This is a genomic window from Zobellia uliginosa (assembly GCF_018860745.1).
In the GTDB taxonomy this organism is placed as follows: Bacteria; Bacteroidota; Bacteroidia; order Flavobacteriales; family Flavobacteriaceae; genus Zobellia; species Zobellia uliginosa_B.
In genome coordinates, this window is record NZ_JAHKPY010000003.1 from 1093433 (window position 1) to 1151103 (window position 57671).

Below are 57671 nucleotides of genomic sequence, written 5' to 3' on the forward strand. Positions count from 1 at the left end.
TACATGTTTCATGTAGTGCATATAGTACCTAAAAAGCAGTGTTAAGGAAATTTCGATGTTCTGGATATGCACTTTTTTTCATGACGAAATGTAAACTACACAAAAAAAAGAACAAGCCTGAACTAATTAATCAAGCGACACAAAAATGAAAAATTATCTATTGATTTTATTTTTTGCCCTCCCATTTATTGGAGCTTCTCAATATACGGATGTAATTAACTCTAACCGCCCAGGTTTATCTGTTAGCGCATATGCGGTTGGTAGAAATGTATTGCAATTGGAAGCCGGTGTTCTCTATGAACAACAAGATCACACCCTTTTAAACACAAAGAGTAACATCTGGGGGTCAGATATCTCCCTACGTTATGGATTACTTTTTGAACAATTAGAATTGAATTACGAAGGTACTTTTCAAAATCAAAACATTACTTACAATAATATAGGTGTTACTGAAAATTTAACCGATTTTACTAGAAACCGACTAGGGTTGAAATTCTTAATATACGATCGGTACAAAAATCCTGAACGCAATAAACCCAATTTATATAGTTGGAAAGCTAATTACGGGTTTAAGTTCAAAAACTTGATTCCTTCCGTTTCCCTATACGGAGGTGCAACTTTTAATTTAGGAGACAATCCTTACTATATGGGTGACGCAACGGTATCATACCGTGGTATGGTGGCTACTCAAAGTAGATTAACCCCGCGTTTTGTATTGATCACCAACATTGCCTACGACCGTATTACTACAGATTATCCGGAGCTAAGTTATTTGGTTTCCTTGTCTCATGCCTTCCGTAATCCTAAGTGGAGTGCTTTTGTAGAAAACCAAGGAATTCAAAGCGATAGATACTCTGATGTGTTAATTAGAGGTGGTGTGGCACATTTATTGACAGATGATCTTCAAGTTGATTTCAATCTTGGTGCAAGTTTTAAAAATACACCTTCAAGAATTTTTATGACCGTTGGCGGATCGTATCGTTTTGATTTTCATAAAGACAAGTTGAAAGCTATAGATGAACAAAGTGCCGGCGAGAATGGTGAGCCTATCAAAAAGAACGCCATGAAAAAGAAAGAAAAAGAAGGTCGCAAAAATAAAAAAGACGGTAGCGGTGCTGAAGATATAGACTTGGGGCCATCTAAAAAACAACTAAAAAAACTTAAGAAAGAAGAGCGAAAGAAAAAGAAAAATAAAGAACGTGATGGTGGAGCTATTGACTTCTAAGCAAAGTTCACCTTTTGTTTATTAATAAAATTAAGTTTCATAATTTTATTCTAACCCTATTTATCCCTAATATTGACCTTACAAAAAAAACTGTATGGTCACCCTAAAAGAAGCGATTTCAAAAGCCGAACTAAAAGAGTTCGTGAAATTTCCATTTTCGCTTTATAAAGATTCTGCTTATTGGGTACCGCCATTGATCGAGGACGAATTGTCTTCTTTTGATAAAGAAGAAAATCCTGCTTTTAAAAACGCAAATGCCTGGTTCTTTTTAGCTTACAAAAACAAGCAACTTGTAGGCAGGGTTGTTGCTATTGTCAACCATCTGGAAGTCAATAACCAAAGTATAAAGAAAATGCGTTTTGGTTGGTTTGATTTCATAGATGATACCGAGGTCTCAGAAACTCTGCTGAATAAAGTGGCAGAAATTGGAGCAAGCCATAACCTAGAATTCATGGAAGGTCCCGTAGGCTTTTCTAATCTAGATAAAGTTGGTGTTCTTACAGATGGATTTGACCAACCAGGAAGCATGGTAACTTGGTATAATCACAAGTATTATATACACCATTACGAACGCTTGGGCTTTGTAAAGGAAAAAGGTTATGTTGAAAACAAATTTCCTGCCAAAAATGCCGACCCCGCCCTTTTTACCAAACTGAATGGGCTAGTAAAACGACGCTATGGACTAAGGGAAATCAATTTTAAAAAAACCAGTGAAGTGCTGCCGTTGGTAGACCAAATGTTTGACCTCTTTAACCAAACATATTCCAAACTGTCTTCTTTTGTTCCAATAACCGATGTTCAAAAAGAATATTTCAAAAAAAAATACATCACTTTTATAAATCCAGAATATATAAAGTTTATAGTGGACAAAGAAGATAGCTTAATTGCTTTTGCCATTGTTATGCCTTCCTTTAGTACTGCTTTACAAAAAGCAAAAGGAAAACTATTCCCCTTTGGATTTCTACACCTTTTACGCGCCAAGAAATATAATAAAGACGTTGTTTTCTACCTCATAGGCATACATCCAGAATATCAAAATAAGGGTGTTACCGCTATAATCTTTAATGAATATTACAAAACATTCAATAAGAGAGGTATTGAAATGTGCTACCGTACACCAGAACTTGAGGATAATATTGCTATTCGTCAAATGTGGAAGCATTTTGACCCCAAAATCTATAAACGCCGTTGCACCTATAAAAAAAGTATTTAAATCAAATATCTCAAAAGCTCTTTTTACTTTAAACAACAAAAACGGCCTTACTACAAAGTAAGGCCGTTTTTATATTCTAGATTGGCGAATCTTACTCGCCCATTGCTGCAGCAACCGCAGCAGACAATCTTTTGTAAGTTCCATTCTCCAAGCGATCTCTAATTGCTGAAAAAGCATCTAGGGTTTCACTGATATCCTGCATGGTATGTGTGGCGGTAGGAATCATTCGTAGTAAAATAAGCCCCTTAGGAATTACCGGATAAACCACTATAGAACAAAATATTCCGTAGTTTTCCCGCAAATCCTTCACAAGTGCCATTGCCTCGGGAATACTGCCATTAAGGTATACAGGAGTTACACAACTTGTTGTTGTGCCAATATCAAAACCTCTTTCTTTAAGCCCGTTCTGTAATGCATTTACGTTCTCCCATAATTTAGCCTTGAGTTCCGGCTGGGTACGTAACATATCCAATCGCTTTAATGCTCCCTTAACATAAACCATAGGTAATGATTTAGCGAACATTTGTGAACGTAAATTATATTTCAGGTAATCTATTATTTCTTGGTCGGCGGCTACGAAAGCCCCAATACTTGCCATTGATTTAGCAAAAGTTGCCAAATAAACATCAATACCATCTTGTACGCCTTGCTCTTGTCCTGCTCCCCCACCGGTTTTACCTAAGGTTCCAAAACCATGCGCATCATCAACTAAAAAACGAAAATTGAACTTCTCCTTTAATGCTACAATTTCTTTAAGAATACCTTGTTCACCTCTCATTCCGAAAACACCTTCGGAAATAACCAAAATACCTCCACCAGTTTGTTCTGCCAATTTAGTGGCACGTTCTAAGTTCTTTTCCAAACTCTCAACGTTATTATGAACAAATGTAAATCGCTTGCCCATATGCAACCGCACGCCATCAATAATGCAGGCATGACAATCAACATCATAAACAATAATATCATCTTTAGTAACAAGCGCGTCTATAACGGACATAAAACCTTGGTAACCAAAATTCAATAAGTAAGAAGCTTCTTTGTCTACAAACGCAGCGCATTCCTGCTGCAATTGTTCATGAAAGTCGGTATGCCCACTCATCATTCTGGCACCCATTGGGTATGCAGCACCGTATTCTGCTGCCGCTTCACCATCTACTTTCTTAATTTCGGGAAGATTAGCTAAACCTAAATAATCATTAATACTCCAGGTAATTACCTCTTTCCCCTGAAACTTCATTCTATTAGAAATTGGTCCCTCTAACTTAGGAAAAACGAAATATCCTTCTGCCTGAGAAGCCCATTTTCCTAATGGCCCCTTGTTCTCTAAAATTCTATCAAATAAATCTCGCATTTAGGTGTACTTTGGATTTTACTGCAAAAGTAAGATTTTAAGAGCAACATTCATAAAATATTATTCTTTAACAAAAAAGCAATGACCACGAGGTCATTGCTTTTTACCTTTTACAAACTTGTATATTATTCTTTGATGTATTGTACCTTTTGAACCTCGCTTACTTCATTGGTATCGAAGAAGCCTTGATCTTCCATCCACTGATCACTGTAAACTTTGCTCATATATCTGGAACCGTGATCTGGAAAGATAACAACTACGTTATCCTTAGGACCAAACTCACCTTCCTCATTCAATTGTTTAAGCGCCTGCATTGCTGCACCACTTGTATATCCTGCAAAAATACCTTCGGTTCTTGCCATTTCACGAGCCGTATGTGCACTTTCAGAATCGGTGACTTTTATAAACTTATCTATACTATCAAAATCCGTAGCACCAGGAATAAGATTTTTACCCAGACCTTCTATTCTATAAGGATAAATCTCATTGGAGTCAAACTCCCTTGTTTCGTGATATTTCTTCAATATAGAACCAAAAGCATCAACACCGATTATTTTAACCTTTGGGTTTTGTTCTTTTAAAAACCTAGCTGTACCCGAAATTGTTCCGCCTGTGCCACTACAAGCTACCAAATGAGTAATCTGCCCTCCGGTTTGATCCCATATTTCCGGACCCGTACTTGCGTAATGAGCATCCATATTCAACTCATTAAAATATTGGTTAATATAAATTGAACCGCTAGTTTCTTTATGCAAACGTTTTGCTACCTCATAATATGAACGTGGGTCATCTGCGCTTACATGGGCCGGGCAAACATATACCGTGGCACCCATGGTACGCAACATATCAATCTTATCTTTTGATGATTTTGAACTTACCGCTAGAATGCATTTGTAACCTTTAATAATGCTAACCATTGCAATACTAAAACCTGTGTTACCAGAGGTTGTTTCTATAATGGTACTACCTTCGGTTAAAATACCTTTACGTTCCGCCTCTTCTATAATATGCATTGCAATGCGGTCTTTAGAAGAGTGACCAGGATTAAAAGATTCTACCTTGGCGAAAAAGTTACCGGTAAAGCCTTCCGTAATTCTATTTAATTTAACTAGTGGAGTGTTTCCTACGAGCTCGAGGATATTGTTGTATGCCTTAATTTTGTTTTCCATAAAGGATGTCTGGTTTTGGGAACTAGTGATAAACTGAAAAGTGTCCGCAAAATTCTTGGAGCAAAATTACTATTTTTTTTGAATATGTCATTTTATCAACTAAAATACCTCTTAAAAATGAAGATTTTTTGCACTATCCATCCATTTGTTAACATTTCGTTAGCATATAAGCATTAAACCAGACAATTTTGAACCTTCTAAACAGCTTGTTTTACAAGCCTCCACCACCTTAATTCTTAAAAATACCTTAAAACCGGATTAGGCTATTATATTTTTCCTTCCAAATCCAATAAAAAGGTATATTCTTTTGCTACCTCTTTTAGCGCCTCAAACCGTCCTGAAGCCCCACCATGACCAGCATCCATATTAATATCCATCATTAAAAGATTTTCATCTTTCTTTACTTCTCTTAGTTTGGCTACCCATTTTGCCGGTTCAAAATACTGCACTTGAGAATCATGAAGACCCGTGGTAACCAGTAAATTAGGGTATTCCTGAGGAACAACTTGATCGAAGGGCGAATATGACTTCATATATTCATAATATGTTTTATCATTGGGGTTCCCCCATTCATCATACTCTCCTGTTGTTAATGGAATAGAATCATCTAACATAGTCGTAACCACATCTACAAAAGGAACCGCCGCAATTACCCCATTATATAGTTCCGGAGCCATATTGACTACAACACCCATTAAAAGCCCGCCTGCAGAACCACCCATTGCATACAAATGTTCGTTAGAGGTATATCCCTCCTCTATTAAATATTTAGAACAGTCTACAAAATCTGTAAACGTATTTTTTTTCTTTAATAATTTACCATCCTCGTACCAAGGTCTTCCCAAGTACTCACCGCCTCTTATATGGGCAATTGCATAAACGAACCCTCTATCCAATAAGCTGAGGCGAACCGTAGAAAAATATGGGTCTATTGTGTTTCCGTAAGACCCATAAGCATATTGAAGCACAGGCGTTGTTTTGCTTAAAGGAGTGTCTTTATGATATACAATGGACATAGGTACTTTTACGCCATCACGAGCTATGGCCCAAATACGCTTTTCCTTGTAATTGTTCTTGTTAAACTTTCCTCCTAGTACTTCTTGCTCCTTTTTAACCTGCTTCTCTTCGGTTCGCATGTTAAAATCGATTATTGAAGTTGGAGTTGTCATAGAATTATATCCATAACGAAGAATTTCTGTATCAAAATCAGGATTACGGCCTACACCAGCTGTATAAGTCTCACTTTCAAAAGGCAGGTAATACGAGTTGGCCCCGTCCCACCTGTTAATTTGAATTTTATTCAATCCATTTGTTCGTTCAGATATTACATAGTAGTCCTTAAAAATATCTATGTCTTCTAAAAGAACATCCTCTCGATGGGGTATGAACTCCTGCCAATTTTTGGAAGATGTATTGGATAAGTCCGTTTTCATTAGCTTAAAGTTGGTAGCCCCATCTTTATTGGTAAGTACGTAAAAGTGGTTCCCATAATGAAAAACACCGTATTCTACCCCTCTTTCTCTAGCCGAAAACATTTTCAACTCTCCGTCCGGATTATCAGCTTGCAAAAACTGGTATTCCGAAGTAAGCGTACTATACGACCCAACAATAATATATTTTTTGGATTTTGACTTGTAAACATAAGTCCCAAATGTATCGTCCTTCTCATGAAAGACTAATATGTCTTCTTTAGCAGCAGTTCCGAATTTGTGCTTTAAAATCTGATCTGCTCGTAAAGTGACTTCATCTTTTTTAGTGTAAAACAAAGTTGCATTATCATCTGCCCAAACTGAGCCTCCAGTCGTATTTTCTATCTTATCTTCATACACTTCGCCGGTTTCTAGATTTTTAATACCAATAACATACTGTCTTCTTGAAACGGTATCGACCCCAAAGGCCGCAAACTTGTTATTAGGACTAACCGCTATACCACCTATACTAAAGTATTCATGACCCATTGCCATTTCGTTCCCATCGAACATAATTTCTTCTGGAGCCTCTAGATTTCCCTTTTTTCGAGCATATATAGGGTATTCTTTACCAATTTCATATCTGGTAATATACCAATACCCGTTCTGCTTATAAGGAACGGATTCATCATCTTCCTTTATTCGGGCTTTCATCTCATCAAAAAGAAGTTCTTGATAATCCTTGGTATGATTCGTTAAAGACTCATAATATTTTTTTTCTGCCTCAAGATGAGATATTACTTCAGGATTCTCTTTGTCATTCATCCAATAGTAGTTATCCACCCTTACATCACCATGCTTTTCTAGGTTGTGCGGAATCTTTTTTGCTATTGGTGCTTTTACTTCATTCATATTTATTTCTTGACTTTGTACTAAGTGCACAAATGTAAGGCATAACCCAACAAGGATTTTCTTTTTTTTGGACAAGCGCATTGTTCATGTTTTTCGTACACAATTTAGTAATTTCGCATTATAATTAAACTTATAAAATCACAACTATGTTTGGAGATATGATGGGAATGATGGGTAAACTTAAAGAAACCCAACAAAAAGTAGAGGCGACAAAGAAACGTCTGGATACAGTTACATTAGAAGAATGTTCCTCAGAAGACTTGGTCAAAGTGATTATTACCGCAAATAGAGAGGTAAAACAGATTCAGATTAATGATAGTTTACTGGAGGATAAGGAGCAGTTGGAAGATTTTCTGATCATGACCATGAACAAAGCCATTACAAAAGCAACACAAGTAAACGAAACCGAACTTGCCGCTGTAGCCAAAGAAGGGATGCCCAATATTCCTGGAATGGACTCGTTATTTAAATAATGGCAAGCTATTTGCTTCTAAATTATCTAAATATTCCACAGATGAAACTATTACTTTTTCTCATAATTCCTTTTTGTTTAATTGGACAGGCCGACACTACAAGTGATATAGTATGGCTAAAAGACTATGATAAGGCTATTGAAGTGTCAAAAAAAGAGAACAAGAATGTCTTGGTTTACTTTACGGGCAGTGATTGGTGTCCTCCTTGCAAAATGTTAAAGCGAGATCTTTTTGATACCGAAGAATTCTCCGAATTATCAAAAAGCTATGTTTTGCTATATGTTGATATTCCTAGGAATAGAGATTTATTAAGCGAAAAGCAATGGAATCACAACCAAGAGCTTTTTAAGAAGCTTAATAAAAAGGGAGTTTTTCCTATGATGTCCGTACTAAATGAAAAAGGAAAGAAGCTAGATGAATACTCCGGATATGGTATGACCGGAGAAGTAAGCTATCATGTAAAGTTTCTCAATAAAAATAAATAATAAAAAAGGCTCCTATTTTTAGGAGCCTTTTTTTTGTGTTTATATAGAAAGTAGATTAGTTGTTGATCAATCTAAATTCTGTTCTTCTATTTACAGCGTGCTCTCTTGAAGTACATGAAACACCGTCCTTACATCTATTCTTAAGTTTTGTTTCACCATATCCGTTAGCAACCAAAAGGCTAGAGTTAATACCTTTTGAAATTAGGTATTGAGCCACTGCTTTAGCTCTTCTTTCAGATAAATCCTGGTTAGAGGAAGCACTACCTTGAGAATCCGTATGAGAAGCCAATTCTACTTTAGCGCCTTCATTCTGGGCCAAAACAGGTAATAAACGAGTATCGATGATTGTTTTTGCCTGAGCGGTTAAAGTTGCACTACCAGAATTCCAATTTATAGGGAGAGCTTGGTAAGTTACCAATTCACACTCAACTTCTTTCCAAGTAGTTAAACCACCTTTTTCTTTCAAAACTTCTTTGGTATAAGTTTTTGTAACCGGTGCAACTGCTTCCTCAACAGTATATGCATCCTTGTCCAATACAGTTCTTGTAATCTCATCATAGACCGCAGGAACTACTTCCTCAACAACTTTGGCAGGAGAAACAAGTATTCTTTTAGTATATGTAGCACTCTTTTCAGGAATGGCAGTCTTGCTTGCCGTAGCATTGTTTGCTAATGTAGAGGTTTCTATAGTTTGAAACTCTGCAGGATATCCCTTGTAACACCAGTACCTACAATCATCAGGATTACCTGAATCACAATCAGGAGCTGAAGCACCTAACTCCCATTGAGCGTATGCAGGCTTTACCTCTATGGTTTGAGAAGCACTACCAAAACTAGCTGGGCTAATACTTAATGAATTACCACCTTCTTTAGAAACGTAACTCACTTTTTCCGATCCCCATTCTTCAGGAATAATTCTTAATTTTTTACTTTCTTCTTTTACCAAAACACGTTCTGTTACGGTCTTGTAGGTAGCAGGTACAGTTTTCAAAACGCTATAACCGGGCTTTACTGTAATAGTCACGGTTTCGTTTACGTAGACATCAGGAGTAGTACAACGCACATAACACTTTCCTGGTTCCGGGTTCGCTGGCAAATCTTGGGCCATACTAAAAGTAGCCGTTAGGACGGCAATTGAAAAAAGAAACTTCTTCATAAGATAGTTAATGTTTAATGTTAATTTATAGTTGGATGTAAGTTACTCATTTAATATTTCTTTAACAAGTCGATTCCTGTTAAGTATCAAGATCATCGATGAAATACATGTTTTTTTAACATACTAAGCAATTATTAAATACTAGCATAGAATAGCACGGACTAATCTTTATTACGATATTCATAAATCTCATATGGATTGATTACGAATCTATTCGAATAAAAATCAAATTAACACTGTTAGGATTATCGGTCTTATTTTGTATCTTTTACCTAAAAAGTGTAAAGTGATAGAAATTATTGATTCGAAGAATGCCAGCCATCAATTTCAGATTAAATCCAGCAGTGGCTCAACCCTATTAACAAGTATAGAGTTTGATATAAAGGAGGGGTTAGAAACAGCTTTAACCACGCTGAAAAATCTTAAAATTACAAGAGGTAATTTTGAACGACAAACAAACCATGAAGGTAAATTTCTATTCAATTTTAAAGATGGGAATGGAATGTTATTAGGTGCGAGTCAACTTTATGATTCCGAGGCTGGGTTGGAAAATGGCATTAAAAACTTAATTAACAGACTTACTGATTTAACGGAGTTATAGAGTTTTTAATATATTTAAAAATTTTTCATGCATTAGATTCGTATAATCCAAATGCGTAACAATACGAAGTTTCCCTTGTCCCATACCTATAATTTGCACATTGTTTTCTTTTAATGTATCAACAAAAACTTCACCCGTCATAACACTTTCATCAATCTCAAAAATTATAATATTAGTCTCAATTGGCTCTACAGTCTTTATATAAGGAAGATTTAGTAACACCTCCCCTATTTCTTTTGCTTTCTTATGGTCATCCACTAATCTTTCTACATGATTGTCCAAAGCATAAATTCCAGCAGCTGCCAGAAAACCAGCCTGCCGCATTCCTCCTCCAAAAATCTTACGAACCCTAAGTGCTTTGTTCATCAATTCTTTACTGCCCACTAACACAGACCCTACCGGGCAACCCAAACCCTTACTTAAACATACACTTATGGTGTCAAATAGTTTTCCATAAGCTAAAGGAGTTTCACTTTTTTGAACCATGGCGTTCCACAAACGCGCTCCGTCTAAATGGTATGCAAGATTGTGGTGTAAACATACCTTTTTAATTTTCTTTAGTTCCTCAATATCCCAACATGCACCACCTCCTTTATTAGTTGTGTTTTCAACACACACCAAAGATGTTAGTGGACTGTGATAAAAATCTGGTGGATTTATAGCTGCTTCAACCTGTCTTGCGGTAATCATTCCCCTGTGTCCATCAATCAATTTACAGGACACCCCACTATTAAAACTGACGCCTCCTCCTTCATAGTTGTAAACATGCGCGTATTTATCGCAGATTAATTGATTGCCAGGATGTGTATGTAATTTAATCCCCGTCTGATTAGCCATAGTTCCTGAAGGAAAAAACAAAGCAGCTTCCTTTCCGAACATTTTGGCAACTTTTTCTTCTAATACATTTACGGTCGGATCTGCCTTAAACACGTCATCCCCCACCTGGGCGGACATCATGGCGTCTAGCATTCCTTTAGTTGGTTTAGTTACCGTATCACTTATTAGATTAATATGCATATATATAATACTTTCTTGTTAAAATTTAATGACTCAATTCTAATATGTCAAAAAACACATTGTGAATAAATTGCTAAATATGGTCAATAGGGGATTAAAGCCCTTTATTTCTCAGTATTTAACAGCATTTATGACAATTAATCGCGACTTTTTTTATGCATATGACAAATTTATATTTTGATTATTATTTTATTCTCTCATATTTAAAAATTTAAAATTAGTAATTTATGTACAAATAAATGTACTATGGTAAACCTCGAAAATCAGATTTTTTCATCCTACAAAAGGAACCCCGTTTTATTTGACGAAATCTTTGATGAAAAAGGACAAGTAAAAGAAGTATATTCTAAACTTTTCAACCTTTACGGAGAGCATTCCATTAATGCGTATGTCAACTTAAACGAAAAAGCTAAAGCTTCTTTTTTTAATCAAGGTATAACGTTCCAGGTGTATGATAAAAAGAAAACTCAAGAAAAGATATTTCCTTTTGACCTTTTTCCCAGAATTATACCGCCCGAAGAATGGGAAATTATAGAATCGGGGTCTATACAACGTAGCAGAGCATTAAACCTCTTTTTATGGGATATTTATCATGATAAGAAAATCATCAGGCAAGGAGTCGTACCTATGTCACTCATAAGTTCTTCTGCCAATTATTTAGATCAGATGGTTGGTCTGAACCCTCCTGGAGGCATCTATAATCATATTTCAGGTACGGATATTATTAAACATAACGATGGCCAGTATTATGTACTTGAAGATAACATTCGGTGTCCAAGTGGTGTAAGCTATGTAATATGTAATCGTACTGCTTTAAAAAGAGCTTTATTCGGGGTTTTTGACCATTACAAAACCTACTCCGTTACCAATTATGCTGAAAATCTTTTGGATTTATTGGAAACCGTCAAACCTAAAGGTGTAGATGTACCAAATGTAGTAGTTATAACTCCGGGCATGTACAATTCTGCATTTTATGAGCACTCGTATCTGGCAAAAACCATGGGGGTTGAACTCGTAGAGGGTAGAGATCTCTTTGTTGAAAACGATTTTGTCTATATGAAGACCATAAAAGGTCCTGTAAAAGTAGATGTTATCTATCGGAGAATAGACGATGCATTCATAGATCCTTTAGAATTTAAACCAGATTCAGCCCTTGGAGTACCGGGACTTTTTGCAGCCTACAAAAAGGGTAACGTAACCTTGGCTAATGCACCCGGAACGGGAGTTGCGGATGATAAGGCCATTTATACCTATATGCCCGAAATCATAAGATACTATCTTAACGAGGAACCCATACTTAACAATGTACATACCTATCACTGCAGTAGGCCCAAAGAACTTAAATATGTTCTGGACAACATTCAAAATTTGGTTATCAAACCTGTAGATGAAGCTGGTGGCTATGGTATATCCATTGGAAATAGATTAACAAAAAAGGAAATTGAAATAGTTAAAGCCGAAATACTTATAAACCCTAGAAAATATGTGGCACAACCTATCATGTCGCTATCGGTACACCCTACTTATATAGATGAGACCGAATCTTTTGAGCAACGACATGTTGATCTTAGAACTTTTACCGTACTTGGGAAAGACCGGGAATTTGTCCTTAAAGGAGGGTTAACCAGGGTTGCATTAAAAAGAGGAAACCTAATTGTAAACTCATCACAAGGCGGCGGTTCAAAAGACACCTGGGTACTAAAGACCTAGTAGGGCAAATAGAGCCTAATGACCTAACATAGTAAAAAGAGAACACTAACTACTAAATAACACCTATGCTAGCACGAGTTGCAAATAACCTTTTCTGGATGGGAAGATACATAGAACGTTCAGAACATATTGCCAGATACCTTCGCGTAAATTATTTTTCATCCTTAGATGCCCCCAACCAGATATCCCAATCCAGACAATTTGTACTTCGTTCAATGCTCACCTTAGTAGGCGACCCAGATGCTAATAAGGAGGGTTCAATTGATGAAGCCGAAGTTCTGTTTAAAATTGGACTAGATCCCAATTACCCTTCATCTATTATAAATAACGTTAGAAATTCGCGAGAGAATGCCAACAGTGCCAGAGATTTAATATCTACAGAACTCTATGAATCCATAAATAAATTCTACCATTTTATTTCTCAATACGATGCTAACGTTTATACTAAAAACGGCCTTGATGATTTTACTAGGAATGTTACAGAAATGTCCGCAATTCTAAGGGGCAAGGTGCGTAGCACGCTTATGCACGATGAAATTTATGCCATTATAATTATGGGCGCGAATATAGAGCGGGCTACCCAAGTAATGCGTATCATAAGTGCTAAATACAATGATGCCCTAAAAGCACAAGGTAGTTATGGCGATAAATTTAAGAATAGTTTTGAATGGACCACTTTATTAAAATGTACGGAGTCTTATGATATGATGCGCAGGCATTACAAAAAAACACCAACGAGTATAACAACATTAGAATTTTTAATACTGAACCCCAATTGCCCACGCTCAATCATGAATAGTTTAAATCAGGTTTGCAAACACATCAAGATTCTGGACAATAAGAAAAAATATGATAGGGACTCTACTTCTTTTCTAGTTGGAAAGGTCAGGGCAGAATATGAATTTAAATCTATTGTAGATATTGAAAAAGATATTCAATTGATTATTAATGACACCCTGAATCATCTTTACGAAATAAGTCAAAAAATGGAGAAAGAGTTTTTTAGTTATTAAACCCTATCTTATAAAGAATTTAAATCGTAAAATAGATTTTTCAACCTTACTTAACGAACCCACAATCACATAATGTCTTTAGAATATTCAATTACATACAAAGCGGAAAACACTTATGAAGAATCCGTACGCGAAGCCTATTGGCAATTTCTTATCATACCAGAAGAGAATGATTCACAACAATTTATTAGCATAGACTTCACTAATTCACTAGATGCCACAAGTGAATTTTCCATAAATGGATATGGTTTTAAAACCATTCGGGTACATCCTAAAGGTGAATTTAAAAGCATTGCCTTTGAAGCGAATTTTAAATTGATAAAAAAAGAAATAAATCCTTTTGATTTTGAACCGGAAGGAGATGTGCAAAAATCATTCGAAAAAATTCAAGAGTTAGATTTTAAGGTTGACCATGATACTTTTTTAAAAACAACGGATTATACCCTTATTCCTGAAAAAAGCAAAAATCTATTTACGTTTGACACTAATCAATCTGTATTTGAAAACCTTCGTGCCTTAAGTAGTTTTACTCACCACTATATAAAATTTAACTCAGAAGCCACAGATGTTTATACCAAACTGAGCGAGTTACTAAATATCCGCCAGGGTGTTTGCCAGGATTTTACACATTTGTTTTGTGCTTTCGCAAGGTTAAATGGTATACCTGCACGTTATGTTTCGGGTTATTTGCATCAGGGCAATGGTTATTTTGGGGATTCACAAATGCACGCATGGGCAGAAGCCTACGTGCCCTTTGTTGGTTGGATCGGTTTTGATGTTACAAATAATATTCTTGCTGGTACAGACCATATAAAAATTGCGCATGGTAAAGATTACAGTAATTGCTCTCCTCTAAGAGGAGTCGTATTTTCAACGGGAAAAAATGAAACTGTTCATTCTGTAGTAGTTAGCAGTCAAGACCAGCAGTAGATTTCTGTTACTGGTTTCCTTTGCTTTGGAAACATTCAATAATTAACTATAGAATAGATAAAAAAGAGTAGTATTTTTGTTTGAAAACAGAATAGAATGACAATTACTACAGACCTATTCAAGGGTCTTCAAGATCGCCTTGGTGCGTTAAGGAGGTATCTTTGACGTTGATGCGAAACTTATTGAAATAGAAAACGAACAGGAGAAAACTTTAGCTCCTGATTTCTGGGACAATCCTCAAGAAGCCCAGGCTCATATGAAATTCATACAGTCTAAAAAGCAGTGGGTAGATGATTATAACGCTACCAAAACATTGGTTGATGATGTAGAGATTTTACTGGAGTTTCAGCAAGAGGGCGAGGATAACGAAGCAGAAGTAACCGCCCAATATACCAAAGCAGTAGAACAGTTAGAAAAGCTTGAGTTTAAGAACATGCTTTCGGAAGAAGGTGATGAACTTCCTGCCGTTCTCCAAATTACCGCTGGTGCCGGAGGCACTGAAAGCTGCGATTGGGCCTCTATGCTCATGCGTATGTATATGATGTGGGCAGAGAAGAACAAATACAAAGTTAAAGAGCTTAACTATCAAGAAGGAGATGTTGCCGGGATAAAAACCGTAACATTGGAAATCGATGGCGATTTTGCTTTTGGATGGTTAAAAGGCGAAAATGGTGTACATAGGTTAGTTCGTATTTCACCTTTTGACAGTAATGCCAAACGGCATACTTCTTTTGCTTCTGTGTATGTATACCCACTTGTTGATGACAGTATTGAAGTTGACGTCAATCCAGCAGATATTACTATAACCACAGCGCGATCAAGTGGTGCCGGTGGCCAGAATGTAAATAAGGTAGAGACCAAGGTACAACTGGTCCATCATCCTACAGGCATACAGATTTCATGCTCGGATTCTAGAAGTCAGCATGACAATAGAGCCACGGCAATGAAAATGTTGAAATCGCAATTGTATGAAATAGAGCTACGAAAGAAAATGGAAGCTCGCCAAGAAATAGAATCCTCAAAAATGAAAATTGAGTGGGGTTCTCAAATCCGAAACTACGTTATGCATCCGTACAAATTAATAAAAGATGTGCGAACGGCAGAAGAAACAGGTAATGTAGATGCTGTTATGGACGGTGATATTGATGCTTTTCTAAAGGCATATCTAATGATGATGGGACAAAAAGAAGAGGAATAGAATAGCTTCCTTAAATGAATTATAAAGACAAATAGAATTTAGAAATGATTAAAATATATCACAACCCAAGATGTCAAAAATCCCGTGAAGGACTTCAAGTACTTGAAAAATCAGGTAAAAAGTATGAAGTAATTAAATATCTAGAAGAAGTACCTTCCAAAGAAGAACTCAGACAAGTATTAGATTGCTTAGGTATTACACCAGAGATGTTGGTTAGAAAAAACGAGCAAATCTGGAAAGATAATTTCAGGGGTAAACTTTTATCCAATGAAGAGGTTTTAGATGCTATGATTTTATATCCAAAACTAATTGAAAGACCAATTGTTGTTAATGGCGGAAAAGCTGTTATTGGTAGGCCAGTTAATTTAATTGATGGAATTATATAGATTAGGCCTTTTCATCGACTATTAGATGAACATTGAGAATCTAGGTATTCCGTTGATTTACAACGGGATGCCTAGTTGCATTTAAATTGTTTTGGCTCTTTAATATTTTGGTACATTTGTTGCAATTTCCATTTTAACAAAGCTTTAACCAAGTCTAGTTAAACTATTTTTAAAAATTACAATCCTATAAACTGATATCGTCATGAAAAACAATATCCCATACGTTATTTTATTTTTTGTCTTATTGCTTTCCAGCCCTGATTTAATAGCTCAGTATGGTTACGGAGGTGGCGGCTATGGCTATGGTGGGGGTGGTTACGGAGGTGGTTACGGAAGACAACGTAGCGCTATACCTCAAGTACAAGAGACTCCAAAAGAACCGGAACCAAAGACTGCCGAACAAATCGTAGATGGTGAAATGCCAGGTATTGCCGAAGCCTTAGAGCTCAACGAATTTGAAACTGCGGTAATGAGTTCCGTATTGAAGAAGTATCTGCAGAAAAGAATCGAAATGCAGATTCTTCAACTTACTCCTGAGCAAATGCGCGAAGGGATGGAGAAAATAACAAAAGCCCAGGATGAGGAGCTAAAGGCGGGACTTCCCATTGAGAAGTATGATGCTTTTGTGGCTATGCAAAAGAAGGGCGTAGCAAAGACAAAGAAAGAAAAGAAACGGGAGAAGAAACGAAAGAAGAAGAAATCTAAAGACTGACATGAAAAAAACGTTCTTGATTGCCCTGTTACTGTTATCGAAAAGTATATTCGCACAACGGCCGCAGAGGCCACAAAATCAAGAACAACAACCCATAACCATTACCGGAACGGTACTGGACAAAGATGATGGATTACCTTTAGAATACGCTACACTCGTACTTCACAGTGTTGAAAATCCTCAAAAAGTAACAGGGGGTATTACAGATATTGATGGGAACTTCAAAGTTGAAGCTCTTCCCGGAAAATATAATATTAGTATCGAATACATATCATATAAGACTTATAAGCTACCCAATCAGCTACTAAGTGAGTCCATAGATCTTGGTACTATAAAACTTGCACTAGACGTTTCACAGCTAGAAGGTGTGGAAGTTGTTGGAGAAAAAACCACGGTAGAAGTTCGTCTAGACAAAAAAATCTACAACATAGGGAAAGACCTTACCACTAGTGGTGCAACTATTAGCGATGCCCTTAACAATGTGCCTTCAGTAAATGTTGATGTGGAGGGTGCAATTAGTCTACGGGGCAATGAAAATGTGAGAATTTTAATTAACGGAAAACCATCAGCTTTGGCTGGTTTTGGTTCTACAGATGCCTTGCGAGAACTTCCTGCAGACGCCATTGAGAAGGTAGAAGTAATCACGAGTCCTTCCGCACGTTATGATGCCGAGGGTACGGCTGGTATTTTAAATATAGTTCTTAAAAGAGAAAAAACATTGGGCTTTAACGGTTCTGTAAACGTAAACATAGGATACCCTGGGCAAAGCGGTATATCTGTTAACGCGAATTTAAGAACGGACAACTTCAATATTTTCAATACTATAGGTTATAGGTATAACGACTCTCCTGGACATGCTTTCTATGAGAATTCATATACCAATGGCCAATATGACCAAATCAATGAAAATCGAGACTACACTCGCAGAAGCAAAGGACTAAACAACAATTTTGGTGTTGAATATTTCATTAATAAAAAATCCTCCATAACCGGAAGCTTTTTTATGCGTTTTCAAGATGGTGATGACCTTACGGAAAATTACAGTAACTACTTTCAAGATGGTTTGCTTACCAGACAAAGTTTTAGGGAAGAGATTGAACTGGAAGATGAAGAAAACTATCAATTCTCCCTAAACTACATGAACAATATTGATGATGCCGGCCAGAAATTAACAGTAGATCTTCAATACTCAAACGGCGACGAAGTAGAAAATTCCACTATAGATGACAATAATACGTTTCCCAATGCAAGCTTAAATACCTTAGAAAGTGTTTATCAAAATGAAATTCAGGATGAATACCTGGTTCAGGCAGATTATGTCCTACCTATGGGCGATGCTCAGTTTGAAGCGGGTTATAGAGGAACCTTTGAAAAAGAAGTTACAGACTACAAATTGGATTCTCTAAACAGAACTACGGGACTTTTTGTTACGAATGAAGATTTAACCAATAAATTTAATTACGAAGAAAACGTAAACGCCGTGTATACGCAATACGGAAACAAATATGGTAAGTTTTCTTTTCTAGCCGGTTTACGTTTAGAAAATACCCAACTCAAAGGAGAAGTTACCTCAGACTACGATACTTCCTCCGTAGAGGAGGCACTAGGCCAAGATGTAGATTTAAATTTTGACAAAAATTATCTGGGCCTATTCCCTACTCTGAACTTAATTTTTGAAATTGGTGAAATGGAGAACATTTCACTAGGATATAATCGTAGGATAAATAGACCCAGAGGTCGTTTTATCAACCCTTTCCCATCTAGATCCAGTAGAGCTAATATTTTTCAAGGAAATCCGGATTTGGATCCGGCCTATTCAAATTCATACGATTTAGGATATTTAAAGCGATGGGACAAGCTTACACTTACCTCTTCCGTATATTACAAACGTGAAACCAATTCCTTTGAATATATTCAAGAAGCCACTGGACAAACTACAACGGATAGTGTTCGCATTATTAGATCTATTCCTATAAACTTATCCTCCAACGAAAGAATAGGCGCTGAAGCAGGTATACTTTACAATCCTAAAAAATGGCTTCGGCTTAATACTAGTGTCAACTTTTTTAAGTTTTCAAGCGAAGGGGAATTTAATGGCGTAGATTATGGAACGGATAACACCAGTTGGTTTGCCCGTTTTGGTTCTAAGGTAAGCTTACCTAAGAAGATAGAATGGCAAACAAATGCGTTTTATATGGGACCAAGACAAAACTCCCAGACCGAAACCCAAAGTATGCTTTCCCTGAATTTGGCTTTCAGTAAGGATATTATGAAAGATAAGGGTACACTTTCCCTAAATGTAAGTGACCTATTGAACTCCAGAAAAAGACAATCCTATACCGTATCTGACGATTTTACTTCTCGAAGTGAATTTCAATACAGACCTAGGTCCATTACTTTATCATTTAGGTATAGAATAAACCAAACCAAAGAGCGTAATAGCAAAAACAGTAGGGGTGGCAATGAAAACGGGGGCGGAGAAGACGAAATGGAAGGATAAAAATTACTCTTAAAATAAAAGCCCTGCTAAAATTAATTTATTAGCAGGGCTTTTTAAGTGTATTTAAAACATAAAAAAGCAAGAAATTGACAATTTAATTTCCTGCTTTTAACTTATATAAAACGTTTACACGCTACGTTTTGCTTTCTTCTTGTCTCTCCACTCTTTATAGAGTTCCATAATATTCCCACCTAACCAATATGGTACCACAAAGGTCAATAAGAAAATCATTAACCAAAACCCTATCGTTAAGATGGTTAAAAATGCTAAAAATCCAAGATACTGATCAAATTCCATGTTCTACATTTTGCATTACAAATATACTTTAGAAAGTATGAAAATTGCAAATTGAAATCGAAAAAAATGGTATAACTTAAAAAAGCCAAAAAATTAAAGCCTCAAGGAGGAATTAAAATGACGAAACAGTACCTTTGTTAACTAACGTAATACTACTGATAATGAGCTTTAGAATCGAAAAAGATACCATGGGCAAAGTAGAGGTGCCCAGTGATAAATATTGGGGCGCCCAAACTGAACGTTCTAGAAATAATTTTAAAATAGGTCCTTCTGCATCTATGCCATTGGATGTGGTTTATGGATTTGCCTATCTCAAAAAAGCTGCTGCTTACGCAAATTGTGAGCTTGGCGTACTTGCTAAAGACAAAAGAGACCTTATCTCTCAAGTTTGCGATGAAATCCTAGAAGGAAAACTTGACGATCAATTTCCGTTGGTTATCTGGCAAACTGGATCGGGTACGCAAAGTAACATGAACGTTAATGAGGTTATTGCCAATCGCGCTCATGAAATTGCCGGAAAAAAAATAGGTGAAGGGGAAAAAACAATCCAACCCAATGATGATGTGAACAAATCACAATCTTCTAACGACACCTTTCCTACAGGAATGCATATTGCCGCTTATAAAAAAATTGTACAGAATACCATACCCAGCATAACTCAACTACGTGATACTTTAAATAAGAAATCAAAAGATTTCGCTAAAGTGGTTAAAATAGGTAGGACACATCTAATGGATGCTACTCCCCTAACCTTAGGTCAAGAGTTTTCTGGCTACGTTTCGCAATTAGACCATGGTCTAAAAGCCTTGAATAACACTTTGGACCACTTAAGTGAATTGGCTCTTGGAGGAACGGCAGTAGGAACAGGATTGAACACACCAAAAGGGTATGATGTTCTAGTAGCCAAATACATAGCCCAGTTCACCGGACTTCCTTTTCGTACGGCAGAAAATAAATTTGAAGCTTTAGCGGCACATGACGCTATTGTAGAAAGTCATGGCGCTCTTAAACAATTAGCTGTTTCCCTAAATAAAATAGCCAATGATGTTCGTATGATGGCCTCCGGTCCTAGATCGGGAATTGGAGAAATCATAATTCCGGCAAACGAACCTGGTAGCTCAATAATGCCCGGTAAGGTTAACCCAACACAATGTGAAGCAATGACAATGGTCTGTGCCCAAGTAATGGGTAATGATGTTGCGGTTTCCGTTGGAGGAACACAAGGGCATTATGAACTTAATGTGTTTAAGCCTATGATGGCCGCTAACATTCTTCAGTCCGCTGAATTGATTGGTGATGCTTGCGTAAGTTTTGATGTGAACTGTGCCGCTGGGATCGAGCCTAATCACGAAGTAATCAAAGAACTTTTAAACAACTCCTTAATGTTGGTTACCGCTCTGAATACAAAAATAGGATATTATAAAGCTGCCGAGATTGCCAACACGGCACATAAAAACGGAACCACATTAAAAGAAGAAGCTGTAAATCTAGGCTATGTTTCCGCAGAAGATTATGATGAATGGGTGAAACCAGAAGATATGGTAGGAAGTCTAAAATAGACAAGCTGCGAAATTGGGAATAAAAAAAAAGGGGCAATCTTATGATTGCCCCTTTCCATTTATATTTAATGGATAGTGTGTTTACTATTTTAAAGTAAACTTGGAAGTTCCCAATAATTTTAATCTATCATCATAAACATTCACCATATAATTTCCTTCTTTAAAATCTCCTGCAGGCTTACTAATGTAATCACATACATCCAAAGATTTATTCTCGTAATAGAAACCTGTTCCTTTACTATAAGTTACAGAAGCTCCAGAATCATTGGTCTTAGAATAGCTTTCCCCTAAAACGTTTCCTTGTGGGTCAAGAACTTCAATAAAAAATTCTCTGTCACCAGCTTGAGCAATAACGTTATCAGCAACAGTAAAACAGATTTTAAACTTGTCACTTCTCTTAGCTCTAGAAGTAGAAACCAGTTTACCACTGCTACGCTCTTTAACAGCATCAACACTAAACTTAGATAAGTTTAGAGCAGAACCTTTCTCAACTACATCGGCCAACTGTGTATTTTGTACAACCAAAGAATCATTAAAAACAGTTTGTTTCTCTAATTCAGTATATGTACTATCTCTCTGCATTGCAATAAAAGTGTTGGACTTGGTAAGTGAATCAACTTGTTTTAGCAAATGCTCTCTTTCTTGTTTTAAAACACTAACCTGTCTCCTGTATTTAGAAAGAGAAGAAATATCAGCTTTCATGCTTTTTACTGAATCGATATATTTTGCAATATTATCTCTTGCTGAAACCAACTCTTCATTTGTAGCATTGCTTTCTAAGATAGCTTTATCATATTCAGACTTTAAGCTATTTAAATCCTCAACTACCAATTGCTTCTCTTGCGTAAGGGCAGTTTCGTTTTTCTTTTTTTCTTGGTATAGACTAACAGTGTAAATTATGGTACCCAAAAGTACTACACCTAGCAATCCTGCCAGCACTTTTAATCCATTGTTGTTTTTTGTTTCAGTCATAATGTTAATATTAATTACTAATAAAAATTATTGGTTTGTATCGCTGTATATACGGAAGGATTTTCTATTTAGATTTTTTGATGTAAAAAAATCAAATAATAAGTCAATCAAAAGTTTACGATATAGTAACTTTAAACATCTGTATGAAATAAACGGAATCTTATGTCAATCAAAATTATACCTTTCAAACCCGTGCATGCCACCATTTTTAAAGAGTTGAACCGTAAATGGATAGAGCAATACTTTTCGGTTGAACCGATGGATATTTATTTGTTGGAAAATTGTAAAGAACATATAATGGATAAAGGAGGATATATATTTTTTGCGGAAAAAGAAGATGCTATAACAGGGTGTTTCGCTCTTTTGCCTGTAAACAACACTACTTTTGAGTTGGGAAAAATGGCCGTATCATCGGAATATCAAGGACTTAAAATTGGTCAGAAGATGTTATCCTTCGCTATAGAATTTGCCAAAGAAATAGCTTTGGAAACACTTATTCTATACTCTAGTACAAAATTGGATATTGCTTTACATATTTATAAAAAGTTCGGGTTTAAAGAAGTTCCAATAGAAAAACATGTAGAATACGCTAGAAGTAATATTAAAATGCAATTAACCCTTTAAGAAGAAGATAATGAAAAAACTTTTATTTATACTATTGAGCTGTAGTGTCCTTTTCCTGGGATGCAAAGAGAATAAAAAAAATAAGGAAGCTATAACGGAAGTGAAAGATACTGCAAAAGACACATCAATAGATGAAGTAACTATTCCTGAGGTAAAAATAACACCTGTGGAACATGCAACTGCCGTTATTGAATGGAACAATATTACAATATACATAGACCCTGTAGGAGGGTCTGAAGCTTTTGAAGGGTTTAAATCTCCAGACCTGATATTAATTACCGATATTCATGGAGACCACTTTAATCTAGAAACCATAGAAGCCTTAGGAACCGATAAGGCTAAAATAATCGTTCCACAAGCCGTTGCCGATAAACTGCCCGAAATGTTTACCCCACAGATTGATGTTTTAAATAATGGTGAGCATAAGGAACGCTACGGAATTACTGTTGAAGCTGTGCCCATGTATAATTTAAGAGAAGAGGCATTAAAGTTCCATGAAAAAGGACGAGGTAACGGATATATATTAAATATTAATGGTCAACGAATCTATTTTTCAGGTGATACCGAAGATATACCAGAAATGAGAGCTTTAAAAAATATAGATAAAGCATTTATATGTATGAACCTCCCCTACACTATGACACCCGAAAGTGCTGCGGAGGGGGTATTAGCTTTTAAACCAACGCAGGTTTACCCATACCATTATAGAGGCAAACCAAATGTTAGTGATGTTTCCAAATTCAAAGAATTGATTAATGCCGGTGATCCTGAGATTGAAGTAATTCAATTGGATTGGTACCCAAAGGAAGACTATTAAAAAATCACAGTCCATAAAAAAAGCTCTTAAAGAAATTCTCTAAGAGCTTTTGTTATATAAAATAGATTCTATTTATCTAATCAATTTCTTATACTTAATACGCTTAGGAATTAAATCCCCACCCAAACGTTTCTTCTTGTTCTCTTCATAATCGGAGAATGAACCCTCAAAGAAATAAACTTGAGAATCACCTTCAAAGGCCAAAATATGAGTACAAATACGATCCAGGAACCAACGGTCGTGAGAGATAACTACCGCACAGCCCGCAAAATTTTCAAGCCCTTCCTCTAGCGCCCTTAATGTATTGACATCTAAATCATTAGTAGGCTCATCTAGAAGTAACACATTACCCTCTTCTTTTAATGTCATAGCCAAATGAAGACGGTTACGCTCACCACCAGAAAGCATATTGACTTTCTTATTTTGCTCACTTCCAGAGAAATTGAACCTGCTTAAATATGCCCTGGAATTTACCTGACGGCCACCCATCATGACCAACTCTTGTTCGTCACTAAAGTTTTGCCAGATTGTTTTTTCCGGGTCTATGTTAGAATGACTTTGGTCCACATAGGAAATCTTTGCCGTCTCCCCTACTTTGAAATCTCCTTTATCAGGAGTTTCCTCTCCCATGATCATTCTAAAAATAGTAGTCTTACCAGCACCGTTTGGACCAATAACCCCAACGATTCCTGCTTGCGGTAATTTGAAATTTAAGTCTTCATAAAGTAATTTATCATCATAGGCTTTACTTACACCCTCTACTTCCAATACATTTGTACCCAAACGCGGACCGTTTGGAATATAGATTTCCAGTTTTTCATCAAGTTGCTTTTGGTCTTGACTCATTAACTTATCGTAATTCTTTAAACGCGCCTTTTGCTTAGTCTGACGGCCTTTAGCCCCCTGACGAACCCAGTCCAACTCTCGTTCTAATGTCTTCTGTCTTTTAGAAGCAGTTTTGCTTTCTTCTGCCAAACGTTTGGATTTCTGGTCTAACCAGCTAGAATAATTCCCTTTCCAAGGAATACCTTCACCTCTATCTAATTCTAAAATCCAGCCCGCTACATTATCCAAGAAATATCTATCGTGAGTTACGGCTATTACCGTACCCTTGTATTGCGCTAAGTGGTGCTCCAACCAGTGCACGGATTCTGCATCAAGGTGGTTGGTAGGCTCATCTAATAATAGTATTTCCGGCTCCTGTAATAACAAACGGCAAAGGGCAACTCGTCTTCTTTCACCTCCGGAAAGCACCCCGATTTTCTTATCTGGGTCAGGCGTGCGAAGCGCATCCATTGCTATTTCCAGCTTCGTGTCCAGCTCCCAGGCATTAGATGCATCAATTTGATCTTGGAGTTCGGCTTGCTTATCCATCAACTTTTGCATCTTATCTGCATCTTCGTATACTTCAGGAAGCCCGAACATATCGTTGATTTTGTTATACTCGTCAAGTATGGCTACGGTCTCACTTACCCCTTCTTTTACAATTTCAAGAACTGTCTTATTTTCATCCAATTCAGGCTCCTGTTCTAAATAACCTACTTTATAACCCGGAGAAAAAACAACATCGCCCTGGAAGTTCTTATCAACTCCAGCAATGATTTTAAGCAAAGTAGATTTACCTGATCCGTTGAGACCTAAAATACCAATCTTGGCTCCGTAGAAAAAACTTAAATATATATTTTTAAGAACGGGCGTATTCGCGTTCTTATATGTTTTGGTGACTCCTGACATGGAGAAAATCACCTTCTTATCATCAGACATATTGTGTTGTTAAATAGCTTATTAAAAGGATATTATAAAATTTAACTAAACTCTTCCTTTAAGTGCGTTAAACACCCAAGCAATAGCAAAAAATCCTATTCCAACGGAGGCAAATCCCCAACCGGCAACTTCATCGTATCTAAAAGCCCCTAAAGCAATTAGTGCCAGACCCACAAAAATCATAATAAATGTGGCCCATGCCAAAACGGTATTTTTATTCATTCCCATGTTAATTCGGTTTCAATTTCGGTAACTTCAAATATCGTAATTTTTAAAATATTTTAAGGCTCTAAGCCTGCTTTTGTTCCTCAAAAGGAAAAATAACTCCAGATTTTTGCCGTACCTCATACAGAAGCCGGGCCAAATCCTTACTATTCTGATGGCTCCAAATATTACTTTGGAGTTGTCCGGAAATTAAACAATCCTGGACTTCTTCAATTTCATAGGTATAACCCCTGCCATGAGTAGGCAGTCCGTAATCAATCAATTCACCTTGTTTTTCTATTGTATACCCCTGCGCTTCGTGCCACCTTGAGTGAAGAAAAATACTGCCTTCACTCCCTGATATTTCAGCTTTCATCTCTGATTTTGAATTCAGTCCACTATATAGAATTGCTTGTGCATTTTCATATTCAAAAATCATTGAAGTCTGCATTTCTACTCCTGTTTTATAAAAATGAGAAGAAGCTTGTATTTTTTTAGGCATTCCCAGCATCAGATAGGATAGAAAGATAGGATATATACCTATATCCAACAAAGACCCTCCTGCCAGATTGGGATTCAAAAGTCTATTTTCAGCATCCCTTCCCAAAGCATAAAAAGCAAAATCAGCATGAATAAACCCAATTGAACCAATTTCTCCATTTTGTATAAGTTGTTTTGTTTTTTGAATGGAAGGATTAAAACGGCTCCACAAGGCTTCCATTAAAAACACTTTATTCTTTTCCGCAACGGCAATCATTTGCTCAACTTGCTCAGGGTTAACGCCCATAGGCTTCTCACAAAGCACATGCTTTCCCTTCTCCATAGCTTTTACGCTTAAACTTTCATGAGACGTGTGCGGAGTGGCAATATAAACTACATCAACTTCATTAGAATCAAAAAGAGCATCATAACTATCAAAAGTGTGGTCTACACCATATTCATTAGCAAATTCCTTAGCTTTATCTTTACTTCTAGAAGCAACGGCGGTAAGTGTACCTCCTGAAACCAGAGCCAAATCTTTAGCAAAAGTGTGGGCAATACTTCCTAACCCTACAATTCCCCAACGTACTTCTTGTGCCATATAGTTTTCGATTTTTTCAAATGTAAACAATTTTACTCCTTATCTTTAAGCATTGAAATGTCAAGGCAAAAAAATGGATTTAAAATTTAATAAGAACGAAGATCACAACAAATTACTCTTAAGCGACCTTAAAAGGCGCTTGGCCCACGTAAAACTGGGAGGTGGTAAAGCGCGTATTGAAAAGCAACACGCTCAAGGGAAAATGACAGCTCGCGAGCGCATTGACTATCTTTTGGATACAAATAAAGATAGTGTTGAAATTGGCGCTTTTGTAGGTGATGGCATGTACGAAGAACATGGTGGATGCCCATCTGGCGGAGTAGTTATAAAAATTGGATACGTTTCCGGCAAACAATGTATTGTTGTTGCCAATGATGCAACGGTAAAAGCCGGAGCTTGGTTTCCTATAACAGGAAAGAAAAACCTACGTGCGCAGGAAATTGCCATGGAAAACCACTTGCCTATTATTTACTTGGTGGATAGCGCAGGTGTTTACCTTCCATTACAAGATGAGATTTTCCCTGACAAAGAGCATTTTGGCAGAATATTTAGAAACAATGCTGTAATGAGCAGTATGGGCATTACCCAAATTGCTGCGGTTATGGGTAGTTGTGTTGCTGGCGGCGCTTATTTACCCATAATGAGTGATGAAGCTTTAATAGTCGATAAAACAGGTAGTATTTTCTTGGCAGGAAGTTATCTGGTAAAAGCCGCCATTGGAGAAACCATAGATAATGAAACTCTAGGTGGAGCTACTACGCATTGTGAAGTAAGCGGTGTAACCGATTATAAAGCCAAAGATGATGCTGATGCGCTGACCACCATTAAAAACATAATGGATAAAATTGGTGACTTTGATAAAGCCGGATATAACAGAAAGCCAGCCGTAAAACCAAAGGAGAATCAAGATGATATATTTGGCATTCTTCCTAATACCCGGACGGACCAGTATGATATGGGCGAAATTATAAAGCGCCTAGTGGACAACTCAGAGTTTGAAGAATACAAAGAAGGCTATGGCAAGACCATTCTAACCGGCTACGCTAGAATAGACGGCTGGGCAGTGGGTATTGTTGCCAACCAACGTAAAGTAGTAAAGACCAAAAAAGGTGAAATGCAGTTTGGTGGGGTTATTTATTCCGATTCCGCTGATAAAGCCACCCGTTTTATAGCCAATTGCAACCAAAAGAAAATTCCTCTAGTATTCCTGCAAGATGTTACAGGTTTTATGGTGGGTAGTAAAAGTGAACATGGTGGTATCATTAAAGATGGTGCTAAAATGGTGAATGCCGTTAGTAATTCCGTAGTGCCTAAATTCACTATCGTAATTGGAAATAGCTATGGAGCAGGAAATTATGCTATGTGCGGAAAAGCATATGACCCAAGATTGATTGTAGCTTGGCCCAGTGCTGAGCTTGCCGTAATGGGCGGTAATTCTGCTGCCAAAGTTTTGCTACAGATTGAAAAAGCATCATTGAAAAAGAAAGGTGAAACACTAACCGAAAAGAAGGAAGCAGAACTTTTTAATAAAATCAAAAGTAGGTATGACAACCAAGTTTCTCCATACTATGCAGCTTCACGTCTTTGGACGGATGCTATTATAAATCCTTTGGATACCCGCAAATGGATATCAATGGGAATAGAGGCTGCAAACCATGCGCCAATTGAGAAAGATTTTAATTTGGGGGTTATTCAAGTGTAGACCTACTATAAAAAACTAAAGCAATCAAAAGGCAATCTTATCCAAGGTTGCCTTTCTTTGTATCTTGCCACTGGATGTTTCCTCAAAACTATCTACAGAAAAAATCCTCTTTGGTATCTCAAACTTATCAAGTGAAGCAAGTTCTTCTATTTTATTTTGAAGTAACACTATATTTGGGTACCCCTCTATTATTAGAATTAATTTCTCTCCTAATTTATCATCTGGAATTCCCGATATAAAAAAACGACTCTCCACAATTGATGCTAATTTACTTTCTATTTGCTCAGGGAACAATTTTACACCTCCCGAATTAATAACATTATCAAAGCGACCCAACCATTTGAATTGGGATTGAGAAATTAAACTTACCATGTCATTCGTGTAAACAAGTTCGCTAGAAACTCCGGGCGCATCAATTATCAAACAATTTCTTTTATCTGTGGATATTTTTACACCGGACAAAGTCGTAAATACATCCATATCAGCCGTTTGATTTAATATAGGCTTCACTGCTATATGGGTGATGGTTTCAGTCATGCCATAGGTTTCATAAACTTTTGTATGCTTTGTATTTTTTAGAAATCGTTGTTTCAACTGGTGTGCCACAGGTGCTCCACCAACGATTAACTTCTTAATTTTATTCAGCTTCTCAAAAGAATTTTCAAACTGCAGAGGAACCATTGCCACAAAATCATATAACTTATCCGTTTCCTCTAATGGATATGAAGACGGATTAACACAATCTATAGCAAGACCTAGAACCATGGCCCTTACCAACATCATTTTGCCGGCAATATAAGTTGCGGGCAGACATAGTAAAGCGCTGTTATTAGCCTGAAGTTCAAAAAAAGTGCCGGTTGCATGAGCTGAGTTGACCATATGCTGCTTTTGCAAAACAATCGGTTTTGGTTTACCAGTAGAACCCGAAGTATTTACGGTTAAAGTAGATTTCCCATTTAACCAGTCTATTAAAAAATCTCCGATAGCTTTTTCATACTCCTCACCTTCTTTGACCAAACTATAGGCCACTACTTTTAGCTCTTCTTTTGAATAAGACCTGCCATTAAATTTAAATTGATCGTGAAGAATCTTATATGTCTCCATTCTCTTGTTTTAAAGCGAAAAATGTCTCCTCAGAAAGAATTTCGCCTGTAAGACGGTCTTTCCAATTGGACCAATTATATTTTTTTGAAAAGAGAAAAAGTAATATAGGATATACTACAAATACAGGAACCAAAACATCCCACCCTAAAACAGGGTCCGATACATCTCTGTATAGCGAATCTACCTGAAAGGCCGTCCAATCAGCAGTTACTAAAAGTGCTGCTGTTAAATTGTTTGCAGCATGAAAACCCAATGCCAACTCCAGACCTTCGTCCATTAACGTAATAATACCTAAAAAAAATCCGGTACCAATGAAAAAAATCAATATACCGTAACCCAGTTTACCAACTTCCGGATTAAAAATATGCATAAGCCCAAAAAGTAACGAAGTTACCATTAAAGGTACCCACCTATTCTTTGCTATAACCCCAAGCCCTTGCATCATATAGCCGCGCATATAATACTCTTCCATACTTGTTTGCAAAGGAATCATCAAAACGGATATAACTGCTAGAACTAAAAAGGGGCCCAGCTTAAAATTAAACTCGTAGTCTTCTGGAGCCAGTACAATACCCACAAAAATAAAAGCCGTAGAAATCAGTGCCCAGATGATAAAGGCGAAGAATATCCTTTTGTAATCTATCTTCTTCCTTGAGGTCGTGAGCTGCGTAATTTTTTGTTTATGCACCAAGGTCACATAAGCAAAAAGACCTATCAACCCAATTACAAAGGTTAATAACATAAAGAAAAATAAGCCATTGGAACCTAAAACCTCTGCCATTGCACCCATATCTCCAGTGCCCAAGACAGACAGGGAATCAGCTTCTACCAAAAGAGCAATTATCAAAGGAATTCCTCCAATAAACTGCCAGACAAAAAACACGACCAATAGGCCAACAACATATCGCCAAGAATCACTTAAACCTTTATAGGCCTGTTCTATATACATAAATCTTTTATTAAATTAGTTTTCCAACTCTTTTCATTACTATAAAATAATTGCCCGTTTTTGACTGTTAAGGGAGAATCAAAATTATTTGTATACAAACCACCTGTTCCTAAACCCTGCGGCATTGAACTTTGCAAAGTATAGGTCCATTGAGCTATTGCATTTAAACCAATATTACTTTCCAGAGCACTTGTCACCCACCAACTAATATTCATTTTCTGAGCTATATCAATCCATTCTTTGCAACCTTTGTAACCACCTACTAAACTTGGTTTTAAAATTATATATTGAGGGTTTATGGTTTGTAGAAGTTCTTCCTTTTTTGTTACGCCAAAAACGCCGATTAATTCTTCGTCTAATGCGATTGGCAAAGGTGTTACTTCACATAAGTCCTTCATTGCCGAAAACTGCCCCGGTTTAATAGGCTGTTCTATGGAATGAAGTGAAAACCGACTCAACTCTTTCAATTTATGAATAGCTTCATTTGGAGTAAAACCTCCATTAGCATCTACACGTAGTTCAATTTTAGAAGAATCAAACTTCTTACGGATTGAAGCGAGTAAGTTTATTTCCGTGTCAAAATTGATTGCTCCAATTTTCATTTTGATACAACTGAACCCTTCTTCAAGTTTTTGGTCAATTTGATCATGCATAAATTTCTCATCTCCCATCCAAATAAGTCCATTTATGGAGATTGACTGTCGTTGACTAATAAATTCAGAAGGAAAAAGTTTAAAAGGATTATCCGCAGAAAGCGATAAAAATGCTTGCTCCACACCAAATTGAATGCTAGGAAATTCTATTAAAGCATCCCATAGTGCATCTTTGCCAAGATGAATATTATTACATGTCCACATTAGCTTATCCTCATAACCATCAACATCATCAATACTCAACCCTCTTAGAATTCCACATTCCCCCACACCATATTTTCCATTTTCATTCAGGATTAGGAACCAGGTTTCTTTATGTGTAAGCACACCACGCGAAGTTCCGCTGGGGCGTTTAAAGTTTAACGTGTACTTTTTATATTGTGCATGCATATTTAGCATCAAATTTAGCTATATTTTACCTCTTAAATACTTTAAATGGCAAGCTTAAATAATAAAACGGTTTGGATTACAGGAGCATCTTCAGGAATTGGAGAAGCCCTGTCTTACGAATTGAATAAAAAAGGGTGTAAACTTATCTTAAGTTCCCGAACAACCAAAGCCTTGGAAAAAGTAAAAAATAATTGCGAAAGACCAAGTAACGTTAGCATACTTCCATTAGATATTACCGAATATTATGAAATGCCAGCAAAAGTTAAAAAAGCAATTACTGCATTTGGTTCTGTAGACGTTTTGATCAATAATGCAGGTATTAGCCAACGTTCTTTTATAGTTGATACAGATTTTGAGGTTTACAAGCAATTGGTGGATATTAATTATCTAGGGACCGTAGCGTTAACTAAAGCTATTCTTCCTTACTTTATTGAGCGCCAAAAAGGCCATTTTGCTACTGTTACCAGCCTTATGGGGAAATTTGGTTCTCCCGTACGCTCAGGCTATTGCGGATCCAAACATGCACTTCATGGTTTTTTTGATGTATTGCGAATGGAGCATGAAAAGGATCATATCTTAGTGACTTTGGTGGCTCCCGGCTTTGTACAGACAAATATTGCCAAAAATGCATTGGTTGGTGATGGTAGTGCCAGGGGTCATGAAGATACAGATAATGCTAACGGATTAACAACAGTTGACTTTTCAAAGAAAATGATTAAAGCGATAGAAAAGGAAAAGTATGAAGTATATATGGGCGGAAAAGAAATTTTAGGAATTTACCTAAAACGATTTTTTCCTAAATTACTGCATAAAGTAGTCTTACAGAATGCAGCAAAAAAGTAGAATACTAACAGAAGTTAAACCAGTAACGCACTCCGTCTTCTGCGGTTTTATCAATATTAAGTGTAGTTTGCAACTGATTTGCCAAACGGTTCATTAATCTAATACCCATAGATGAATTTGCTCTCTCATCCGTATCATCCGGTAGTCCAATTCCGTTATCCGAATACTCAAAATACCCTTCTTTCTCGCCAATTTTACGAATATGGATGTAAATTTTTCCGTTTTCATCATCATCTGGAAAAGCATATTTAAAAGAGTTAGAAACAAGCTCGTTAAGCATCAAACCAAACGGAATAGCCCTATCAATATCCAGCTCAACACCTTCGGCGTCTACTGTAATATTAATATTGTGGCCACCTTTCTTATAAACGGATTGAACGCTATTGATCAAACTCTCTATATAACTTTGCATTTCAATAACCGAAAGGTCCTCGTTTTGATACAACTTCTGGTGGATCAAGGCCATCGCCTTCACCCTACTCTTACCCTCTTCCAGTGCTTCTATGGCCGCTTTACTTCTTGTATTTTTAGTCTGCAAACTTAAAAGACTAGAAACCATCTGTAAATTGTTTTTTACTCTATGGTGTATCTCTTTTAAAAGAGAATCTTTTTCTACCAAAGAGTTTTCAATAATATATTTCTGCTCTGCAATAAGACGTTGGTTCTTTATACTTTTTAAATAGGCATAGACCAAGCCGGCAAAACCTACGAGTGTGAACAGTAAAGAAATAAGAACGAGATTAATATTCCTTTCTTTTGCCATCATATCAACACGGGATTTTTCCAACGCTAATTTTTGTTCTGCTAACATGGTCTGGGAAACCGCAAGGTCTTGCCCCATTACAGCTCCCAATTGTTGTTTTCTAAGCTCGGACTCATTGTTTAAAATAGAATCACGGACACGAATATTCTTTTTATAGTAAAGTGAAGCGTTTCTATAATCCTCGGTCTTTTCATAATATAAAGCCAGAAGCCTATTCTTACGCAAAAGATTTGTAGTCGTTTTTGTTTCCAGATTATCACTTAGATAATCTGTTGCCTTTTCATAATTTTCAAGCTGTAGATAACACTCGGAAATTGCTAGGCTATTTTCTGTGATTTCTGATGAAAGTTCTTTTGTCTTATACTTTTTTAAAGTATTGATGGCGCTTTCCAAATGCGGAATGGCCTCTTTATACTGTTTTAGGTCTACATGACATTTTCCTATATTACCCTCTATTATGCCTTTAAGAAGATTTGCACTCTCTATTTCCTTTTCAGATTTTTTACGGGTAATAAGGTTCATAAAAACATCTATGTAACCTTTTGCTTTCTTATAATGGCTTAAAGCTGTTGGAGCAGACTCATCCAATCTCAGGTAATTACCCAAGTTATTGTAATATTCTGCTTGAGCATAAAAATCATTCTCCTCAACGGTCTTTTTTACATTATCTATATAATGCTCCATTGCTTTTCTATACATCCCTAAGTTCGCATAGATATCGTAAAAAGCTACATTATCATTTATTTTTAGTTCTTTTTGCTCTTTACGAATTTCAATTTGTTGAGTGTACATGGTTAATTGCCCGTAATTGTCATCCATAATGTCTAACAATTTCGACTTCAGATAAATATCCAAATCTTCTTTATCCGTATATAGCTCCTTTGCAATGGCCAAACTCTTATCAAAGTCTCCTAAATCGTAATAAATTCCGGCTTGTATAAGTTTGTAGCGTTCTATTTCGGCGGAATCATCATCTTTGATAGCCGCATTTAGGTATATGTTTACCTCGTCTAGCCAATCATAGGTAGAAGTCTCTTTGTATTTATCTAAAGCATTAAAAAAGAAGGTGAGTTTTTCGTCCGAACTTTCAATTTCCTTAAACTGCTGAAACAGATTCTTTTGTGTGTCTTTCTCCTCCTGTGCAGATATAGCAAAAGAGATAAAAAAAATCGCCCAAACAAAAATGATATTTTTAAAGTAAATGTTGTTCATATATCTAAATGGAACAAAATCAAATAATATTTTGTTCTGTTCATACTAGGTTATTAGCTCAGCCATTGATATTACGTTTTAACACGCACGAAAACAACATTTTATCAAATTATTGGCTACTCTAAGCTAATCTATTTAATTGGTTATTTAGTCCATTTATCAATAAAATTATAAAAAAGGACTGGAACAAAATAATCTATTCAACGAACTCCGTAAAATAACTTTAGTACGCCTCCATTTTCTTCTATTCTTCGCTCTACTTTGTGTTGGTTGTTATACCACTAAAGGCTTAAGAACTGATATGAATTGTTCTAAGACAATTTCTAAACAATCCGCTTCTTACTAATATCAATATAACTAAAAAGGAACCTTATCTTGGAAGAAAAGGCTCCTTTACGAGAACACTATATGAAAATGAAAAATCGTATATATCTTGTTTTAAATATCATCTTTTTAATACACAGCCAAACTATAGATTTATGGGTGAAAACGGAAAATAATGTTGTGAAACCCTCAAAAGTTGTGGTGAAAGCTACTTTTAGAAAGCAAAAAAGGGAAACATTAGAAATGTTTCCCTTTTTAAAATATTATTTTAAGTACTAAGAATTCATTGCCGAAATTATGAATTCCTTGAAATCTTTTGATATTGGTATAAGTGTATCCTTAATCATGATATCTTTTGAGTTGATAGCATCTATATGATCTACGTTAACGATATATGATTTGTGCGCTCTGTAGAATTTATTCTTAGGCAATTTTTCTAAATAATCTTTTAAAGGAGAACGAACCAAAAACTTCTTATCAACTGTATTGACCTCAAGATATACATTATCAGCTTTGATGAATCGGATATCACTAAACTGAATGCGGTAATATAAATGCTGCTTCTTTACAAAGATAGAATCCTTTAAAACCGTATTTGACATCGGAACATCTTCCTCATTCTCAACAACAGCGGCAGATTTATCCGATCTAGTAAAATTAGAAAGCGCTATTTCTATTGATGTATACAAATCCTGCTGTTCAAAAGGTTTTACCAAATAACCGTTTGGTTTTACCATTTTAGCATTCTCTACCGTAGCTCTATCTGAGTTAGAGGTTACAAAAATGAAGGGTATATCATAATTTGCACGAATATGCTTGCCCAAATCAATTCCTGTCTTGTCAGAGGCCAAAATTATATCAATCAAAACAAGATCAACATGTTGCGTTTTTAGCACCTCTTCGGCTTGTTCATAGACAATAACATTGTCCACAATCTCATACCCTATTTCTTCGAGCATGGATTGCATATCATCGGCTATGATTACATTATCCTCTACGATTAGAATTCTAATTGGTTGTTCCAAAATGGCTAGTATTTAGTAGGTTCATATTTTAAATTTACAAAAAATTATTACAACTGATATACATCAGTACTGACAAAAGAAAGGTGCTTAACGCCAACTTCTTTAATTCAGGATCCATTTGATTACTTCTATCTGTGGCGTGCACTCTTTTCATATGAAAGAAAATAGGTGCAAAGGAAATTAAAGGTAAAAAAATTCGCCAACCTTTTAAATTCAATATTGAAAATATTAGAATACTCAGGAAAGCTACTATTAGCAAAGAATAGTGATAAATTTTTCCTTGTTGAAAACCAATATAAACTATAAGCGTATTCTTATTTGAATTTTTATCTGATTCGTAATCGCGTAAATTATTAAGGTTTAAAACTCCAACACTTAAAAGTCCGATTGCCACTGCTGGTAATATTGAAACGGCATTCAGTTGCTTTGTGTAAAGAAACATAGACCCCATTACCGCCAGCAATCCAAAAAAAAGAAAAACGAAAACATCTCCCAATCCTCTATACCCGTATGCCGAAGCACCAACTGTATATTTTATTGCCGCCCAGATACTTGCCGCTCCAAGAATCAGAAATAGGATGGGATACATCATATTTTCGAATCCAAACGCAAAATAAACAAGAGCAATAACAAGTATAAAATCTATAATTATGGAAAAAATTATACCTTCCTTTAACTCTTGTCTGGATATACTGCCGCTTTGAAGCGCCCTTTTAGGTCCTATCCTTTCTTCATTATCCGTCCCCTTTACGCCATCACCATAATCATTGGCAAAATTAGAAGTCACTTGGAAGCCTATAGTTGTAAATAGAGCTAAAATAAAAACTACGGTATCTTCAAAACCATATAAATTAGCTAAAGCCGTACCTACTACTATACCTGACACGGATAATGGTAGAGTTCTTAACCTAGCCGCACTTATCCAAGAACTAATATTTGTCAAAATTACTGCGGGGATTCTATCTGTATTCTTTTTCCTTCTTTATATGATGCTACAAAAGCATCCTGAAAACCTAAGTCCACCAATTGTTCGCGAAATTTTTGAGCCTCTTCCAAAGTTTCAAAATTACCTAATGAATATGAATAGAATGGATTGGTTTTTACAAAAATAGTGTTAGTAAGTGCTTCAGAGGCCAAAGTCATATTGTTATCTACAAACGACTTAATTTGAACTGAGTAAATCTTTTCTTTCGCTAAAAATTCTTTAGCTAAGTAAAACTCTCTCACTAAACTCAATTCCTCGTTTTGTTGCTTTAAATTATCAATCCTAGATTTAATAGCGTCCAAACTATCTATAGAAACAAGAAGATTACTAGGACTTTCAAAGTTATTGGAAACACTTCTTCCTGCAGTGAAAGAAAAGACAATTAAACCGCCTATAAGAAACAATGCTGTTACACCTGCAAGAAAATTACGCTGTACTTTCTTCCTTCTAAGTTCTTTATTTTTAAACTTAATTTGATCTAGAAGACGTTCGTTTATAATCTGCGCCTTGTCTATATCTTTGTGCAACTCCAGTAAGTCGCTTTCTTCTATAAATGGCATATTATTTTTTTACGAGGTTACACTGTTAAAGTTAACCAAAATACCGAAAGATCGATGAACTGCACTCTCAGAATGTTGCAAAATTACCGTTTTCTGTGGTATAGATTATTATTTACGATGTTAAAAACTTTCTGCTCACCAATAAATCTGACTCAACAATTATAAAAGCGCCTTGTTTTTAATTAGATGCGTGTATACCATCTTCCTTAATAACAATTTTACGCTCTCTATACAATGTGCCCACACCTTTTTTAAAGGTTTTCTTGCTCATTTGCAATTCTCGCTTAATGAGTTCCGGATCTGATTTATCGTGAAGTGCTAAGTAACCTCCATGGGCCATTAGCTTCTTATATATCGCTTCTGCCGCTGGTTCCAAAAGCTTTTCACCTATGGGTTGTAATGAAACATCCAATTTATTATCTGGCCTAATGTTCTTTATATATCCTTTGGTTCTATCCCCAACGGCAACATGTTTGTAAATTTCATTAGAATACACCAACCCTTTATGCTGATCATTTATTATGACTTCCCAGCCTAAATCCGTTAGACGGGTAAAGAGTAATTCTACTTCTTCCCTTTCTCGAACAGTAAGGTCATCATTACTAAGAAACTTATCTATCTTGTTTGAACCAACTAGTCTAAAAGAAATATCGTCCATGTAGCAACGTACCACGTACCATTGCCCTTCTTTCATCTTATCTCGTTGTTCGCTAAAAGGAACCAATAGGTGTTTCTCAAGACCCCAATCCATAAAGGCCCCTATTTTATTTACCTCGGCAACCTGCAAGAATCCAAACTTATTCCTAATTACATTTGGCGTTAAGGTAGTGGCTATAGGTCTTTCTTCATGATCTAAATAACAGAAGACCTTTATCGTATCGCCAATATCAATAGCTTTTGGTACATACTTGTTTGGCAAAAGGATTTCTGTTCCTGTCTTACTTCCCAAAAAGAGCCCAACACTAGTATCTCTTAAAACCTCTAGCTCGTTGTAATTTCCTAATTCGATCATAACTGCAAAAGTAACTTTAAAATCTGGGTATAAAAAAACCGCCTGCTTAATAAAGTAGACGGTTAGAATTACATTTTAAAATCTTACTTAGTATAAACAGAAGCTTTTTTAAAGTGCTTACAAAGCATGTAATAAATTACTGCTCTGTGCTTGTTTCTGTTAGAAGAACCGTACTTTTCTACTACAGACTTCACAGCTTCCATTAATTTGGGGTCGTCAGACATACCCAATTTTTTCATTAAATAATTTTTCTTAACAGTTTCTAATTCTTTTTCATCAGAACCAGAAACTTTAGAAGCATCGATATTATAAATCGCCGGACCTAAGCCCACAGTCACTTTTGTCAGAAGATCCATATCTGGAGCCTCTCCAAATTTATCTTTGATGTCAGCTGCATACTTCACAATTAAATCGTCTCTTTTACTCATAATAGTTAGTGTTGAAAATGTTAATGGTTTATGTTAATGACTTCGAAGATATAAAATCAAAATAACCGAGCAAAATTTTGTTGTTGATAAATCTTGGCGTATGGACCTCCAAGATTTTTGGTTTTTCAGATTTTTCGTAAAAATCTTTGAGCCTGTCATTCAGACTAGTTACCCCATTTACTAACATATATTCAAAGCCAAATTGAGCGCTTAAGTGTTCCACATTTTTGTTGTGAGCTGTCTCGAAAAAAGTGGCGAAATTTTCTGTTTCTTCTTGTCCCGGTAAAATCCTAAAAATGCCACCTCCATTATTATTTATGACTATAATTCTAAAATCTGGACGGATGTAATTATTCCAAAGTCCGTTGCTATCGTAGAAGAAACTTAAATCTCCTGTAATCAATAGCGTAGGAGTTTTAGCATAAATTGCAGAGCCAACCGCTGTAGATGTACTGCCGTCAATTCCACTCGTTCCTCTATTACAAAAAATCTTAAGAGAAGGGTCTAAATTAAACAACTGAGCATACCGGACGGTTGAACTATTTGCCAATTGCACATTGTAATTTTCAGGGATGCTTTTCAGAATCCAATCAAAAGCTAACATGTCTGAAAACGCAATCTGATTCATGTAGTCCATCCGCTTTAATTCGTACTGCAATCTTCTTTCATTCCAATAGGCAAAATAGTCACCTTTTTTAGGCCTAATTAAATTTATAAACTTTCCAAAAAAACTATTGGCATCTGTTTTAAAGTGGTGTGTTAAGCAAAAAAAGGTGTTAAACGCCTTTAATTCATCTATATGCCAATGGTGCTCAGGTTTATATTCTCTAAGAAAAGCCTTGATTTTTTTTGACACAACTAATCCTCCAAATGTTAACAGTATCTGAGGTTGCAATTTTGTAAATAACAAACTAGGTTCAGAACTCTTTTCAATGGGGGCAACAATACTATCAATACTCGTAAAAAAATTAGGATGATGAAGATTAGATGTGGTTTCTGTTAGGAGAATTACAGAAGGGTCATTAGCCAATGTATCTAAGAATTGCTGCTCCACGGCATTTGGAGGATTAACGCCCACGAGTACCATTTTTTTTGCGGAGGAATTCCAAACATCTGCATAAGATTGTATATCTGATGTTTTAAACTTGTCTTTCTTTTTTGCAGGAATTATTAAAGCTTTTACAGAAGGTTCGCTAATTGTATCATAGAGCGGTTCTTCAAAAGGAACATTAATATGAACAGGCAACTTTTTTTTAAGTGCCATATTCAAGCTGATATTCAGTTCTTTATCATTAAAATCTTGAGTTTCTTGCTGAGCATCTTCTTTTTTCCCTTCGGATAACCATTCTGGCTTATACTTACCGACCCTTTCTACAGCATGAGCAATATCCTGTTTTAAATTTGCAGAATAGCCAATATGCCTATCAAAAACATTGTCTTGGCGAATGGTTTGACCGTCCCCAACATCAATTTTATAAACAGGCCTATCTGCTGAAATCACAACTAACGGAATACCACTATAGAATGCTTCTGCCACCGCCGGGTAATAATTTAACAAAGCACTTCCTGAAGTACATACCACGGCAACGGGCTCATGTAATTGCTGTGCTATACCCAATGCAAAAAAAGCGGCACTGCGTTCGTCTACAACGCTGAAACATTTAAAATAAGGGTCTTCGCTAAAATCAATCGTCAGCGGTGCATTTCGTGACCCGGGAGAAATTACAATATTTTTTATCTTTTTCGCCTTGCAGTGTTGTACTACCAATTGAGCGGAGGGTATGCTAGAGTATCTCATGAGTTACAAAAATACAACGGTTGTATTTCTTAAACCAATCTTGTTTAAATTACTCTGTAGCCATTATCACCTTAAGCATAGTCTTACTCTTAGCGACCGTCTCGTTCCACTCTTTTTCAGGGTCCGAGTCTTTAGTAATTCCGCCACCAACATAAATCTGCAGGTTACCCTCCTTTAATTGCATACAACGCAAGTTCACAAAAAGCGTGGTGTTTTTAGAAATTGAACGGTACACATTATTCTCCGTATTCCTTGGGCGATTGTTTCTATTCCTTTCGGTCTTAAAATTTAATTCGCCTAAAAAACCGGTATAAAATTCACGGTCATAGTTTTCTTCCTTTAAAATAAATGCTTTTGTTTTCTCTTTGGGCATGCCACAGACTGCAGGTGTTGGGTGAAGCGCTTTTACCACCTCTCCAAGTTCTTCTTGCTTTGCATTTCCAAATATTTTGGTTCTAAGATGCATTAAAGAACCGGCCCTTACGGTTTCTGTTGGCATTCGTTCCAAGTCTGAAACCTTACCCTCCAATGCTTTAAGAATATAATTTGTTACCAACTGCTGTTCATCCAGTTCTTTGTTGCCCCAAGTAGGGTTTTCGTCGTTACCGTAATCTTGGGTGCCTGCTAATGACATAGTCGTTAGTTTTCTATTGTGCATGGTCAATAAAATTTCAGGAGTTGCCCCAAGCCACATCCCTACCTTTGGGTGATACCACAAATAACAAAATGCGGTTTTATATTGATGTAAGAGTGTCTGAAATAAAACTAAAGGAGAAGCATCGGTTTTGATCTGTATACCTCTAGACAGCACTACTTTATCAAAACTTCCTGCCTTGATTTCGGCAATACCTTTCTTTACTAATTCCAGATGAAAATCCTTTTGTTTTGTGTCTACGCCTATCTCAATGTTTTGTGATGGCGCATTAGCTTCTTCCGGGAAATAAGGAAGATTAAGAATTTCATCTGACTTCAAAAGTACGGCACCTCTATCGGAATCAAATGGTGCAAAAACAAATCCTGTTTCTGAATAGTCATTAAGATGATGCAACTCTTCATCTTCTTGAAAAATGGCAGTAATGCCTTCCTGATTAGGTTTACGATAGGCTACAAAAGGTAATTTATTCTCTAGGTGAGATTCAATTTTTTGAAAAAAATCCAAGGGCATCAATTTTTCTTTGGTAAAGCTATTGTGGTCAATTTACAGAACGAGACCAGTTTACCTTCTTCATTTGTAATCTTAATTTCCCACAGCTGGGTAGTTCTTCCTTTATGCAAAATAGTAGCTTTGGCAAACACATCGCCATCACGAACACCTTTAACATGGTTGGCAGAAATTTCAATACCTCGTATGGAAAATTGCTGTGCATCTAGAAAAATATACGAGGCCATACTACCTATACTTTCCGCCAAGGCAACCATAGCTCCACCGTGCAAAACCCCATCTGGTTGGTGAACTCGCGAGTTTACCGGCATCTTTCCCACCAAAAAATCTTCGCCCACATCTACATATTCAATTTGTAGGGTCTCCATCAATGTGTTTTTTGAAGATTCATTGCAAACCTTCAGTATTTTTTCCTTGTAGGCGTCCATATCTACTATTTTTTTCAAAATTAAGCATTACGTCATCAATAAAAGCCATTACTTTTATAGAGATTTTTGTTATATGGATTATTCTGAAAATACGGTTTCTTACACCACCACTAATAGCTATGCTACGTTAAACTCGCTAACAAGTCAAACTAAAAACGTTTGGATCGTACTGCATGGCATTGGTTATTTAAGTCGATATTTCTTAAGGTATTTTGATGAACTGCCGCCTGAAGGAAACTATATTATTGCACCTCAAGCACCATCAAAATACTATTTAAACAATACGTACAGACGTGTTGGAGCCAGCTGGCTTACTAAAGAAGGTACAGAACAAGAAACACAAAATGTTTTGGCCTATCTAGATGCGGTGTATGCCGCACAAGAGTTTCCGGAAAATTGTAATTTTATAATACTTGGGTACTCACAAGGAGTTTCGATTGCCACAAGATGGGTAGCTCAAAGAAAGATAAAGTGCAATCAATTAGTGCTTTATGCTGGAGGTATTCCTAATGAATTAAAAGCATCTGACTTTAGTTTCTTAAAAGAAAATCACACCAAGGTGACTACACTGGTTGGTGATACAGATAAATATATAACTAAAGAGAGACGGGAAACCGAATCAAAAAAAATAGAACATCTATTTGGAGGAAAGGCCCAACAAATTTTCTTTGAAGGCGGGCACGAAATAAAAAAAGAACTCATCCTAAATCTAGTATAATGAACAAAACGCTTGTTTTAGAAAATGAATTGGTGAAGCTTGTTCCATTAAAAAAAGAACACAATAAAGAACTCTGGCCAATTGCACAGCAAGTAGACCTTTACAAATATGGTTCTAATGATGTCTCTACAATTCAAAAATTAGAGAACTATACAGAGACCGCTTTGACCGAAGAAAAGCAGAAAAAATCTATTCCTTTCGTTATTTATAATAAAATAACCAACGATTGCATAGGTAGTACCCGTTTTGGTCATATTGACCATAAAAACAGAGTATTACATATTGGTTGGACGTGGATTTCTCCAGTCTCCCGTGGTACTGGTTTTAACCATCAAATGAAATTCTTGATGTTAAGCTACGCTTTTGAAAAGATGAATTTTGAAAAAGTGGAATTCCGAATTGATGAGCGAAACATACGTTCTAGAAAAGCGGTAGAAAAATTAGGGGCGAGTTTAGAAGGAATCCTAAGAAAGAACGTCATCACCAAAAGTGGTTTCAGAAGAAGTTGATGCTGTTATGGAATTTTGAAAGAAGAATGGAACGATATTAAACAAGCAAAATTTAAAGACTTTATATGAATCAAGCCATAGCACAAGTAACCCTAGTAGTTAAAGATTATGATGAAGCCATTGACTTCTACACTAATAAATTAGGCTTTAAATTGGTAGACAACATTCAATTAGATGATAACAAAAGGTGGGTTACGGTATCTCCTCCCAGTCTAAACGGGCTTTCATTACTGCTCGCAGAAGCCACGAATGAGGAACAGAGAAAGGCCATAGGTAACCAAACTGGTGGGCGTGTTTTTCTATTTCTGCACACCGATGATTTTTGGCGAGATTACAAAAAAATGAAAGACCAAGGTGTAGAATTCAACGAAGACCCTCGTGAAGAGCCCTACGGAACCGTTGTCGTATTTAAAGATTTATACGGAAACCTCTGGGACCTTATCGAAAGAAAATAGTTTGCTAAAATCTTCTATCCGGAGAAAAGGCATCGATATTCATTGATGTATTGCGGCCATCTACTATTTCAGAAACCAATTTACCAGTAGCTGGTCCTAGACTCCATCCCATCATAGCATGACCCGTAGCGAAGGTTAAATTAGTCCAATTGGAAGATCGCCCAATATAGGGAAGTCCGTCTGGCGAAACTGGGCGCAATCCTGTTTTTACACTCGCAATTTCATTTGCGTTTATATCTACGGTAGGATAAAAGTTTTTTGCTCCACTGGCAATAGCCATAACTCGCTCTTTTCTAACAAAATCGTTGTTGCCAGAAAACTCCATTGTGCCGGCAAACCGTGTGAAACCATCCATTGGTGTGACCGCCATTTTTGACTCCATAAGAATAGCAGGAATGGATATTCCTGTGGGCCTTGCAACATTTATACTATAGCCCTTACCTCCTTGCAGAGGTAAGTCCATCTTAATTTTTTTAGCGATACTGCCACTCCATGAGCCGGCTGCAAGTATTACTTCATCTGCAGTATAACTAGCTTTTGAAGTTTTAATCTCCTGAATACGATTTCCTTTTACTTCTAAATCCAGAACTTCTTCATTCGTTCTAATCTTTACTCCTGCGCTTTTTAGATAAGCGACTATCTTAGGCATAAACTGAGTTGGCGTAGAATGTGCATCACATTCATAGTGAATAGCTCCTTTTGCATCTATAGCGACCTCCGGTTCTAGTTCTGCCAATTGTTTCTGATCTAGTTCCTGTACTTCTAGGCCAAGAAAACTGGCTTTTTTGGCCACATCTTTCTCATGAAGATAAGCCTCTTGAGTTTTATAAAGCATCAATAATCCTTTACGCTCCAATTGAAAATCTCCCAAATCACCCGAAGCTTTTATAGCCCCAAAAAGTTCTCTACTCAGAACATTGATGTCTTTAATAATAGGAATAGCTTTAGCCACTTTTTCTTTGGTAGATGATTTATGAAAATACCATGACCATTTAAAGAACTCGGTATCCCATCTAGGTTTCATATAAAAAGGACTAGCAGAATTAAACATCATCTTAATACCCTTGGCAATCATGCCAGGCGATGCCAGTGGAATAATGTGACTAGGAGTAATGTAACCTGCATTTACAAACGAAGCTCCAGATGTAATATCAGATTTATCTATTACCGTAACATCATGACCTTCCTTGCTTAAGAAATATGCAGAACTTAACCCCACAATTCCTCCTCCTACTATGATAACTTTCTTACTCAATTCTTCTTTCTGTTTTATATAACCTGAAACCCATGTGCATAAGGGTCGTCGTCATCAATTGTAATGGTATTATGGCCGTATATTCTGGCCCAACCTTGAATGCTGGGGTAAATAGCTTTCTTACCTTCTAAAAGAGTCTCCTCTTCTACTCTACCTGTAAACTTTGAACCTATGAAGCTTTCATGAATGAACTCCTCTCCTATTTTTAATTTTCCTTTGGCGTACCATTGTGCCATTCTCGCTGAAGTTCCCGTGCCGCAAGGCGATCTATCTATCGCCTTATCCCCATAGAAAACAGCATTACGAGCGGTTGCTTCGGGAGAAATAGTATCTCCTGTCCACAAAATATGACTTACGCCATTAATGGTTTTATCCTCAGGATGGACGAATGCATTGGGATATTTTAAATTTATTTTATCGCGGATTTCTTGACTCAACTGAACCAGCTTTCCTGCTGAAAAATCTTGAATACCTGAAAAATTTAACTGTGGGTCTATTATGGCATAAAAATTACCGCCATATGAAACATCAAACACCAATTCACCTAAATCAGAACTTTCAATCGTTAAATCAGTAGCGGCCAAATATGATTTTACATTTGTCAATTTTACCCAATCTACTTTATTTCCTGTCTGCTGATAGGTGATTTTTACCAGACCGGCTGGGGTTTCCATTCGTATTTCACCCGCCTTTTTCGGTTTTAACAAACCTTCTTCAATACCTATGGTGATGGCTCCAATAGTTCCATGACCACACATAGGCAGACACCCACTGGTTTCTATAAACAGAATACCAAAGTCATTTTCAGGATTTGCTGGTGGATAAAAAATGCTACCACTCATCATATCATGACCACGAGGCTCGAACATTAACCCTTTACGAATCCAATCGTATTCTTTTAGGAAATACTGACGTTTTTCACTCATGGATGCACCTATAAGTTCAGGTCCTCCCTTAGCTACTACCCTTACTGGGTTTCCACAAGTGTGGGCATCAATACAGGTGAAAATCCGCGTCGCCATAATTCAAATAGTGCTACATGTTCTAATCTTACTCAATTTTTTTATTGGTATGCTCACTGTCCACAATTCGCATTATCGCGAGCGGATTCCCATCTTGTAATTCTTCAGGAAGTAATTCTTGTGGCCAATTTTGAAATGAAACAGGTCTAACCCATCGCTTCACAGCTGATACTCCAACCGAAGTAAAACGGCTATCCGTACTGGCAGGAAAAGGTCCGCCATGTTGCATAGAGGGACAAACTTCTACTCCTGTTGGAACACCGTTGAAAATTAATCTTCCAACTCTTCCTTTTAAAGCGTCTACTGCTGAACTGTGTACTTTTAATTCGTCAGGACTTCCAAGAACGGTACCTGTTAATTGTCCTTCCAAACGGTTCAAAACTTCTGTCAACTCTTTTGAATCGGCACATCTTACCACAATGGAAAATGGCCCGAATACTTCTTGATGTAGTTTAGGGTTCTTTAAAAAATTAGCGCCATTAACGGTTAGCACTTTCTGTTTTGCATAATTTGGTGCTACTACCTTTTCATATTCTGCCACAACATCAGCACCACCTTGACCTGAAAGCTCTTTTTTACCTTTTTCGTAGTTATTATAAATGTTTGGATGCAACATACAAGAAGGCTCCAATTTATCTATTTCTTCACCTAAAGCGTTTATAAAAACATCTAGCGATGTGCTTTTTATTCCCAAAATTAATCCTGGATTAGTACAAAATTGTCCAGCTCCCATCATAACCGAACTGGCATATTGTTTAGCCCAATCCTGACCTTTTTCACGCAAAGCCGAAGGTAAAACCACAACAGGGTTTATACTACCCATTTCAGCAAAAACCGGAATAGGTTCTTTTCGTTCGTTAGCCAATTTATAAAGCGCCGTACCACCTTTAATACTTCCTGTGAAGCCTACTCCTTTAACTTTAGGATGAAGCACCAACTGTTGTCCCACCTCAATACCACTACTATTCAAATTAGAAAAAATACCGTCAGGCATACCCGTGCGCTCCGCTGCTTTAATTACTGCCGAAGAAACCAGTTCTCCAGTACCAGCATGCATAGGGTGACTTTTTACAATTACCGGACAACCAGAAGCCAAAGCACTTGCGGTATCACCACCCGCAGTAGAAAATGCAAACGGAAAATTACTTGAACCAAAAACAGCTATAGGGCCAATAGGAAGCAACATTTTACGTAAATCTGTTTTGGCCATTGGCTGTCTATCTGGTTGGGCCGTATCTATCGTAGCCTCTACCCACGAACCTTCTTTTAGCAATTGAGCAAAAGCCCGCAACTGCCCCATAGTACGCCCACGTTCACCAACAGCTCTACCTTCTGGCAATCCAGACTCTTTACAATACGCCCTTATCAATTCATCACCAAGAGCTTCAATCTCTTCTGCTATAGCTTCTAAAAATTCTGCTTTCTTAGCTCCTGAAAAGTTTTTGTAAGTCTGAAAAGCTTCGTGAGCTTTACCCACAGCCTTATTTATTTCCTCCTTTGTGGCCTCATAAAAAGTCCATTCCGTTTCCAAATTAAGCTTTGGGTCAAAGGTTTTATATGTATCACTTCCAATAGATGAAAGCTCATTTCCAATATAGTTTTTTCCTGTAATCATAGTATGGTATTTCTGCTCTTTAAAATAGGCATGAAGCTACTATATTTGGGGTTAAGCACCAAGAATTTACTAGAAAGACTTTTACTCACCAAATAACTTCAACAAGCTTTTTTTATACACGTAATTGAAAAAATCCACCTAAATTTCAATGAGATTACGCCAACTGCTTATTTAGTACAGTCAAATTTTTATAATCTGGTAATTGAGGTCTACTTTTTAGCCCGTCTTGTATTACTTTCAAAACCCTGTCTCGTTCTTCACCTTGCAATGGAAGTCTTGGTTTTCTCACAATTTCGGTACCAATGCCTGTAGCAACTTCTGCCAACTTAATATTCTGAACCAATTGCGGACTTATATCTAGCTCTAATAATGGTAGGAACCATCGGTAAATCTCAGTAGCCTCTTTAGCATAACCAGCTTTGGCCAGTTCATAAATAGCAACGGTCTCTGCTGGAAAAGCACAAACAAGACCTGCTACCCAACCATCGGCACCCATAAAGAGACTTTCTAAAGCTAATGGGTCTACTCCCGTTAAAATGCTTAAATCGGCACCAAATTCATTACGCAAACGTCCAATATTTATGATATCTCTTGTTGACTCTTTTACCGCCGTGATGTTTTTTAATTCAAGTAGTTCTTTAAACATGCTTACGGTTACTTCAATTTTGTAGTCTACAGGATTATTATAAATCATAATAGGAAGCTCGGTACTACTGGCTATTTCTTTAAAATATTGAACGGTTTCATTATCCGTAGATTTATAGCGCATTGGAGGAAGAATCATAAGTCCGTCTGCACCGCTATCTTCAGCATCGTTAACCGCTTGAAGGGCAACTTTCGTTGCCTGTTCTGCAATAGTCATTATTACCGGAATCTTACCGTCAACTATTTGAATTGTTTCTTTTATAAGTACCTTTTTTTCATCTGCAGTCAAAGTACTTGCCTCACCAAGAGAACCTCCTAAAACAATTCCGTGAACCCCAGCTTCTACTTGAGCTTCTATATTGGTACGGAACATCTTTAGATCAAGCGTATCATCTTCATTAAATTTTGTAGTCACCGCTGGCATAACGCCTTTCCATTCAAATTTCATTTGGTCAATTTTTAATTACACCCTCAAAATTAATAGAAGAAAGTGAGTACTAATTAGAGCATATTATCAAAATTATATACTATATTATCCATCATTAAACCAATATACCTACTATTTGACTTAAATACGCTTAATTTATACAATGAAAGTACATCCTTTTCAAATTCCAAAACCGCTACACCAGAATCTAATAGTTCAGGTAGACCGGGAGATGGTTTTCTATGATAAACTGCATCAGCATGCAGAAATACAACTGACTCTAATTGTTAATGCAAAAGGAAAATTGATTGTTGGCGATAGCATTCACCCATTTGAGGATGGCGATTTTTTTGTGATTGGTCCTCATAGTCCGCATTTATTCAAAAATGATAGTATAGATGAAATAGCCCATAGAATTTCATTATTCTTTACGGAAACTACTTTTGGAGAATCATTTTTTGAATTACCAGATTTGGAGGAGTTGCACCCCCTTTTTAATGTTTCAAAAGAAGGCTTTAAGGTTTTAGGAGATACGAAAGATATTGAAAATGCTATGAAACAGCTTCCAAATTTGCAAAAACTAGATCGTTTCATTTGCTTTTTCAATTTACTGAAAAACCTGTGTTATGCAGATAAAAAAACCTTGACAAACTTTGTGTCTTCAAAGAAAATGGGGAGTTCCCAAGGAGAACGTATGCAAACCATTTTTGATTATGTAGTAACCAACTTTCAAAATGAAATTGATTTAAATACAGTATCTAGTAAAGTACATATGACACCCAATGCCTTTTGTAAATTTTTTAAACAGCATACCAACAAGACTTTTTTTCAATTCTTGATAGAGCTTCGTATAGAGCATGCGTGTCAATTATTAAATCGAGCAGACGACCAAAATTCCATTCTAGAAATTTCAGAACAATCCGGATTTTCATCGATTTCTAACTTCAACAGACAGTTTAAAAAATTAAAAGGTGTGATTCCGTCACGATTTGCTGCTCAACATAAAAAGTCTACTTAAAGCGGTATTTAGTTCTTAGTAACACCAAATTTATAGGTACAATATGACGTATATGTTTCTCCCGGGTTTAATTGTGTACTAGGAAATTCAGGATGGTTAGGCGAATCTGGAAAATGTTGTGTTTCTAAACAAAAAGAACCTCTGCGCTCATAAACATTACCACTTTTACCAATATCAGAGCCATCTAAAAAATTACCTGTATAAAACTGGACTCCAGGTTCAGAAGTATAAACCTCTAAAGTACGACCGCTAGTAGGCTCTACAACCCTAGCTGCAAAAGTCAAGCCTTCGCGGTTTTTAGGCACTTCACTTAGAACTAAGTTATGATCGTAACCATTACCCAATTCAATTTGGTCATAATCAGTTTCAATATCCTTTCCTATAAGTTTTGGTGCTCGAAAATCAAAAGGAGTACCTGCCACATCTCTCAATTCTCCAGTTGGAATCAAGCCCTTATCCACCGGCGTGAATTTATCGGCATTCAATTGCACCACATGATCATAAACGTTACCCTTACCTTCTCCTTTAAGATTAAAGAATGAATGATTGGTAAGGTTTACATACGTGGGCTTATCCGTCTTTGCTTCGTAGCTTATTTGTAATTCATTATCATTTGTTAGTACATAACTAACCCTAACCTCTAGATTACCAGGGTAACCTTCTTCCATATCAGGAGATGTGCGGCTAAAGCTAATTGCATTTTTAGACTGTTCCACAACTTTCCAAACTACACTTTCAAATCCTACTTCTCCTCCATGAAGGTGATTTTCATTGTTATTTATAGCTAAATCATACAATTTACCATCTAAAGAAAATTTTCCTTTAGCAATACGATTTCCATATCTACCGATTGTAGCACCATAAAAATTCTTTTTCGCCCTATAGTCTTCTAAATTATTAAAACCCAGCACTACATCTTCAAAATTGCCATCCCTATCAGGTATATATAATGAAACTAAACGTTGACCGTAGTTCGTAAAAGTAACCTCCATTCCATTGGCATTGGTCAGAGCATAGAACTTTACCGAATCTCCTTCTATAACTGTAGTAAAATCTTGGGGGTTAATATTCTTCTCGTATTTTGCTTTTGGCAGCTCGGAAACGGATTCGGTCATTTTTTCTTTTTTAATTTGATTACAGGAAAGGTTAATGGTTCCTGCTAAGCTACAGGCTATTAGTAGTTTTAAAATTCTCATATCAATAAGTACATCTGGATTTGGTCAAACCTCAGGCAAGTTAACTAAAAAAGTAATAAACCAACACACGTAATTATTGCCTAGCCAGCAGACCTGTTCTATTTGTTTTCGTTAATTTTGGGAACTTTTGAAAGCATAACTCATATAACATGAAAAAACTCATTATCCTTGCCATAGGATTGGCTATGGCCTGCAACTCATCACAAACAACTGTTTCTGATGGCGATAAAAACGCAGTTGCCAAACCTACCAGTACCCCTGAAACTTTCGCAGAAACTATTACCGAAAGTGAACTTAAAGAACACCTTTACACCTACGCTTCCGATGAATACGAAGGAAGGGAAACCGGGAAACCAGGTCAGAAAATGGCTGTAGAATACCTAAAGGCACAGTATGAAAAAATGGGTATTCCTGCCGCACAGGAAAACGGAAATTATTTTCAAACAGTACCGCTTCAAGTCAGCCAATTGCCTTCTGGCTCTCTTACAATTGATGGTAAAGAGTACCCACTAGGAGACGATTTCCTTACTTTTTCTAAAGCAGAAGGAACTTATGATAATATTATCTACGTTGGCTATGGTATTGAAGAAGGTGATTATTCCGATTATAAAGATATTGATGTTAAGGACAAAGTGATCTTGGTTAAATCTGGTGAACCAATAGCTGCTAACGGAAACTACCTTTTATCCGGTTCCTCAGAAAAATCTATCTGGAGCAACATGTCAGAATCTTTAGGGAAACGACTAGAGCTAGCTACTTCCAAAGGAGCTAAAGGCATTCTTTATTATGATGAAACTAACTTTGCACGTTTTAAAAGTAGGTTTGAATGGATGAAGACCAACGAAAGTGGGAGAATGGAACTGGCCAAAGACAATTCTGATGCGTTTTTTAACTTCTTAATCGATGCAAAATTGGCAAAAGCAATTTTACCAAGTATTTTATCTGATAACAAACCGAAAAGTTTAGCTAAAAAACTTACTGTTGATGTCAAAAGTGAAAATGGCGATATTGAGTCGGAAAATGTAGTTGCTATTTTAAAAGGTTCTGAAAAGCCTGACGAATACTTAGTGATTTCTTCTCACTTGGACCACATTGGTATTACCGCAGATGGGGAAATAAACAATGGTGCGGATGACGATGGTTCTGGAACCGTTGCCCTTCTAGAAATTGCACAAGCTTTTAAAAAAGCTGCCGATGCCGGACAAGGACCAAAACGATCAGTAGTTTTTCTACATGTTACAGGTGAAGAAAAAGGACTATTAGGTTCTCAATACTATACAGATATAGATCCAATATATCCATTAAAAAATACAGTTGCCAATCTTAACATTGATATGATAGGCCGAATTGACCCAGAACGTGAAGGTGACCGTAATTATATTTATCTAATTGGCTCCGATAAGCTTAGTACAGACCTCCATGAAATCTCGGAAGCTGCCAATGACAAATACACCCATATTGAGTTAGATTACACCTATAACGATGAGAACGACCCAAACCGGTTTTATTATAGAAGTGATCACTATAATTTTGCAAAAAACAACATTCCTATTATCTTCTATTTTAATGGAACGCACGCAGATTACCATAGGCCCGGAGATACACCGGACAAAATAAATTATGACCTGCTAGAAAATCGTACTCGTTTGATTTTTTATACAGCTTGGGAAGTAGCGAACAGGAATGACCGTGTTGTGGTAGATAATGCCGCCAAATAAAAAATGTATATTTTTAAAAAACCTGCCCTTAGCGGCGGGTTTTTTTGCACCTAAGTTTTCCGAAACCAATTAAACCAAAAAAGCCCTGTCAATTAAGACAAGGCTTTTTATTTTGGGGTGGAAGACCGGTTTCGAACCGGCGACCTCTTGAACCACAATCAAGCGCTCTAACCAGCTGAGCTACAACCACCATTTGTAAGCGGTGGCAAAGATACTTTTTTTCATGTAATTTTTCAAAATAAAACTACTGTTATTTTTACCTGCTCACTACATTATCTTATAGAACGGATTGATACTGAATATATAATGTTCAATAAAAATTTTAAAAACATCGATAAAATGCATCTTACAATCGTTAAAACACACAATTTTTAGCGTTTCACAACAAATTTTAGAATAATCTGCATGGTCTAGATACTTTAGATGGATAATTAATTTTATAAATGCTTTTTGTCAAACCGCATTTTTCAACCTCTAAATTACTGCCCAAAATATGCACTTTGCTCTTTGGGTTACTTCTATTATGTACCGTAAATATGAGTGCGCAACATGAGTCTAAAGACAGCTTGCAAACACTCATAAAAGAATTAAGAAGCGCCCCTGATTTTTCAATTAAAGATACCACCCATATAAATTTACTAAACAATTTGGGTCGTGAATTACGGTTTTTTAACACAGATAGTCTTTTATTGCTCTCACAACTCGCTCTTGATTATAGTAAATCTTCTAATTACAAAAAAGGAGAAAGCTATGCTCTATTAGGATTGGGCAATTACTATTCGGATCAGGGTAACCATACCAAAAGTATGCTCTACTTTAAAAATGCTCTTTCCATGAGTATTGTTTTAAAGGATATAGAATTGAGATTAAGGGCACAAAACAACCTTGCTTCTGAATTTGCTTATATAGGAGACTATGCAAAATCATTAATTTACTACTTAGAAGGTATAGATCTTGCAAATGAAAACGATGACAAATTCTGGCTATCTATATTTAATGAAAATGTAGCTAACCTATATGCATCACAAAATGATTTCGTTCAAGCATTAGAATTCTATAAAAAGGTTAAAAAGATAAATGAAGGCTTAGGAAATGAATCAATTTCTGCTGAAACCATGAGTAACATAGCCTCTATTTATGCAGATACCGGAGAACTAGAACATGCAATGTACAATGCTAATACCAGTATAGCCGTTTTTGAAAAAACAAAAAAAATGGAGTGGCTTGCCTATGCTTATGCCACTAAAGCTAAAATCTATTTAAAAGACAGCAAATTTGAATGGGCCCTCTACTGGTACAGACAAAGTGAAATGCTCCATGAAAAAATTCAGGACGATCGTGGTGAAATTGAAATGCTCAATGGTATGTCTCAAGCCTATTTAGGCTTAGGCAATGACGCAATGTCCGAAACATATGCGTTAAATGCTTATGCTATCTCTTATAGAATTAAAGACATGGAGGGTTCTAAGCAGTGTGCCAAAACATTGTATCAGATAAACAAGAACAAAGAAGACTATACGGAAGCCTTAAAGTACCACGAGATATATCAATCATTATCCGACACCCTATATCGAAATGAAAATAAGAAGAGTCTAACCATGCTTAAAACCAAAATGGAGCATGAAAAACAGAAAGTAGACCTTATTAAAGAAAACACCAAGCAACTAGACACACAAAGAGCTTATGTAAATGTAGCCTTGGGCATTCTTTTAATTTTTATTATCGTAACACTATTAGTTTTCAGAAGTGAGAAAGTTCAAAAGAACTTAAATTCAGAACTTCAGAAAAAACAAGAAGATTTAAAACTGAACGAACTTGAACTACATGAAATAAATCGTACAAAAGATAAGCTGTTTTCTATTATTGGTCATGACCTTCGCGGACCAATAGCAGCTTTTCAAGGCCTTTTGAAACTGTTTAAAGATGGTGAAATAGAGCAAAATGAATTTATGGGTTTTATGCCAAAACTCTCTAATGATATAGACCATATATCCTTTACATTAAACAATCTATTAACATGGGGTCAAACCCAAATGAACGGAGCTGTTACTAAAGCAGAAGTAGTGGCTTTGGAGACGGTGGTAAAGGAAAACATTGACTTATTATCAGAAGTAGCAAAGAACAAATCCATTCGTCTTATAAATCATTTGGAAGCAAAAACATTGACGTGGTCAGATAGTAATCAAATAGATATTGTTATTAGAAACCTCATCAGTAACGCCGTAAAATTCACCCCCGAAAACGGTATGGTAACTATTACCGCCATTGAGAAAAAGGACCAATGGCAAGTCTCTATTCGTGATACCGGTATAGGCATGAACCAAGATACCATCGATAAAATATTTTCAGATAATTCTACCTTAACGACCTATGGTACAAATAATGAAAAAGGTACCGGCCTAGGACTATCCTTATGTAAGGAAATGATAGAGAAAAACAACGGCAAAATCTGGGTAGAAAGCCTATTGAGAAAGGGAAGTACCTTTCATTTTATTCTACCCAAAGCTAAAGACAAATACCAAAGGACCGCTTAAATAAGATCGTCTATATTACTAACTGCAACAAAACGTTCTGTAGTAAATCCTTCGGCATACTCAACTCCTACCAATCTTCCCAAATCCTTTGCTCTGTAGTTGACACTTTCAATAAAGTTCTTACTGCTTATTGGTGTCTCTGGTTCTTTGCTCATGGGATCATGAAATTGAGATGAATAGGCTAAAATAGCTTCAGTTTTCTTTTCAATAAATTCTGAAACATCAACAACAAAATCGGGTTCAATATTTTTCCATTGAATATAATGGTAAACTACCTTTGGTCTCCACTTTGCCTGGTTTGCTTCTTTACCCTCTGCCTGAGTTTCAATCTTTATCAATCCACTTAAAAAACAAGCATCACTCACTAATTTGCTACCTTTTCCATGGTCTATATGACGATCATCTATGGCGTTACACAATACCATATCCGGTTGGTATTTACGCACCATTTTAATAACCTCTAATTGGTGTTTCCTATCATTTACAAAAAAACCATCTGCAAAACCTAAATTTTCTCTTGCGGATACCCCAAGAATCCTAGCAGCTGCAGCAGCTTCACTATCCCTAATTTCCGCAGACCCCCTGGTACCCAATTCACCTCTTGTCAAATCTACGATTCCTACTTTTTTTCCGTTTGCAATGGCTTTGGCAATAGTTGCTCCTGCACCAAGTTCTACATCATCTGGGTGCGCACCAAAGGCTAATATGTCTAATTTCATTCTTTTTAATTGAGTATTGTTCTTCTTTAAGGGCTAATGAAATTAACTAGTCGTAACTGTAGTACCTATCCTTACTTTTTCTAAAGCATGTTCAATATCCGCAATTAAATCTTCCGGTTCTTCTATACCCACAGAAAAGCGAATTAGACCATCTTTGATACCTTGTTTCGCTCTTTCCTCTGCACTTAACAATGAGTGAGAAGTTTTGGTTGGAGAAAGTACGGTGCTTTCCACACCAGCCAAACTCATGGAAGGTTTTATCAACTGTAGTTCTTTTTGAAATTGGGCCGCATCATAATCTTCATGCAACTCAAATGATAACATACCTCCAAAACCGGACATTTGCGCTTTTGCCAATTCATGGTCCGGGTGACTTTCTAAACCTGGGTAGTATACTTTGGTAACAGCATCATTTTTATGAAGGTATTCTGCCATACGCTGAGCATTCTCATTTTGAGCTTTTACCCGTATTCCCATGGTCTTTAAACTTCTTTCCAAAAGCCAGACCGTATAATCACTAAGACTACCACCAAAATTCTTGGCAAGTCCAAATATGCGTTTGATATTTTCCTCGGATGATGCAACAGCACCTGCCAGAATATCAGAATGGCCTCCCATATATTTCGTAGCACTATGCACAACCACATCAATTCCAAAATCGATAGGATTCTGATTCACCGGACTAGCAAAGGTATTATCAATCATAGAAACTAGATTGTATTTCTTAGATAGCTTTGCGATGGCATCTAAATCGGTTATCGTCAAAAGCGGATTAGAAGGTGTTTCTATGTAAATGACCTTTGTATTGGATCGTATCTCTTTTTCAAAATCTTTGGCTTGCCATCCTTCGGTAAACGAATATTCTATACCAAATTTCTCAAACTCTTCTACAACAAGATTATAAGTTCCCCCATAAAGTACCTGCTGAAGTACAATATGATCACCAGCTCTAAGAAAAGCCATTAAGGTTGTTGTAATAGCTGCCATTCCGCTTCCGAATATAAGACCGGCTTCTGTATGCTCTAATGCAGCAATCTTTTTACACAAGGCCTCTTGGTTAGGTGTATTAAAGTACCTAGGATACCTTTTTACATCTACATCTTCAAAAGCATACGAACTACTCATGTAAAGCGGTGAAACGGCTCCTTTAAATTGTTCATCTTTAACTTCGCCCACATGGGTACAAATTGTATTGAGGCCTATTTTCTTTTGCTGCATATTTACCTAAATTTTAGAAAGATAAAGTTACAAAAAGAGTATTAGACACTCACCTTTTTCCAGTTGCCTTTTTTGAACCAAAATATAGATATTATGGCTAGTAGCACCTCGGCAGCTGTAATAGCGACAAATACACCCATAGCGCCCATCTCAAAGGTAATAGCGCCTAGATAGGCAAACGGCAATTGAAATAGCCAAAATGCGATGACATTAATCTTTGTAGGAGTGCCCGTATCTCCCGCTCCATTAAACGCTTGGGTTACCACCATGCCATATGCATAGAATATATACCCTATAGCGATAATCTGCAGACACAAACCTCCATTCTCAACTACAACAGGATTGACACTGAACCATCCAACAATATCATATGAAAATAATAGATAAACCAAAGAAACAGCCCCCATAAAATACGCATTGTATTTTCCCGTCTTCCAAACCGAAGTTTCTGCCCGTTCCGGTTTTTGGGCACCAAGGTTCTGCCCCACTAAAGTAGCCGCTGCATT

At 36.6% G+C, this 57671-nt stretch carries 53 protein-coding genes and 1 tRNA gene (1 of these 54 cut by a window edge); 23 read left to right on the forward strand and 31 right to left on the reverse strand.

The window, feature by feature from the left end:
• Window positions 1-145: 145 nt before the first annotated feature.
• Both KO521_RS08525 and KO521_RS08530 read left to right on the forward strand, forming a co-directional pair.
• A complete protein-coding gene (locus tag KO521_RS08525) occupies window positions 146-1225 on the forward strand; it encodes a transporter (protein WP_215939467.1) in 1080 nt (359 codons plus the stop codon).
• A 94-nt stretch (window positions 1226-1319) separates the two neighbouring features.
• Complete coding sequence (locus KO521_RS08530) at window positions 1320-2438, forward strand: GTP cyclohydrolase (protein ID WP_215939468.1); 1119 nt, start codon at window positions 1320-1322, stop codon at window positions 2436-2438.
• A 91-nt stretch (window positions 2439-2529) separates the two neighbouring features.
• On the opposite strand, the gene KO521_RS08535 is transcribed toward KO521_RS08530, so the two are convergent.
• The 3 genes from KO521_RS08535 to KO521_RS08545 form a co-directional block, all read right to left on the reverse strand.
• Complete coding sequence (locus KO521_RS08535; protein WP_215939469.1) at window positions 2530-3789, reverse strand: aminotransferase class I/II-fold pyridoxal phosphate-dependent enzyme; 1260 nt, start codon at window positions 3787-3789, stop codon at window positions 2530-2532.
• A 125-nt stretch (window positions 3790-3914) separates the two neighbouring features.
• Entirely contained in the window at window positions 3915-4958 is a 1044-nt protein-coding gene (locus KO521_RS08540) for a PLP-dependent cysteine synthase family protein (protein WP_215939470.1), read from the reverse strand.
• A gap of 266 nt (window positions 4959-5224) precedes the next feature.
• Entirely contained in the window at window positions 5225-7279 is a 2055-nt protein-coding gene (locus KO521_RS08545) for a S9 family peptidase (RefSeq protein WP_252729945.1), read from the reverse strand.
• A gap of 146 nt (window positions 7280-7425) precedes the next feature.
• On the opposite strand from KO521_RS08545, the gene KO521_RS08550 reads away from it, so the two are divergent.
• The gene (locus KO521_RS08550; RefSeq protein WP_215939472.1) at window positions 7426-7752 is read left to right on the forward strand and encodes a YbaB/EbfC family nucleoid-associated protein; all 327 of its coding nucleotides are present in this window, start codon (window positions 7426-7428) and stop codon (window positions 7750-7752) included.
• Window positions 7753-7793: 41 nt separating this feature from the next.
• A complete protein-coding gene (locus tag KO521_RS08555; protein ID WP_215939473.1) occupies window positions 7794-8237 on the forward strand; it encodes a thioredoxin family protein in 444 nt (147 codons plus the stop codon).
• Window positions 8238-8292: 55 nt separating this feature from the next.
• On the opposite strand, the gene KO521_RS08560 is transcribed toward KO521_RS08555, so the two are convergent.
• Window positions 8293-9393 (reverse strand): OmpA family protein, encoded by a 1101-nt coding sequence (locus tag KO521_RS08560; protein WP_215939474.1) that lies wholly within the window; start codon window positions 9391-9393, stop codon window positions 8293-8295.
• 286 nt (window positions 9394-9679) lie between these two features.
• Here KO521_RS08560 and KO521_RS20530 point away from each other — a divergent pair, with 286 nt between their 5' ends.
• Window positions 9680-9994 (forward strand): YegP family protein, encoded by a 315-nt coding sequence (locus KO521_RS20530; RefSeq protein ID WP_215939475.1) that lies wholly within the window; start codon window positions 9680-9682, stop codon window positions 9992-9994.
• Here the strand turns inward: KO521_RS20530 and KO521_RS08570 are convergent.
• Window positions 9989-11011, reverse strand: a complete 1023-nt coding sequence (locus tag KO521_RS08570) for a threonine aldolase family protein (protein WP_215939476.1) — start codon at window positions 11009-11011, stop codon at window positions 9989-9991. The genes KO521_RS20530 and KO521_RS08570 overlap by 6 nt on opposite strands.
• A gap of 246 nt (window positions 11012-11257) precedes the next feature.
• On the opposite strand from KO521_RS08570, the gene KO521_RS08575 reads away from it, so the two are divergent.
• The 7 genes from KO521_RS08575 (at window position 11258) to KO521_RS08605 (ending at window position 19460) form a co-directional block, all read left to right on the forward strand.
• Entirely contained in the window at window positions 11258-12721 is a 1464-nt protein-coding gene (locus KO521_RS08575; RefSeq protein ID WP_215939477.1) for a circularly permuted type 2 ATP-grasp protein, read from the forward strand.
• A 65-nt stretch (window positions 12722-12786) separates the two neighbouring features.
• Complete coding sequence (locus KO521_RS08580; RefSeq protein ID WP_215939478.1) at window positions 12787-13734, forward strand: alpha-E domain-containing protein; 948 nt, start codon at window positions 12787-12789, stop codon at window positions 13732-13734.
• Between the two features lie 72 nt (window positions 13735-13806).
• Complete coding sequence (locus KO521_RS08585; protein ID WP_215939479.1) at window positions 13807-14664, forward strand: transglutaminase-like domain-containing protein; 858 nt, start codon at window positions 13807-13809, stop codon at window positions 14662-14664.
• Between the two features lie 96 nt (window positions 14665-14760).
• Window positions 14761-15862 (forward strand): peptide chain release factor 2 gene (prfB, locus tag KO521_RS08590; RefSeq protein ID WP_252729946.1). Its coding sequence is split into 2 segments (ribosomal slippage): window positions 14761-14826 and window positions 14828-15862, totalling 1101 coding nucleotides; the frame shifts between segments, so codons are not numbered across the junction.
• 44 nt (window positions 15863-15906) lie between these two features.
• The gene (gene arsC, locus KO521_RS08595) at window positions 15907-16248 is read left to right on the forward strand and encodes an arsenate reductase (glutaredoxin) (RefSeq protein ID WP_215939480.1); all 342 of its coding nucleotides are present in this window, start codon (window positions 15907-15909) and stop codon (window positions 16246-16248) included.
• A gap of 202 nt (window positions 16249-16450) precedes the next feature.
• A complete protein-coding gene (locus tag KO521_RS08600; protein ID WP_215939481.1) occupies window positions 16451-16960 on the forward strand; it encodes a hypothetical protein in 510 nt (169 codons plus the stop codon).
• 1 nt (window position 16961) lies between these two features.
• Window positions 16962-19460 carry an outer membrane beta-barrel family protein gene (locus tag KO521_RS08605; RefSeq protein WP_215939482.1) on the forward strand — a complete coding sequence of 833 codons (2499 nt, stop codon included), beginning with the start codon at window positions 16962-16964 and terminating at the stop codon, window positions 19458-19460.
• Window positions 19461-19586: 126 nt separating this feature from the next.
• Here KO521_RS08605 and KO521_RS08610 read toward each other — a convergent pair whose 3' ends face one another.
• Window positions 19587-19757 (reverse strand): hypothetical protein, encoded by a 171-nt coding sequence (locus tag KO521_RS08610; RefSeq protein ID WP_215939483.1) that lies wholly within the window; start codon window positions 19755-19757, stop codon window positions 19587-19589.
• Window positions 19758-19918: 161 nt separating this feature from the next.
• Here KO521_RS08610 and fumC point away from each other — a divergent pair, with 161 nt between their 5' ends.
• On the forward strand, window positions 19919-21316 hold the full coding sequence (gene fumC / locus KO521_RS08615; RefSeq protein WP_215939484.1) for a class II fumarate hydratase: 1398 nt from the start codon (window positions 19919-19921) through the stop codon (window positions 21314-21316).
• Between the two features lie 84 nt (window positions 21317-21400).
• On the opposite strand, the gene KO521_RS08620 is transcribed toward fumC, so the two are convergent.
• Entirely contained in the window at window positions 21401-22288 is an 888-nt protein-coding gene (locus tag KO521_RS08620) for a hypothetical protein (RefSeq protein WP_215939485.1), read from the reverse strand.
• Between the two features lie 162 nt (window positions 22289-22450).
• On the opposite strand from KO521_RS08620, the gene KO521_RS08625 reads away from it, so the two are divergent.
• Window positions 22451-22912, forward strand: coding sequence for a GNAT family N-acetyltransferase (locus KO521_RS08625; RefSeq protein ID WP_215939486.1), 462 nt, complete (start codon window positions 22451-22453; stop codon window positions 22910-22912).
• A gap of 10 nt (window positions 22913-22922) precedes the next feature.
• Complete coding sequence (locus KO521_RS08630; RefSeq protein WP_215939487.1) at window positions 22923-23729, forward strand: MBL fold metallo-hydrolase; 807 nt, start codon at window positions 22923-22925, stop codon at window positions 23727-23729.
• A gap of 72 nt (window positions 23730-23801) precedes the next feature.
• Here the strand turns inward: KO521_RS08630 and ettA are convergent, their stop codons facing one another.
• From ettA to KO521_RS08645, 3 genes are all read right to left on the reverse strand, one after another.
• Window positions 23802-25493: an energy-dependent translational throttle protein EttA gene (ettA, locus tag KO521_RS08635; RefSeq protein WP_215939488.1), complete on the reverse strand. Its 1692-nt coding sequence runs from the start codon at window positions 25491-25493 to the stop codon at window positions 23802-23804.
• A 45-nt stretch (window positions 25494-25538) separates the two neighbouring features.
• Window positions 25539-25721 carry a CAL67264 family membrane protein gene (locus KO521_RS08640; RefSeq protein WP_013995358.1) on the reverse strand — a complete coding sequence of 61 codons (183 nt, stop codon included), beginning with the start codon at window positions 25719-25721 and terminating at the stop codon, window positions 25539-25541.
• 61 nt (window positions 25722-25782) lie between these two features.
• Window positions 25783-26778 carry a Gfo/Idh/MocA family protein gene (locus KO521_RS08645; RefSeq protein ID WP_215939489.1) on the reverse strand — a complete coding sequence of 332 codons (996 nt, stop codon included), beginning with the start codon at window positions 26776-26778 and terminating at the stop codon, window positions 25783-25785.
• 73 nt (window positions 26779-26851) lie between these two features.
• On the opposite strand from KO521_RS08645, the gene KO521_RS08650 reads away from it, so the two are divergent.
• Window positions 26852-28480: an acyl-CoA carboxylase subunit beta gene (locus KO521_RS08650; protein ID WP_215939490.1), complete on the forward strand. Its 1629-nt coding sequence runs from the start codon at window positions 26852-26854 to the stop codon at window positions 28478-28480.
• Between the two features lie 24 nt (window positions 28481-28504).
• Here KO521_RS08650 and KO521_RS08655 read toward each other — a convergent pair whose 3' ends face one another.
• Genes KO521_RS08655 through KO521_RS08665 form a run of 3 tightly spaced genes read right to left on the reverse strand, consistent with a single transcriptional unit; the run spans window position 28505 to window position 31576 of the window.
• The gene (locus KO521_RS08655) at window positions 28505-29584 is read right to left on the reverse strand and encodes an AMP-binding protein (protein ID WP_215939491.1); all 1080 of its coding nucleotides are present in this window, start codon (window positions 29582-29584) and stop codon (window positions 28505-28507) included.
• A complete protein-coding gene (locus tag KO521_RS08660) occupies window positions 29571-30533 on the reverse strand; it encodes a CPBP family intramembrane glutamic endopeptidase (RefSeq protein WP_215939492.1) in 963 nt (320 codons plus the stop codon). The genes KO521_RS08655 and KO521_RS08660 overlap by 14 nt, the downstream gene beginning before the upstream one ends.
• Window positions 30524-31576, reverse strand: a complete 1053-nt coding sequence (locus KO521_RS08665) for an o-succinylbenzoate synthase (RefSeq protein WP_215939493.1) — start codon at window positions 31574-31576, stop codon at window positions 30524-30526. Before KO521_RS08665 ends, KO521_RS08660 begins: the two co-directional genes overlap by 10 nt.
• Window positions 31577-31621: 45 nt before the next feature.
• On the opposite strand from KO521_RS08665, the gene KO521_RS08670 reads away from it, so the two are divergent.
• Window positions 31622-32419: an SDR family oxidoreductase gene (locus tag KO521_RS08670; RefSeq protein ID WP_215939494.1), complete on the forward strand. Its 798-nt coding sequence runs from the start codon at window positions 31622-31624 to the stop codon at window positions 32417-32419.
• A 4-nt stretch (window positions 32420-32423) separates the two neighbouring features.
• Here the strand turns inward: KO521_RS08670 and KO521_RS08675 are convergent, their stop codons facing one another.
• The 9 genes from KO521_RS08675 to KO521_RS08715 form a co-directional block, all read right to left on the reverse strand.
• Window positions 32424-34394, reverse strand: coding sequence for a sensor histidine kinase (locus tag KO521_RS08675; protein ID WP_215939495.1), 1971 nt, complete (start codon window positions 34392-34394; stop codon window positions 32424-32426).
• 599 nt (window positions 34395-34993) lie between these two features.
• Entirely contained in the window at window positions 34994-35743 is a 750-nt protein-coding gene (locus KO521_RS08680; protein WP_215939496.1) for a LytR/AlgR family response regulator transcription factor, read from the reverse strand.
• A gap of 34 nt (window positions 35744-35777) precedes the next feature.
• The gene (gene menA / locus KO521_RS08685) at window positions 35778-36686 is read right to left on the reverse strand and encodes a 1,4-dihydroxy-2-naphthoate octaprenyltransferase (RefSeq protein WP_215939497.1); all 909 of its coding nucleotides are present in this window, start codon (window positions 36684-36686) and stop codon (window positions 35778-35780) included.
• 2 nt (window positions 36687-36688) lie between these two features.
• Window positions 36689-37288 carry an SPOR domain-containing protein gene (locus KO521_RS08690; RefSeq protein WP_215939498.1) on the reverse strand — a complete coding sequence of 200 codons (600 nt, stop codon included), beginning with the start codon at window positions 37286-37288 and terminating at the stop codon, window positions 36689-36691.
• A gap of 178 nt (window positions 37289-37466) precedes the next feature.
• Window positions 37467-38300, reverse strand: a complete 834-nt coding sequence (locus KO521_RS08695) for a CvfB family protein (protein WP_215939499.1) — start codon at window positions 38298-38300, stop codon at window positions 37467-37469.
• Between the two features lie 83 nt (window positions 38301-38383).
• Window positions 38384-38728 carry a DUF2853 family protein gene (locus tag KO521_RS08700; protein WP_215939500.1) on the reverse strand — a complete coding sequence of 115 codons (345 nt, stop codon included), beginning with the start codon at window positions 38726-38728 and terminating at the stop codon, window positions 38384-38386.
• Between the two features lie 28 nt (window positions 38729-38756).
• Complete coding sequence (menD, locus tag KO521_RS08705) at window positions 38757-40526, reverse strand: 2-succinyl-5-enolpyruvyl-6-hydroxy-3-cyclohexene-1-carboxylic-acid synthase (protein WP_215939501.1); 1770 nt, start codon at window positions 40524-40526, stop codon at window positions 38757-38759.
• A 49-nt stretch (window positions 40527-40575) separates the two neighbouring features.
• Window positions 40576-41691 (reverse strand): chorismate-binding protein, encoded by a 1116-nt coding sequence (locus KO521_RS08710; protein ID WP_215939502.1) that lies wholly within the window; start codon window positions 41689-41691, stop codon window positions 40576-40578.
• Entirely contained in the window at window positions 41691-42116 is a 426-nt protein-coding gene (locus KO521_RS08715) for a PaaI family thioesterase (RefSeq protein WP_194552638.1), read from the reverse strand. The genes KO521_RS08710 and KO521_RS08715 overlap by 1 nt, the downstream gene beginning before the upstream one ends.
• 73 nt (window positions 42117-42189) lie before the next feature.
• Between KO521_RS08715 and KO521_RS08720 the strand changes: the two genes are divergently transcribed.
• From KO521_RS08720 to KO521_RS08730, 3 genes are all read left to right on the forward strand, one after another.
• Window positions 42190-42834: an alpha/beta hydrolase gene (locus tag KO521_RS08720; protein WP_215939503.1), complete on the forward strand. Its 645-nt coding sequence runs from the start codon at window positions 42190-42192 to the stop codon at window positions 42832-42834.
• Window positions 42834-43343, forward strand: coding sequence for a GNAT family N-acetyltransferase (locus KO521_RS08725; protein WP_215939504.1), 510 nt, complete (start codon window positions 42834-42836; stop codon window positions 43341-43343). Before KO521_RS08720 ends, KO521_RS08725 begins: the two co-directional genes overlap by 1 nt.
• Window positions 43344-43408: 65 nt before the next feature.
• Complete coding sequence (locus tag KO521_RS08730) at window positions 43409-43798, forward strand: VOC family protein (RefSeq protein ID WP_215939505.1); 390 nt, start codon at window positions 43409-43411, stop codon at window positions 43796-43798.
• A gap of 4 nt (window positions 43799-43802) precedes the next feature.
• On the opposite strand, the gene KO521_RS08735 is transcribed toward KO521_RS08730, so the two are convergent.
• The 4 genes from KO521_RS08735 to KO521_RS08750 all read right to left on the reverse strand — a co-directional run bounded on the left by KO521_RS08735 (window position 43803) and on the right by KO521_RS08750 (window position 48783).
• Entirely contained in the window at window positions 43803-45053 is a 1251-nt protein-coding gene (locus KO521_RS08735) for an NAD(P)/FAD-dependent oxidoreductase (RefSeq protein WP_215939506.1), read from the reverse strand.
• 14 nt (window positions 45054-45067) lie between these two features.
• Window positions 45068-46075, reverse strand: a complete 1008-nt coding sequence (locus KO521_RS08740) for a 4-hydroxyproline epimerase (RefSeq protein WP_215939507.1) — start codon at window positions 46073-46075, stop codon at window positions 45068-45070.
• Between the two features lie 28 nt (window positions 46076-46103).
• On the reverse strand, window positions 46104-47690 hold the full coding sequence (locus tag KO521_RS08745; RefSeq protein ID WP_215939508.1) for an aldehyde dehydrogenase (NADP(+)): 1587 nt from the start codon (window positions 47688-47690) through the stop codon (window positions 46104-46106).
• 154 nt (window positions 47691-47844) lie between these two features.
• Entirely contained in the window at window positions 47845-48783 is a 939-nt protein-coding gene (locus tag KO521_RS08750; protein ID WP_215939509.1) for a dihydrodipicolinate synthase family protein, read from the reverse strand.
• Window positions 48784-48925: 142 nt separating this feature from the next.
• On the opposite strand from KO521_RS08750, the gene KO521_RS08755 reads away from it, so the two are divergent.
• Complete coding sequence (locus KO521_RS08755; protein ID WP_215939510.1) at window positions 48926-49780, forward strand: AraC family transcriptional regulator; 855 nt, start codon at window positions 48926-48928, stop codon at window positions 49778-49780.
• An 8-nt stretch (window positions 49781-49788) separates the two neighbouring features.
• Here the strand turns inward: KO521_RS08755 and KO521_RS08760 are convergent, their stop codons facing one another.
• Complete coding sequence (locus KO521_RS08760; protein WP_215939511.1) at window positions 49789-50976, reverse strand: aldose epimerase family protein; 1188 nt, start codon at window positions 50974-50976, stop codon at window positions 49789-49791.
• 149 nt (window positions 50977-51125) lie between these two features.
• On the opposite strand from KO521_RS08760, the gene KO521_RS08765 reads away from it, so the two are divergent.
• A complete protein-coding gene (locus KO521_RS08765; protein WP_215939512.1) occupies window positions 51126-52694 on the forward strand; it encodes a M28 family peptidase in 1569 nt (522 codons plus the stop codon).
• Window positions 52695-52807: 113 nt separating this feature from the next.
• Here KO521_RS08765 and KO521_RS08770 read toward each other — a convergent pair.
• Window positions 52808-52884 (reverse strand) — tRNA-His (locus KO521_RS08770).
• 346 nt (window positions 52885-53230) lie between these two features.
• On the opposite strand from KO521_RS08770, the gene KO521_RS08775 reads away from it, so the two are divergent.
• Entirely contained in the window at window positions 53231-55228 is a 1998-nt protein-coding gene (locus KO521_RS08775) for a tetratricopeptide repeat-containing sensor histidine kinase (RefSeq protein ID WP_252729947.1), read from the forward strand.
• Here the strand turns inward: KO521_RS08775 and bshB1 are convergent.
• The 3 genes in view from bshB1 to KO521_RS08790 are tightly spaced (at most 42 nt apart) and all read right to left on the reverse strand, a layout consistent with a single transcriptional unit that may run on beyond the window.
• Window positions 55225-55947 carry a bacillithiol biosynthesis deacetylase BshB1 gene (gene bshB1, locus KO521_RS08780; RefSeq protein WP_215939514.1) on the reverse strand — a complete coding sequence of 241 codons (723 nt, stop codon included), beginning with the start codon at window positions 55945-55947 and terminating at the stop codon, window positions 55225-55227. The two genes, KO521_RS08775 and bshB1, sit on opposite strands and share 4 nt — an antisense overlap.
• Before the next feature lie 42 nt (window positions 55948-55989).
• A complete protein-coding gene (locus tag KO521_RS08785) occupies window positions 55990-57165 on the reverse strand; it encodes a trans-sulfuration enzyme family protein (RefSeq protein ID WP_215939515.1) in 1176 nt (391 codons plus the stop codon).
• Window positions 57166-57206: 41 nt separating this feature from the next.
• Window positions 57207-57671 carry the final stretch of an MATE family efflux transporter gene (locus KO521_RS08790; protein ID WP_215939516.1) on the reverse strand. The gene runs 945 nt beyond the window's last position, so 465 of the gene's 1410 nt are visible here — the last part of the coding sequence; its start codon lies off the right edge, out of view; it ends in the stop codon at window positions 57207-57209.

Bases quoted from the DNA above. Each gene is read 5' to 3' on its own strand.
- KO521_RS08525 (WP_215939467.1), top strand. From the start codon at position 146: ATGAAAAATTATCTATTGATTTTATTTTTTGCCCTCCCATTTATTGGA.
- KO521_RS08530 (WP_215939468.1), top strand. From the start codon at position 1,320: ATGGTCACCCTAAAAGAAGCGATTTCAAAAGCCGAACTAAAAGAGTTC.
- KO521_RS08535 (WP_215939469.1), bottom strand. From the start codon at position 3,789: ATGCGAGATTTATTTGATAGAATTTTAGAGAACAAGGGGCCATTAGGA.
- KO521_RS08540 (WP_215939470.1), bottom strand. From the start codon at position 4,958: ATGGAAAACAAAATTAAGGCATACAACAATATCCTCGAGCTCGTAGGA.
- KO521_RS08545 (WP_252729945.1), bottom strand. From the start codon at position 7,279: ATGAATGAAGTAAAAGCACCAATAGCAAAAAAGATTCCGCACAACCTA.
- KO521_RS08550 (WP_215939472.1), top strand. From the start codon at position 7,426: ATGTTTGGAGATATGATGGGAATGATGGGTAAACTTAAAGAAACCCAA.
- KO521_RS08555 (WP_215939473.1), top strand. From the start codon at position 7,794: ATGAAACTATTACTTTTTCTCATAATTCCTTTTTGTTTAATTGGACAG.
- KO521_RS08560 (WP_215939474.1), bottom strand. From the start codon at position 9,393: ATGAAGAAGTTTCTTTTTTCAATTGCCGTCCTAACGGCTACTTTTAGT.
- KO521_RS08570 (WP_215939476.1), bottom strand. From the start codon at position 11,011: ATGCATATTAATCTAATAAGTGATACGGTAACTAAACCAACTAAAGGA.
- KO521_RS08575 (WP_215939477.1), top strand. From the start codon at position 11,258: ATGGTAAACCTCGAAAATCAGATTTTTTCATCCTACAAAAGGAACCCC.
- KO521_RS08580 (WP_215939478.1), top strand. From the start codon at position 12,787: ATGCTAGCACGAGTTGCAAATAACCTTTTCTGGATGGGAAGATACATA.
- KO521_RS08585 (WP_215939479.1), top strand. From the start codon at position 13,807: ATGTCTTTAGAATATTCAATTACATACAAAGCGGAAAACACTTATGAA.
- arsC (WP_215939480.1), top strand. From the start codon at position 15,907: ATGATTAAAATATATCACAACCCAAGATGTCAAAAATCCCGTGAAGGA.
- KO521_RS08600 (WP_215939481.1), top strand. From the start codon at position 16,451: ATGAAAAACAATATCCCATACGTTATTTTATTTTTTGTCTTATTGCTT.
- KO521_RS08605 (WP_215939482.1), top strand. From the start codon at position 16,962: ATGAAAAAAACGTTCTTGATTGCCCTGTTACTGTTATCGAAAAGTATA.
- KO521_RS08610 (WP_215939483.1), bottom strand. From the start codon at position 19,757: ATGGAATTTGATCAGTATCTTGGATTTTTAGCATTTTTAACCATCTTA.
- fumC (WP_215939484.1), top strand. From the start codon at position 19,919: ATGAGCTTTAGAATCGAAAAAGATACCATGGGCAAAGTAGAGGTGCCC.
- KO521_RS08620 (WP_215939485.1), bottom strand. From the start codon at position 22,288: ATGACTGAAACAAAAAACAACAATGGATTAAAAGTGCTGGCAGGATTG.
- KO521_RS08625 (WP_215939486.1), top strand. From the start codon at position 22,451: ATGTCAATCAAAATTATACCTTTCAAACCCGTGCATGCCACCATTTTT.
- KO521_RS08630 (WP_215939487.1), top strand. From the start codon at position 22,923: ATGAAAAAACTTTTATTTATACTATTGAGCTGTAGTGTCCTTTTCCTG.
- ettA (WP_215939488.1), bottom strand. From the start codon at position 25,493: ATGTCTGATGATAAGAAGGTGATTTTCTCCATGTCAGGAGTCACCAAA.
- KO521_RS08640 (WP_013995358.1), bottom strand. From the start codon at position 25,721: ATGGGAATGAATAAAAATACCGTTTTGGCATGGGCCACATTTATTATG.
- KO521_RS08645 (WP_215939489.1), bottom strand. From the start codon at position 26,778: ATGGCACAAGAAGTACGTTGGGGAATTGTAGGGTTAGGAAGTATTGCC.
- KO521_RS08650 (WP_215939490.1), top strand. From the start codon at position 26,852: ATGGATTTAAAATTTAATAAGAACGAAGATCACAACAAATTACTCTTA.
- KO521_RS08655 (WP_215939491.1), bottom strand. From the start codon at position 29,584: ATGGAGACATATAAGATTCTTCACGATCAATTTAAATTTAATGGCAGG.
- KO521_RS08660 (WP_215939492.1), bottom strand. From the start codon at position 30,533: ATGTATATAGAACAGGCCTATAAAGGTTTAAGTGATTCTTGGCGATAT.
- KO521_RS08665 (WP_215939493.1), bottom strand. From the start codon at position 31,576: ATGCATGCACAATATAAAAAGTACACGTTAAACTTTAAACGCCCCAGC.
- KO521_RS08670 (WP_215939494.1), top strand. From the start codon at position 31,622: ATGGCAAGCTTAAATAATAAAACGGTTTGGATTACAGGAGCATCTTCA.
- KO521_RS08675 (WP_215939495.1), bottom strand. From the start codon at position 34,394: ATGAACAACATTTACTTTAAAAATATCATTTTTGTTTGGGCGATTTTT.
- KO521_RS08690 (WP_215939498.1), bottom strand. From the start codon at position 37,288: ATGCCATTTATAGAAGAAAGCGACTTACTGGAGTTGCACAAAGATATA.
- KO521_RS08695 (WP_215939499.1), bottom strand. From the start codon at position 38,300: ATGATCGAATTAGGAAATTACAACGAGCTAGAGGTTTTAAGAGATACT.
- KO521_RS08700 (WP_215939500.1), bottom strand. From the start codon at position 38,728: ATGAGTAAAAGAGACGATTTAATTGTGAAGTATGCAGCTGACATCAAA.
- menD (WP_215939501.1), bottom strand. From the start codon at position 40,526: ATGAGATACTCTAGCATACCCTCCGCTCAATTGGTAGTACAACACTGC.
- KO521_RS08710 (WP_215939502.1), bottom strand. From the start codon at position 41,691: ATGCCCTTGGATTTTTTTCAAAAAATTGAATCTCACCTAGAGAATAAA.
- KO521_RS08715 (WP_194552638.1), bottom strand. From the start codon at position 42,116: ATGGACGCCTACAAGGAAAAAATACTGAAGGTTTGCAATGAATCTTCA.
- KO521_RS08720 (WP_215939503.1), top strand. From the start codon at position 42,190: ATGGATTATTCTGAAAATACGGTTTCTTACACCACCACTAATAGCTAT.
- KO521_RS08725 (WP_215939504.1), top strand. From the start codon at position 42,834: ATGAACAAAACGCTTGTTTTAGAAAATGAATTGGTGAAGCTTGTTCCA.
- KO521_RS08730 (WP_215939505.1), top strand. From the start codon at position 43,409: ATGAATCAAGCCATAGCACAAGTAACCCTAGTAGTTAAAGATTATGAT.
- KO521_RS08740 (WP_215939507.1), bottom strand. From the start codon at position 46,075: ATGGCGACGCGGATTTTCACCTGTATTGATGCCCACACTTGTGGAAAC.
- KO521_RS08745 (WP_215939508.1), bottom strand. From the start codon at position 47,690: ATGATTACAGGAAAAAACTATATTGGAAATGAGCTTTCATCTATTGGA.
- KO521_RS08750 (WP_215939509.1), bottom strand. From the start codon at position 48,783: ATGAAATTTGAATGGAAAGGCGTTATGCCAGCGGTGACTACAAAATTT.
- KO521_RS08755 (WP_215939510.1), top strand. From the start codon at position 48,926: ATGAAAGTACATCCTTTTCAAATTCCAAAACCGCTACACCAGAATCTA.
- KO521_RS08760 (WP_215939511.1), bottom strand. From the start codon at position 50,976: ATGAGAATTTTAAAACTACTAATAGCCTGTAGCTTAGCAGGAACCATT.
- KO521_RS08765 (WP_215939512.1), top strand. From the start codon at position 51,126: ATGAAAAAACTCATTATCCTTGCCATAGGATTGGCTATGGCCTGCAAC.
- KO521_RS08775 (WP_252729947.1), top strand. From the start codon at position 53,231: ATGAGTGCGCAACATGAGTCTAAAGACAGCTTGCAAACACTCATAAAA.
- bshB1 (WP_215939514.1), bottom strand. From the start codon at position 55,947: ATGAAATTAGACATATTAGCCTTTGGTGCGCACCCAGATGATGTAGAA.
- KO521_RS08785 (WP_215939515.1), bottom strand. From the start codon at position 57,165: ATGCAGCAAAAGAAAATAGGCCTCAATACAATTTGTACCCATGTGGGC.